At 62.0% G+C, this 57138-nt stretch carries 49 protein-coding genes and 3 pseudogenes (1 of these 52 only partly in view); 26 read left to right on the top strand and 26 right to left on the bottom strand.

Annotated features, from left to right (window positions below; genetic code table 11):
• On the bottom strand, positions 1–524 hold the 5' end (the start) of the coding sequence (locus ACF8RA_RS06020) for an AmpG family muropeptide MFS transporter (RefSeq protein WP_176682625.1). The gene continues 1024 nt to the left of window position 1, outside the view; the window shows 524 of its 1548 coding nt (coding positions 1–524); it begins with the start codon at positions 522–524; its stop codon lies beyond the left edge, outside the window.
• Positions 525–567: 43 nt separating this feature from the next.
• The gene (locus tag ACF8RA_RS06015) at positions 568–921 is read right to left on the bottom strand and encodes an MGMT family protein (RefSeq protein WP_176682626.1); all 354 of its coding nucleotides are present in this window, start codon (positions 919–921) and stop codon (positions 568–570) included.
• Positions 922–1084: 163 nt separating this feature from the next.
• Here ACF8RA_RS06015 and ACF8RA_RS06010 point away from each other — a divergent pair, with 163 nt between their 5' ends.
• The 5 genes from ACF8RA_RS06010 to groL all read left to right on the top strand — a co-directional run bounded on the left by ACF8RA_RS06010 (position 1085) and on the right by groL (position 5664).
• A complete protein-coding gene (locus ACF8RA_RS06010) occupies positions 1085–2095 on the top strand; it encodes a DUF481 domain-containing protein (protein WP_176682627.1) in 1011 nt (336 codons plus the stop codon).
• 82 nt (positions 2096–2177) lie between these two features.
• Positions 2178–2909, top strand: a complete 732-nt coding sequence (locus tag ACF8RA_RS06005; RefSeq protein WP_176682628.1) for a DUF2470 domain-containing protein — start codon at positions 2178–2180, stop codon at positions 2907–2909.
• A 65-nt stretch (positions 2910–2974) separates the two neighbouring features.
• The gene (locus ACF8RA_RS06000; RefSeq protein WP_003251903.1) at positions 2975–3436 is read left to right on the top strand and encodes an FxsA family protein; all 462 of its coding nucleotides are present in this window, start codon (positions 2975–2977) and stop codon (positions 3434–3436) included.
• 243 nt (positions 3437–3679) lie between these two features.
• Positions 3680–3973: a co-chaperone GroES gene (locus ACF8RA_RS05995; RefSeq protein WP_003251905.1), complete on the top strand. Its 294-nt coding sequence runs from the start codon at positions 3680–3682 to the stop codon at positions 3971–3973.
• Positions 3974–4023: 50 nt separating this feature from the next.
• On the top strand, positions 4024–5664 hold the full coding sequence (gene groL / locus ACF8RA_RS05990) for a chaperonin GroEL (protein ID WP_176682629.1): 1641 nt from the start codon (positions 4024–4026) through the stop codon (positions 5662–5664).
• Positions 5665–5789: 125 nt separating this feature from the next.
• Here the strand turns inward: groL and pyk are convergent, their stop codons facing one another.
• Complete coding sequence (pyk, locus tag ACF8RA_RS05985) at positions 5790–7244, bottom strand: pyruvate kinase (protein ID WP_021785800.1); 1455 nt, start codon at positions 7242–7244, stop codon at positions 5790–5792.
• A 180-nt stretch (positions 7245–7424) separates the two neighbouring features.
• On the opposite strand from pyk, the gene ACF8RA_RS05980 reads away from it, so the two are divergent.
• The 3 genes from ACF8RA_RS05980 to sbcB all read left to right on the top strand — a co-directional run bounded on the left by ACF8RA_RS05980 (position 7425) and on the right by sbcB (position 9785).
• Positions 7425–7811: a hypothetical protein gene (locus tag ACF8RA_RS05980; protein ID WP_003251914.1), complete on the top strand. Its 387-nt coding sequence runs from the start codon at positions 7425–7427 to the stop codon at positions 7809–7811.
• A 123-nt stretch (positions 7812–7934) separates the two neighbouring features.
• Positions 7935–8294, top strand: a complete 360-nt coding sequence (locus tag ACF8RA_RS05975; protein ID WP_176682631.1) for a PilZ domain-containing protein — start codon at positions 7935–7937, stop codon at positions 8292–8294.
• 57 nt (positions 8295–8351) lie between these two features.
• On the top strand, positions 8352–9785 hold the full coding sequence (gene sbcB / locus ACF8RA_RS05970; RefSeq protein ID WP_176682632.1) for an exodeoxyribonuclease I: 1434 nt from the start codon (positions 8352–8354) through the stop codon (positions 9783–9785).
• 73 nt (positions 9786–9858) lie between these two features.
• Here sbcB and mvaT read toward each other — a convergent pair whose 3' ends face one another.
• Positions 9859–10236 (bottom strand): histone-like nucleoid-structuring protein MvaT, encoded by a 378-nt coding sequence (mvaT, locus tag ACF8RA_RS05965; protein WP_176682633.1) that lies wholly within the window; start codon positions 10234–10236, stop codon positions 9859–9861.
• Between the two features lie 283 nt (positions 10237–10519).
• On the opposite strand from mvaT, the gene purU reads away from it, so the two are divergent.
• Together purU and ACF8RA_RS05955 are read left to right on the top strand one after the other, a co-directional pair.
• A complete protein-coding gene (gene purU, locus ACF8RA_RS05960; RefSeq protein ID WP_023378897.1) occupies positions 10520–11371 on the top strand; it encodes a formyltetrahydrofolate deformylase in 852 nt (283 codons plus the stop codon).
• Between the two features lie 92 nt (positions 11372–11463).
• A complete protein-coding gene (locus ACF8RA_RS05955) occupies positions 11464–11697 on the top strand; it encodes a hypothetical protein (RefSeq protein WP_245354948.1) in 234 nt (77 codons plus the stop codon).
• Here the strand turns inward: ACF8RA_RS05955 and ACF8RA_RS05950 are convergent.
• The 5 genes and pseudogenes from ACF8RA_RS05950 to ACF8RA_RS05930 form a co-directional block, all read right to left on the bottom strand.
• On the bottom strand, positions 11603–12601 hold the full coding sequence (locus ACF8RA_RS05950) for a lysylphosphatidylglycerol synthase transmembrane domain-containing protein (protein ID WP_176682634.1): 999 nt from the start codon (positions 12599–12601) through the stop codon (positions 11603–11605). The two genes, ACF8RA_RS05955 and ACF8RA_RS05950, sit on opposite strands and share 95 nt — an antisense overlap.
• On the bottom strand, positions 12598–13362 hold the full coding sequence (locus ACF8RA_RS05945) for a DUF2334 domain-containing protein (RefSeq protein ID WP_392518921.1): 765 nt from the start codon (positions 13360–13362) through the stop codon (positions 12598–12600). Before ACF8RA_RS05945 ends, ACF8RA_RS05950 begins: the two co-directional genes overlap by 4 nt.
• Positions 13355–14476, bottom strand: a complete 1122-nt coding sequence (locus ACF8RA_RS05940) for a glycosyltransferase family 1 protein (protein WP_209963709.1) — start codon at positions 14474–14476, stop codon at positions 13355–13357. The genes ACF8RA_RS05945 and ACF8RA_RS05940 overlap by 8 nt, the downstream gene beginning before the upstream one ends.
• Positions 14477–14643: 167 nt before the next feature.
• Positions 14644–15240 (bottom strand): annotated as a pseudogene (locus tag ACF8RA_RS05935) (methyl-accepting chemotaxis protein); the annotation flags it as partial.
• Between the two features lie 261 nt (positions 15241–15501).
• Positions 15502–16518: pseudogene (locus ACF8RA_RS05930) on the bottom strand (cache domain-containing protein); the annotation flags it as partial.
• Between the two features lie 169 nt (positions 16519–16687).
• Here ACF8RA_RS05930 and ACF8RA_RS05925 point away from each other — a divergent pair.
• Positions 16688–18163, top strand: coding sequence for a helicase HerA-like domain-containing protein (locus ACF8RA_RS05925; RefSeq protein WP_176682638.1), 1476 nt, complete (start codon positions 16688–16690; stop codon positions 18161–18163).
• Between the two features lie 121 nt (positions 18164–18284).
• Here ACF8RA_RS05925 and ACF8RA_RS05920 read toward each other — a convergent pair whose 3' ends face one another.
• Together ACF8RA_RS05920 and ACF8RA_RS05915 are read right to left on the bottom strand one after the other, a co-directional pair.
• Positions 18285–19757: an inorganic phosphate transporter gene (locus ACF8RA_RS05920; protein ID WP_003251935.1), complete on the bottom strand. Its 1473-nt coding sequence runs from the start codon at positions 19755–19757 to the stop codon at positions 18285–18287.
• Between the two features lie 311 nt (positions 19758–20068).
• Positions 20069–20269, bottom strand: coding sequence for a hypothetical protein (locus ACF8RA_RS05915; RefSeq protein ID WP_003251937.1), 201 nt, complete (start codon positions 20267–20269; stop codon positions 20069–20071).
• Positions 20270–20816: 547 nt separating this feature from the next.
• Between ACF8RA_RS05915 and pcaR the strand changes: the two genes are divergently transcribed.
• The 8 genes and pseudogenes from pcaR (at position 20817) to pcaC (ending at position 28855) form a co-directional block, all read left to right on the top strand.
• Positions 20817–21626 (top strand): pca regulon transcriptional regulator PcaR, encoded by an 810-nt coding sequence (pcaR, locus tag ACF8RA_RS05910; protein WP_033723735.1) that lies wholly within the window; start codon positions 20817–20819, stop codon positions 21624–21626.
• Between the two features lie 320 nt (positions 21627–21946).
• Complete coding sequence (locus ACF8RA_RS05905; protein ID WP_019752479.1) at positions 21947–23293, top strand: MFS transporter; 1347 nt, start codon at positions 21947–21949, stop codon at positions 23291–23293.
• A gap of 219 nt (positions 23294–23512) precedes the next feature.
• Positions 23513–23608 (top strand): annotated as a pseudogene (locus ACF8RA_RS05900) (CoA-transferase subunit beta); the annotation flags it as partial.
• On the top strand, positions 23605–24810 hold the full coding sequence (gene pcaF, locus ACF8RA_RS05895) for a 3-oxoadipyl-CoA thiolase (RefSeq protein ID WP_176682793.1): 1206 nt from the start codon (positions 23605–23607) through the stop codon (positions 24808–24810). The pseudogene ACF8RA_RS05900 and the gene pcaF, both read left to right, overlap by 4 nt.
• Positions 24811–24997: 187 nt before the next feature.
• A complete protein-coding gene (locus ACF8RA_RS05890) occupies positions 24998–26287 on the top strand; it encodes an MFS family transporter (RefSeq protein ID WP_176682640.1) in 1290 nt (429 codons plus the stop codon).
• A gap of 9 nt (positions 26288–26296) precedes the next feature.
• Positions 26297–27649: a 3-carboxy-cis,cis-muconate cycloisomerase gene (locus tag ACF8RA_RS05885; RefSeq protein ID WP_392518920.1), complete on the top strand. Its 1353-nt coding sequence runs from the start codon at positions 26297–26299 to the stop codon at positions 27647–27649.
• Positions 27650–27660: 11 nt separating this feature from the next.
• Entirely contained in the window at positions 27661–28452 is a 792-nt protein-coding gene (pcaD, locus tag ACF8RA_RS05880) for a 3-oxoadipate enol-lactonase (protein ID WP_392460429.1), read from the top strand.
• Positions 28453–28462: 10 nt separating this feature from the next.
• Positions 28463–28855, top strand: coding sequence for a 4-carboxymuconolactone decarboxylase (gene pcaC, locus ACF8RA_RS05875; RefSeq protein WP_010952489.1), 393 nt, complete (start codon positions 28463–28465; stop codon positions 28853–28855).
• 82 nt (positions 28856–28937) lie between these two features.
• Here the strand turns inward: pcaC and ACF8RA_RS05870 are convergent, their stop codons facing one another.
• The 5 genes from ACF8RA_RS05870 to ttgA all read right to left on the bottom strand — a co-directional run bounded on the left by ACF8RA_RS05870 (position 28938) and on the right by ttgA (position 37126).
• Positions 28938–29462, bottom strand: coding sequence for a DUF962 domain-containing protein (locus ACF8RA_RS05870; RefSeq protein ID WP_176682643.1), 525 nt, complete (start codon positions 29460–29462; stop codon positions 28938–28940).
• Positions 29463–29703: 241 nt separating this feature from the next.
• Positions 29704–30960, bottom strand: a complete 1257-nt coding sequence (locus ACF8RA_RS05865; protein ID WP_209963727.1) for an OprD family porin — start codon at positions 30958–30960, stop codon at positions 29704–29706.
• A 404-nt stretch (positions 30961–31364) separates the two neighbouring features.
• Positions 31365–32819, bottom strand: a complete 1455-nt coding sequence (locus tag ACF8RA_RS05860; RefSeq protein ID WP_176682645.1) for an AdeC/AdeK/OprM family multidrug efflux complex outer membrane factor — start codon at positions 32817–32819, stop codon at positions 31365–31367.
• Positions 32816–35968, bottom strand: coding sequence for a multidrug efflux RND transporter permease subunit TtgB (gene ttgB / locus ACF8RA_RS05855; RefSeq protein ID WP_084850834.1), 3153 nt, complete (start codon positions 35966–35968; stop codon positions 32816–32818). The genes ACF8RA_RS05860 and ttgB overlap by 4 nt, the downstream gene beginning before the upstream one ends.
• 3 nt (positions 35969–35971) lie before the next feature.
• Entirely contained in the window at positions 35972–37126 is a 1155-nt protein-coding gene (gene ttgA, locus ACF8RA_RS05850) for a toluene efflux RND transporter periplasmic adaptor subunit TtgA (protein WP_176682646.1), read from the bottom strand.
• 256 nt (positions 37127–37382) lie between these two features.
• Between ttgA and ttgR the strand changes: the two genes are divergently transcribed.
• Entirely contained in the window at positions 37383–38015 is a 633-nt protein-coding gene (ttgR, locus tag ACF8RA_RS05845) for an efflux transport transcriptional regulator TtgR (protein ID WP_176682647.1), read from the top strand.
• 117 nt (positions 38016–38132) lie between these two features.
• Here the strand turns inward: ttgR and ACF8RA_RS05840 are convergent, their stop codons facing one another.
• Complete coding sequence (locus ACF8RA_RS05840; RefSeq protein ID WP_392518919.1) at positions 38133–39584, bottom strand: MDR family MFS transporter; 1452 nt, start codon at positions 39582–39584, stop codon at positions 38133–38135.
• Between the two features lie 382 nt (positions 39585–39966).
• Here ACF8RA_RS05840 and ACF8RA_RS05835 point away from each other — a divergent pair, with 382 nt between their 5' ends.
• Positions 39967–40836, top strand: coding sequence for an oxaloacetate decarboxylase (locus ACF8RA_RS05835; protein ID WP_103463020.1), 870 nt, complete (start codon positions 39967–39969; stop codon positions 40834–40836).
• Between the two features lie 154 nt (positions 40837–40990).
• Here ACF8RA_RS05835 and ACF8RA_RS05830 read toward each other — a convergent pair whose 3' ends face one another.
• Positions 40991–41866, bottom strand: a complete 876-nt coding sequence (locus tag ACF8RA_RS05830) for a LysR substrate-binding domain-containing protein (protein ID WP_392518918.1) — start codon at positions 41864–41866, stop codon at positions 40991–40993.
• Between the two features lie 114 nt (positions 41867–41980).
• Between ACF8RA_RS05830 and ACF8RA_RS05825 the strand changes: the two genes are divergently transcribed.
• Positions 41981–43618 carry a 5-guanidino-2-oxopentanoate decarboxylase gene (locus ACF8RA_RS05825; RefSeq protein ID WP_392487745.1) on the top strand — a complete coding sequence of 546 codons (1638 nt, stop codon included), beginning with the start codon at positions 41981–41983 and terminating at the stop codon, positions 43616–43618.
• A 123-nt stretch (positions 43619–43741) separates the two neighbouring features.
• Here the strand turns inward: ACF8RA_RS05825 and ACF8RA_RS05820 are convergent, their stop codons facing one another.
• Positions 43742–44662 carry an AraC family transcriptional regulator gene (locus ACF8RA_RS05820; RefSeq protein ID WP_176682652.1) on the bottom strand — a complete coding sequence of 307 codons (921 nt, stop codon included), beginning with the start codon at positions 44660–44662 and terminating at the stop codon, positions 43742–43744.
• 202 nt (positions 44663–44864) lie between these two features.
• Between ACF8RA_RS05820 and ACF8RA_RS05815 the strand changes: the two genes are divergently transcribed.
• Positions 44865–45158, top strand: coding sequence for a putative quinol monooxygenase (locus tag ACF8RA_RS05815; protein ID WP_209963738.1), 294 nt, complete (start codon positions 44865–44867; stop codon positions 45156–45158).
• A gap of 16 nt (positions 45159–45174) precedes the next feature.
• The gene (locus ACF8RA_RS05810; RefSeq protein WP_014859143.1) at positions 45175–45441 is read left to right on the top strand and encodes a hypothetical protein; all 267 of its coding nucleotides are present in this window, start codon (positions 45175–45177) and stop codon (positions 45439–45441) included.
• On the opposite strand, the gene ACF8RA_RS05805 is transcribed toward ACF8RA_RS05810, so the two are convergent.
• From ACF8RA_RS05805 to bglX, 6 genes are all read right to left on the bottom strand, one after another.
• Entirely contained in the window at positions 45442–46047 is a 606-nt protein-coding gene (locus ACF8RA_RS05805) for a flavin reductase family protein (RefSeq protein WP_010952506.1), read from the bottom strand.
• A 119-nt stretch (positions 46048–46166) separates the two neighbouring features.
• Entirely contained in the window at positions 46167–46493 is a 327-nt protein-coding gene (locus ACF8RA_RS05800; RefSeq protein ID WP_209963741.1) for a hypothetical protein, read from the bottom strand.
• 300 nt (positions 46494–46793) lie between these two features.
• Positions 46794–48113 carry an MFS transporter gene (locus ACF8RA_RS05795; protein ID WP_176682656.1) on the bottom strand — a complete coding sequence of 440 codons (1320 nt, stop codon included), beginning with the start codon at positions 48111–48113 and terminating at the stop codon, positions 46794–46796.
• A 253-nt stretch (positions 48114–48366) separates the two neighbouring features.
• A complete protein-coding gene (locus ACF8RA_RS05790; RefSeq protein WP_176682657.1) occupies positions 48367–49701 on the bottom strand; it encodes a sigma-54 dependent transcriptional regulator in 1335 nt (444 codons plus the stop codon).
• A complete protein-coding gene (locus ACF8RA_RS05785) occupies positions 49695–51452 on the bottom strand; it encodes an ATP-binding protein (RefSeq protein ID WP_392518917.1) in 1758 nt (585 codons plus the stop codon). Before ACF8RA_RS05785 ends, ACF8RA_RS05790 begins: the two co-directional genes overlap by 7 nt.
• A gap of 130 nt (positions 51453–51582) precedes the next feature.
• Positions 51583–53874, bottom strand: coding sequence for a beta-glucosidase BglX (gene bglX / locus ACF8RA_RS05780; protein WP_176682659.1), 2292 nt, complete (start codon positions 53872–53874; stop codon positions 51583–51585).
• Between the two features lie 186 nt (positions 53875–54060).
• On the opposite strand from bglX, the gene ACF8RA_RS05775 reads away from it, so the two are divergent.
• Together ACF8RA_RS05775 and ACF8RA_RS05770 are read left to right on the top strand one after the other, a co-directional pair.
• The gene (locus ACF8RA_RS05775; RefSeq protein WP_176682660.1) at positions 54061–54678 is read left to right on the top strand and encodes a TPM domain-containing protein; all 618 of its coding nucleotides are present in this window, start codon (positions 54061–54063) and stop codon (positions 54676–54678) included.
• 88 nt (positions 54679–54766) lie between these two features.
• Complete coding sequence (locus tag ACF8RA_RS05770; RefSeq protein ID WP_392487744.1) at positions 54767–55981, top strand: class I SAM-dependent methyltransferase; 1215 nt, start codon at positions 54767–54769, stop codon at positions 55979–55981.
• Between the two features lie 33 nt (positions 55982–56014).
• Here ACF8RA_RS05770 and ACF8RA_RS05765 read toward each other — a convergent pair whose 3' ends face one another.
• On the bottom strand, positions 56015–57025 hold the full coding sequence (locus ACF8RA_RS05765; RefSeq protein ID WP_176682662.1) for a DUF4917 family protein: 1011 nt from the start codon (positions 57023–57025) through the stop codon (positions 56015–56017).
• Positions 57026–57138 lie beyond the last annotated feature (113 nt).

Here is a 57138-nt window from a genome sequence, read left to right as displayed (position 1 = left end):
TCGGCGAAGAACAGGGCACCGGCCGTGGCGAGCAAGGCAGCCACCCGATAGCCGGCCATGTAGCTGGCAGCAAGCGCGGCCTGGCGCTGGTCGTCGGCAATTTCCAGGCGGTAGGCGTCGACAGCGATGTCCTGGGTAGCCGAGGCGAAGGCCACCAGTACGGCCATGGCAATCAGCCAGGAGAGGTGTTGTTGCGGGTCGCACAGGCTCATGCCGACCAGCCCGATTACCACCAGCGCTTGCGACAACAGCAGCCACGAACGCCGGCGCCCGAGGCCGCCAAGCAACGGCAGACGCCATTGGTCTAGCAGCGGTGACCAGACCCACTTGAAGGCGTAGGCCAAGCCAATCAGGCTGGCATAACCGATGGTTTCACGGGCAACGCCGGCTTCGCGCAACCATACCGACAGGGTCGAGAACACCAGCATGTAGGGCAGGCCGGCGGCGAAACCGAGTAGCAAAAGTACCAAGGTTGACGGGCTGGCATAGGCAGCAAGCGCAGCGCGCCAGGTTTTACGGGGCATGGGCCAACATCTGCCTCAAGTTTTCGAAAACAAAGCGCGCACTCTAACCGCTGTGCTCCATTGGGCGCCAGCCATGGCGCGTCATATCCACACGATTGTTGCTTACATTCACACCTTCCTCGCGTAACCGCGCCCGTTGTTCATCGCCCGACGGCGTGCCCAGCGCCAGGCTCAGCCGGCCACCTGCGCCAAGCACCCGATGCCAAGGCAGGCGAGTGTCTGCAGGCAACTGCCCCAAGGTGCGCCCAACCCAGCGCGCCGCACGGCCAAGCCCAGCCAGTTCGGCCAGTTGGCCATAGCTCACCACCTTGCCGGGTGGCACTTGGCCAAGTACTGAATACAGCGCCGTTCGTCGGCCCTCGGCCGAATCAAGGGCGTGCTCATATCCATCAGACATCTCGCCCGCCTTGGGCTGCAGATGAAACCGGACCGGTGGTCCGGCAAATGAGAGTTGAACTCAACGGCATGCTCCCGGTCTGTCCTTGCTCTGGTCGTCGGTATCTGGATAATGCCCGGCTTTTTCGTCAAATCGAACCCTAGTCCGCAACCAAAGTCCGTTTATGAATTCTAGATCCTTGTTGTGCCTTCTTGCTGTTTCCCTGTGCGCCTCTCCGGTGTTCGCCGACACTGTGTGGATGAAGAACGGTGACCGGCTGAGTGGCAAGATCAAGGTCTTCGACGGCGGCAAGCTGCTGCTGGAAACCCCTTATGGCGGGTCAATCGCCCTGGACTGGAAACAGGTCCAGACGTTGGAAAGCGACCAGCAGATGCTGGTCAAACAGGACGCCTACAGCGGAGAGAAAGCCAAGTCGCTCAAGGCCGCCGAGCCAGGCAAGGTGACCTTGGCCAATGGCGATTCACCGAAGACGGTGGAGCTGGCCAGCATCGAGCAGATCATGAAGCCCAGGCCGCTGATCGAGGATTTCGTGTGGAAAGGCAATGTCGACGTGGCGCTGGACTACAAGCGCGCCGAGAACGACACCGACGATTACGACGTGGGTTTCAAGACCACTGCCCGCCATGGCCGTTGGCGGCACAACGCCGAGGGTGAGTACAACCGCGAGACCAAGGACGACATCACCACCACCAACAACTGGAGCGCCGAGTACGCTCTGGACCGCTTTATTACCGAGAAGTGGTTCTGGCAGGGGCGTGCGGAATACAAACGCGATCACATCGAAGACCTGGCCCGCCAGCGCACCGTGGGTACAGGCCCGGGTTACCAGTTCTGGGACGATGAGCTGGGTGCGTTCTCGCTGGGTTCACTGATCAACCGCACTGATTTCGAGTATCGGGACGGCGGAAAGGATAATTTCTATTCTGCGGCCGTGAAGTGGGATTACACCCGCTACCTGATCGGCAAGAACGTGCAGCTGTTCACCAACGGCGAGTTCGCCAAGCCGCTGGGTGGCGTGGCCGACTATTCGCTGGATGCCGAGGTTGGCCTGCGCTACAAGGTCACCGAGTGGGCTTCGCTCAACCTCAAGGCAGAGAAGGATATCATCACGGGCACGCGTGAGAGTGACCTGGACAAGACACGCTATACCGCGGGCTTTGGCGTTACCTGGTAAGGCGTCTGGATGCAGGTCAGTGGCACAGGCAGCGGATAATGCTTATCTTGTCCCCAACCCGTCCGCCAGGAGCCGCCCTCAAGTGAGTACCAACGCCATTCGCCCCGCCCGGGAACTGCTGCTCAAGGAATACCGCGGCGTGCTTTCGACACATTCCAGGTCGATGCCTGGCTACCCCTTCGGTTCGGTCGTGCCGTACTGCCTGGACGCCCAGGGCAACCCGCTGATCCTGATCAGCCGCATTGCCCAGCACACCCACAACCTGCTGAAGGACCCCAAGTGTTCGCTGCTGGTGGGTGAGCGCGAGGCTGAAGATGTGCAGGCGGTAGGGCGCCTGACGGTGATGGCCGAAGCGCACAAGCTGGTCGACGAGGCCGTCATCGAGGCCGCCGCCGAACGCTATTACCGCTATTTCCCGGACGCGGCCAACTACCACAAGGCCCACGACTTCGATTTCTGGGTGCTGCAGCCGGTGCGTCACCGCTACATTGGCGGCTTCGGTGCGATCCACTGGCTCGACCAGGTGACCTTGGCCAACCCGTTCGCCGGCAAGGCCGAGGGCAGCATGATCGAACACATGAACAGCGATCACGCCAGTGCCATTGCCCACTACGTCGAACTGACCGGGTTGCCACAACACGTACCGGCGCAGATGGTCGGGGTAGACAGTGAAGGGATGCACCTGCGCATCGGTCAGGCAGTGCACTGGTTGCCTTTCCCGACTACTTGCAACACGCCGACACAAGTCCGCGAGGCCTTGGTTTTGCTGGCTCGCGCCGACAAGTGGGCGCATATGATGCAAGCCGAGGGTTGAAATCCGGAGCGCAGGCATCCATCTGAGGTCTTATTGGAAGGTTATCTTCCGTCGAGGAACCCTTGATGCGTGCTTTTCTACTGCTGTTTCTGATTTTTCCTGTGCTGGAGCTGTTCGTCTTCGTGAAGGTCAGCGCGGCAATCGGTTTCTTCCCGGCGTTGCTGCTGATCATCGCCGGTTCCGCCCTGGGTGTGCTGGTCATGCGGGTGGCCGGCCTGGCTACCGCATTGCGCGCCCGTGAAAGCCTGCAGCGCGGTGAGTTGCCCGCCGAGGATATGTTCCAGGGCATGATGCTGGCTGTGGGTGGTGGCCTGTTGCTGCTGCCAGGCTTCATCAGCGACGTGTTGGGTGTGCTGTGCCTGTTGCCGTTCACCCGCCGCCTGGCTGCGCGCAAGATGCGCGAGCGTGCCGAGGCCCAGGCCATGCGCCAGCGTGCGTTCCAGGACGACCCCTTCCAGGCGCAGCCGCGAGATGGCGGCCACCGCCCGAACGTGATCGAAGGCGAGTACGAGCGCCGAGACAAATAAAAAAGACCGGGGCCGCGCAAGCGGCCCCGGTTTTTTTCGGCCTGATGAAAAATTTTCCATATCGAGCCTTGTAATTGAATATGGCGGCCTCATGTATGTGGTCACCGCAAGGTTTCTGGTGGCAACACCAGACATTACACAGGTGGTTCGCTCACAGCGGGCCGCCCCCGGCAACGCCGGACAGCATCAAAACCGCCGGTGTCGAACCGGCCGATGAAAACCACAATTTGGGAGAGATCGACAATGAAACTTCGTCCTCTGCATGACCGCGTAGTCATCCGTCGCAGCGAAGAAGAATCGAAAACCGCTGGCGGTATCGTCCTGCCGGGTTCGGCCGCTGAAAAACCAAACCGCGGCGAAGTTGTAGCCGTCGGCACCGGTCGCGTCCTGGACAACGGCGAAGTTCGCGCGCTGGCCGTGAAAGTGGGTGACAAAGTGGTTTTCGGCCCGTACTCGGGCAGCAACACCGTGAAAGTCGATGGCGAAGACCTGCTGGTCATGGCCGAGAACGAAATCCTCGCCGTTGTCGAAGGCTGATTTCCCCCCGACTTCCCGTTACTCCAAAGTTTTTCAAGGATTAAACGATCATGGCTGCTAAAGACGTAAAATTTGGTGATTCCGCTCGTAAGAAAATGCTGGTTGGTGTCAACGTTCTGGCTGACGCGGTAAAAGCGACCCTGGGCCCGAAAGGCCGTAACGTGGTACTGGCCAAGAGCTTCGGCGCCCCGACCATCACCAAGGACGGCGTTTCCGTCGCCAAAGAAATCGAGCTGAAAGACGCTTTCGAAAACATGGGCGCCCAGCTGGTCAAGGAAGTTGCTTCCAAGGCCAACGACGCTGCCGGTGACGGCACCACCACCGCTACCGTTCTGGCTCAGGCCATCGTCAACGAAGGCCTGAAAGCCGTCGCTGCCGGCATGAACCCGATGGACCTGAAGCGCGGTATCGACAAGGCAACTGCTGCCGTCGTTGCCGAGCTGAAGAACCTGTCCAAGCCATGCGCCGACTCCAAGGCCATCGCCCAGGTAGGTACCATCTCTGCCAACTCCGATAGCTCCATCGGTGAAATCATTGCCGAAGCCATGGAAAAAGTCGGTAAAGAAGGCGTGATCACCGTTGAGGAAGGCTCGGGCCTGGAAAACGAACTGTCCGTCGTAGAAGGCATGCAGTTCGACCGCGGCTACCTGTCGCCGTACTTCGTCAACAAGCCGGACACCATGGTTGCCGAGCTGGAAAGCCCGCTGCTGCTGCTGGTCGACAAGAAAATCTCCAACATCCGTGAGCTGCTGCCAGTTCTGGAAGCCGTTGCCAAGGCCGGCCGCCCACTGCTGATCGTTGCCGAGGACGTTGAAGGTGAAGCGCTGGCTACCCTGGTAGTCAACAACATGCGCGGCATCGTCAAGGTTGCTGCAGTCAAGGCTCCGGGCTTCGGCGATCGCCGCAAGGCCATGCTGCAGGACATCGCCGTCCTGACTGGCGGCCAGGTCATCTCCGAAGAAATCGGCCTGTCCCTGGAAACCGCTACCCTGGAGCACCTGGGTAACGCCAAGCGCGTCATCCTGTCCAAGGAAAACACCACCATCATCGACGGTGCTGGTGCTGATACCGAGATCGAAGCACGCGTCAAGCAGATCCGTGCCCAGATCGAAGAAACTTCCTCGGACTACGACCGTGAGAAGCTGCAAGAGCGTCTGGCCAAGCTGGCTGGCGGTGTTGCCGTGATCAAGGTGGGTGCCGGCACTGAAGTTGAAATGAAAGAGAAGAAAGCCCGCGTTGAAGACGCCCTGCACGCTACCCGTGCAGCCGTTGAAGAAGGCGTGGTGCCTGGCGGTGGTGTTGCCCTGGTTCGCGCCCTGGCAGCCATCATCGACCTGAAAGGCGACAACGAAGACCAGAACGTCGGTATCGCGCTGCTGCGTCGCGCTGTTGAATCCCCGCTGCGCCAGATCACTGCCAACGCCGGTGATGAGCCAAGCGTGGTTGCTGACAAGGTCAAGCAAGGTTCGGGCAACTTCGGCTACAACGCCGCTACCGGTGAATACGGCGACATGATCGAGATGGGTATCCTGGACCCAGCCAAGGTTACTCGCTCGGCGCTGCAAGCTGCTGCTTCGATCGGCGGTCTGATGATCACCACCGAAGCCATGGTTGCCGACCTGCCGGAAGACAAGCCAGCTGCTGGCATGCCTGATATGGGCGGCATGGGTGGCATGGGCGGCATGATGTAAGCCAGCCTTACCCCCTGCACCATCAAAAAGCCCCGGTTCGCGAGAACCGGGGCTTTTTTTTATTGCTGTCGGGGCCTCTTCGCAGCACAAGGCTGCGCTTGAGCCTTGTGCTGTGAAAGAGTGGATCAACCGACCAGCGGATCACCGACGTGCAGAATTTTCATGCCGTTGGTGCCACCGATGGTGTGGTAGCTGTCACCCTTGGTCAGGATCACCCAGTCACCTTGCTCCACCAGGCCACGTTTGAGCAGCTCGTCGACCGCCGCCTGGCTCACCTTGTCGGCCGGCAGCGCGGCCGGGTCGAAGGCAATCGGGTACACGCCACGGAACATCGAGGCGCGCGCCTGGGTGGCGCGGCGCGGCGACAGGGCGAAGATCGGTACATGCGAGCGCAGGCGCGACATGATCAGCGGGGTGTAGCCGCTTTCGGTCAGGGCGATGATCGCCTTTACGCCCGGGAAGTGGTTGGCAGTGTACATGGCCGCCAAGGCGATGCTTTCGTCGCAGCGCTCGAAGGTGGTGTGCAGGCGATGGCTGGACTTCTGGCTGGTCGGGTGCTTTTCGGCACCCAGGCAGATGCGTGCCATGGCCTGAACCGCTTCGATCGGGTAGGAACCGGCGGCGCTTTCGGCCGACAGCATCACCGCATCGGTGTTGTCCAGCACGGCGTTGGCCACGTCGGACACTTCAGCGCGGGTCGGCATCGGGTTCTGGATCATCGACTCCATCATCTGGGTCGCCACGATGACTGCCTTGTTGTTGCGGCGGGCGTGCTGGATGATCTTCTTCTGGATGGCGATCAGCTCGGCGTCGCCGATTTCCACGCCCAGGTCACCACGGGCAACCATCACCGCGTCGGAGGCGGCGATCAGCTTGTCGAGGGTCTCGTCATCGGCAACTGCTTCGGCGCGTTCGATCTTGGCCACCAGCCAGGCGCTGCCGCCGGCTTCGTCACGCAGCTTGCGCGCGTATTCCATGTCGCTGGCGTCACGCGGGAAGGACACGGCCAGGTAGTCCAGGTCCATTTCCGCAGCCAACTTGATGTCGGCCTTGTCTTTTTCGGTCAGGGCCGGTGCGGTCAGGCCACCACCTTTACGGTTGATGCCTTTGTGGTCCGACAGCGGGCCACCGATGATCACCACGCAGTGCAGGGCGTCTGCCGTGGCGGTTTCGACGCGCATGACCACACGGCCATCGTCGAGCAGCAGTTCGTCACCAACGCCGCAGTCCTTGACCAGGTCGGGGTAGTCGATACCGACGATGTCCTGGTTGCCTTCGGTCAGCGGGTGGGCGGTGGAGAAGGTGAACTTGTCACCGATCTTCAGTTCGATGCGCTTGTTGGCGAACTTGGCGATGCGGATCTTCGGACCCTGCAGGTCGCCCAGCAGTGCAACATGGCGGCCGTTCTTGGCGGCGATGTCACGAATCAGGCGCGCGCGGGCCTTGTGCTCGTCCGGCGTGCCGTGGGAGAAGTTCAGACGTGCCACGTCCAGGCCGGCGAGGATCAGTTGTTCGATCACTTCCGGCGAGTTGCTGGCGGGGCCAAGGGTGGCGACGATTTTGGTGCGGCGGATGCTCATGCACAGACTCCTATAGTGAAGCGCAGCGAAAGGCTACTCCTGAATCTCGCTGTAGTCATTGTTCCGTTGCACTACCTACGCCCAGGGCAGGGTGGCATTTGAACGGCGCAGGGTATCCTTGCAAAAGGGTGTGAAGATTTGCAGGCAAACGCCGATACACTGGCATCAAAGGAGATCCCCATGCGAGCCCTGATCGTTTTAGCCCTGGCCGCCAGCGCCGTCGGCTGCACCCGCTGGTCCATGGACCACCACTTGAACAATGCTTACCGCGCCTACGACCGCGGCGATTGCGCACGGGTCATGCTCGAACTGTCGCAGGTTGATCGCACCAGCCGGGCCCGGCCGTTCATCCACCCCGAAGTGTCACTGCTGCGCGGCCAGTGCCTGGAGCGTCAGGCGTTGTACGTGGACGCGGCGCAGACCTATCAGTACCTGATCCAGCAATACCCAGGCAACGAATATGCCTATCGCGCCCGAGCGCGTCTGCAGACACTGGAAAAACTCGGCCATTTGCGCGGTGCAGAAACGGCCGTGGCCAACCCGGTGACGACCGTACCTTGGCGCTAACACAAAGGTGTGGTTTATTTCACGAGATTTGCTGCGCGTGCTGCGCTAATCTGTAACTCAGTTGTTACAACAACCGCCAGTACCTTGTATTCCTGGCATCAGGTACGGAATACACCCGCGATCATGTTCAACAAGCGCAACATCGAACGTCATCAGCTACCTTGTGTCCTCAAGGTGTTCAACCGCTTTACCGGTCAGGAGATCGGTCAGCTAGGCAATGCCTCTGAAAATGGTCTGATGGTCATCAGCCAGCTACCCGTGCTGGTCGGGCCCGATTACGAGCTGCAGCTGCGTATGCCCCTGCATGGCGGCGGGCACCAGTTCGTCAACCTCACTGCCAGTTGCCTGTGGTGCCGCGAGGACCAGACGCCTGGGCACTACGATTCGGGCTTCATGCTGTTGCAGTCTCCGCGCGAGTACGATGATTTCGTCCGTTCGTTGCGCGATTATTTCAGTTTCCGCCCCGCCAACGCGCCCGTCTGAACGTTCGTTCTTCACAATCGCGCTAGAATCGGGTCGACCTCGATACAGGACGACCCCGTGACCTCCAGCATTTTCTGGCACGACTATGAAACCACCGGCATCAACCCGCGCTGCGATCGGCCGCTGCAGGTGGCCGGCGTGCGCACTGACTTCGACCTCAACGAGATCGACGAGCCGATCAGCCTTTATTGCCGGCCGTCGGACGACATCCTGCCGCACCCGGCGGCCTGCCTGGTGACAGGTATCACGCCGCAGCTGCTGGCGGAGCAGGGCCTGTGCGAAGCCGAGTTCATGACTCGTGTGCATGCCCAGCTGGCGCAACCGGGCACCTGTGGTGCCGGCTACAACACCCTGCGCTTCGACGATGAAGTGACCCGCTACAGCCTTTACCGCAACTTTTTCGATCCGTATGCCCGTGAATGGCAGGGAGGCAATAGCCGCTGGGACCTGATCGATATTGTGCGCACCGCCTATGCCCTGCGACCGGAAGGCATTCAATGGCCACAACAGGACGGGCGCACCAGCCTGCGTCTGGAGCTGCTGAGCAAGGCCAATGGCATTGACCACGGGCATGCCCACGAAGCGCTTTCCGACGTGCGGGCAACCATTGCCCTGGCCCGCCTGATTCGGCAGAAACAACCCAAGTTATATGACTGGCTGTTTCAGTTGCGCAGCAAGCATAAAGTGATGGAGCAGATCCGTTTGTTGCAGCCACTGGTGCATATATCCGGGCGTTTTTCGGCGGCGCGCAATTACCTGGGGGTCGTATTGCCATTGGCCTGGCACCCGCGTAATCGCAATGCACTGATTGTCTGCGACCTGCATCAGGAAACCCTACCGTTACTGCGGGAAAGTGCTGAAGTTTTACGTCAGCGCTTGTACACCCGGCATGATGAATTGGCTGAAGGTGAATTACCGGTACCGCTCAAATTGGTGCAGATCAATCGTTGCCCGGTAGTGGCGCCGCTGTCGGTATTGCGCCCGGTCGATCAACAACGATTGGGCCTGGACTTGACGTTGTTACAGTCGCGCGGCGAACAATTGGCCAGTCAGCAGGGGCAATGGCAGGAAAAGCTGGAACACATCTATGGCAAGGACGAGTTCACCCCGAGTGAGGACCCGGAACAGCAGTTGTATGATGGTTTTATAGGTGACCGCGACCGGCGCTTATGCGAGCAAGTGCGTGCGCTGGAACCGGCGCAGTTGAGCCATGGCCACTGGATGTTCGATGATTCGCGTTTGCCGGAGCTGTTTTTCCGCTATCGGGCACGTAACTTCCCTGAAACCTTGACCCGCGAAGAGCGGCAACGTTGGTATGGCTTCTGCCAGCAACGCCTGAGCGACCCGCAGTGGGGCGCGCCGAATACCTTGGGCGACTTCGAACGAGCACGCCAGCAAGCCTGGGAGGGCGCCGACGAGGCGGGCAGGCGGGTGTTGGAGGCCTGGCAAATGCATGCTCGACAATTGCAGGAAAACTATTCAATCGGCTGATGGCTGGTAAACAAAAACGCCGGCAATGTGCCGGCGTTTTTATTGTGCGAAGCAAGAGGGCGTATGCGGATAATCAGTCCAGCAGGGTTGCCCAGCTTTCAACCACGTCGCCGCCCCAAGTGGCTTTCCACTCTTTCAGGGTCTTGTGGTTGCCGCCTTTGGTTTCGATCACTTCACCGTTGTGCGGGTTCTTGTATTGCTTGACCTTGCGCGCACGCTTGGTGCCGGTAGTCTTGACCGAACCACGAGGTGCCTTGCTCAGTTTCGACTCTGGGTCGAGCAGGGCAATCACGTCGCGCAGCGACTTGGAGTACTCGCCCATCAGTGTGCGCAGTTTGCCTTCGAACTCCAGTTCTTTCTTCAGCTTGTCATCCTGCGACAGATTGGCCAGGCGGGCCTGAAGTTCCTTGATGGCTTCTTCGGTAGCGCGGTACTCGTTGATCAGGGACATGGAGTGTTCCTTAATGCGTGTTCAGAAATGTGTGGGCCAATAATAGACAGGCAATACTCGCAAGTAAACATAAGAATGGGCAATTAACTGTTAATTAAGCTGTGACAGCATTTCTCTACGTGAACAAAATTTTACATACGGCCCAGGCGATTCGTCATGTCTGTCAGACTGCGCCCTTGCAGCGTTTCGCGCCTGCATATGCCATCGCGGCAGCGATCAATACTGCGTTTTTTCTGGCGGACCGCTAGAATAGGCGCCTTTGCGAAGTTCTGGAGTCTCATTCATGCGCACCTATCGTCTGGTGATCGCCTGCCCCGACCGTGTAGGCATCGTGGCGAAAGTCAGTAATTTCCTGGCCTTGTACAATGGCTGGATCAACGAAGCCAGCCACCACTCCGATGAGCAGAGCGGTTGGTTCTTCATGCGTCATGAAATCCGCGCTGAGTCGCTGCCGTTCGGTATCGAAGCTTTCCGTGAGGCGTTTGCGCCGATCGCTGAAGAGTTCTCCATGACTTGGCGCATTACCGACTCGGCACAGAAAAAACGTGTGGTGTTGATGGCCAGCCGCGAGTCGCACTGCCTGGCAGACCTGCTGCACCGCTGGCACACCGATGAACTGGACTGCGAGATCCCTTGCGTGATTTCCAACCACAACGACCTGCGCAGCATGGTCGAATGGCACGGTATTCCGTTCTTCCATGTACCGGTCGACCCTAAGGACAAGGCCCCGGCCTTTGCCGAAGTGTCGCGTCTGGTGCAGGAGCATGCCGCCGACGTCGTGGTACTGGCCCGCTACATGCAGATCCTGCCGCCACAACTGTGCCAGGACTATGCCGAGAAGGTGATCAACATCCATCACAGCTTCCTGCCGTCGTTCGTCGGCGCCAAGCCATACCACCAGGCCGCCCTGCGTGGGGTGAAGCTGATCGGCGCGACGTGCCATTACGTCACCGAAGAGCTGGACGCCGGCCCGATCATCGAGCAGGATGTGGTGCGAGTCAGCCATGCCGACAGCATCGAGGACATGGTCCGCTTTGGCCGTGATGTGGAGAAGATGGTGCTGGCCCGTGGCCTGCGTTATCACCTGGAAGACCGCGTGCTGGTGCATGGTAACAAGACGGTGGTGTTCGACTGACGCCATCGGGCTTGCTGTGAGATTCTGGGTTGCTGTGCAGCCCCGTCGCGACAGGGGCGCAAAGCGCCCCGGCAATCTTGGGTGAAACGCTAATGGCCAGGCAACGCAACAACCCCGCCGCCTCACCTCCACCGACCCTTGGCGAAGGCTGCCTGGCCCGCTACGACCCTGAAGCCCTGGATGACACGGATGGCACCGACTTCCCCGGCGCCGCCGAACTCTGGCAGCAGCTCAACCCGCCTGACGCCGCCAGCGTTCCAGCAGCGGACGCCCCAGCAGGCAGACAAACACCGGCCCCCCAGCCAGCAGATAAAAGTAGTAAGTAACCGCCCGCCATATCAGGATTGCCGCAGCGGCGGTCGAACTGCCCACCAAGGGTGTCAACAGGCTGGCCGACGTCAGCTCGGCGGCCCCGGCCCCGCCAGGCAGCAGGCTGAATTGGCCGGCGCTGAGCGACAGCATCTGCACCAGGAAGCTGGGAATCCACTGCAGGTCTACCCCCAAGCCTCGCAGCACCAGGTACAGCACGCTGTAGCGCAGCCCCCAGTGGGCGCAGGTCAGGGTGAACACCAGGCTCAGCGTGCGCTTGGGCAGGCGCCAGGTCTGCGCCAGTGCTGCGACGAAGTGCAGCAGTTTGCGCGCCCAGCGACGTTTGCGCGGGTGGCCCATCCCCATCCCCATGCGCTGCAACAGCCTGCCGTTCATGCGCATTATCGGGCGCAGGTAGCGCAACAGCCCGATCACCCCGGCCAACGCTGTGCACAGCAGTAACGCACTGCCAAGCAACATGCTTTCCTGACTGCGACCCAGGCTGTGGAACAGCGCGTATCCGGCAATCGCCAGCATTGCGCAGAAGAAGAACACCAGGTCGTTCAACTGGTCCATGGCAAAGACGGCGCCGCTGCGCGCCGGGCAGATGCGGTCTCGCGCCAGCAGGGCCATCAGGGTAAGCGGCCCACCACTACCGCCAGGGGTGGTGCAGATGGCAAACTCGGTGGCCATGACAACGCCCAGGCTGCGAGCATGGCTCAACTGTTTCGCCTGCTCACCCAGCAACAGGCGCAGGCGCAGCGCATTGATGACCCAGCACAACAGAATCATGCCTAGCAGCATGATCATCAGGTGCGGGTCGAACCGGCTCAGCCTCGGCAGCAGTTCGCTACCACCCAGCAACGCTGGCACCAGTGCTGCACCCAGCAATGCCAGCGCCAGCCAGGCCCAGCGCTTCATGCGGCCCCCTGGCGCTCCAGCCAGGCGGATTTGGTCAGCGGTTCACGGCCCTCCTTGAGCAGTTTTTCCAGCGTGCGCAGCCAATAGTCGCGGGATGAGCGATGACGCATGTCTACAGGGTGCAGTCCCATGCGCAACGTGCTTGCACCCCGCCAGCGCTGGCATTGCCAGTCGCAGAGCGTGCGGGACAGTTTGCGACGCCATGCGCTCCGGGCGCTCCAGACCAGGCCTGGCGCATCAATGGCCGTAAAGTCCGGCAAGCGGTACAGATGCTGCGGTGTGCTGGTGTATTTCAGTGGCAGGCGGCACAGCGCTTGCCGTGTGCCCTGGCTCATGAGCCAGGCTGGTGCGACAAACCCTGCCACCGGCCAACCTTGGCCCTCGAACAGTGCCAGGCCCTCCTGTAGGCGGGACAGCGCTTCGTCCTCATCAAGGCTGTAGAACTCGCCTTCATGCGTATAGATGCGCCGCATGAAGTAGTCGACGGGGCTGCGCGGTGTGGGTCCTTCGTCAGCATGGGCATAGCCATGAAGTGCCAGCTCGTCGCCTTTGGCCAGGCGTGCATCCAGGAGGCGGCAGAACGTAGGTGCCCGGTGCAGCGGATTACGCCGATGGAAGTCCGGGACCACCAGCCATGTCATTGGCACGTTGCCCAGCGCGTCCACGGCCTCTACGAACGGTTCATAGTCCGGCCAGGTTTCCGGGGCAACATCATGCAACACCAGCATGAGGCTGCGCTGGCTCGCGGAGGGCTCAAGCATGGGCGCGCACCTGCGGCTGGTGGCCGAGCACGGCCTGGTAGTGCTGCAGCAGGCCAGCCACCACGTTGTCCCATGAATAATGTTGCTCTACATGGTGACGGGCCTGCACACCGAGCTCGCGTACACCTGCCTCGAACGCCTCGCGCACGGCTGACGCCATGGCCCGACCATCGTTGGGCATGCACAGGCGGCCGCACTGTTCGTTGATGATTTCAGGGAACGCACCGGCGCGCACGGCCACCACGGGCGTAGCGCTGGCCATCGCTTCGAGAATGACCAGGCCGAATGTTTCCTGGTCGCCAGCATGCACCAGCAAGTCGGCGCTGGCCATCAGCCGGGCCACCTCTGCAGCCGGGCAGAAGTGATCGATGACGCTGACGTTGTGTGGCACGCTGGCCGGCATGTTCGAGCCTACCAGTAACAGGTGGTAGGGGGCGCCGAGTTGCTGCATGCAGTCAAGCAGCACCGGCAGGTTCTTTTCCCGCGAGCCGCGGCCGGCAAAGATCAACAGGCGGCTGGTGTCGGCAATGCCCAGTTCGGCACGTACATGTGGGTCGCGCCGGGCGGGGTGGAAAGTGGCAAGGTCAACGCCCAGCGGCTGCACATGGACATCGCGCACGCCCAAACGGCGTAATTTGTCGGCCATCACCTGGCTGGGGGCCAGTACCCGGTCAAAATTGCCGTATAGCTTGCTGACGTAGGCCTCGACATTGGGGGCGAACCAGTTGCCCATGCGGTTGCTGACGAGTAACGGCAGGTCGGAATGGTAGAAACCGATCACTGGTACGTCGAGTTGGCGCCGTGCTTCCAGCGCCGCCCAGGCGGTCAGGTAGGGGTCGCCGACTTCGATCAGGTCGGGCTTGAGCGTGCGCAGTGTGTTGCACCAGGGGGCCAGGCGTACCGGAAAGCGGTAGCCTTTGCCAAACGGCAAGGGCGGCGCAGGCACCTGGTAGATGCCATCGGCGTGTTGGGCGCTGGCACCGGGAATCAACAGGCTGTGGCGTACGCCATGAATGGCGTCGAGACGGTGATGTTTGGCATCAAGATAGGTACGTACGCCACCGCTGGCCGGGGCGTAGAACATGGTGATGTCGGCGATGTGCACGATCAGCATCCCTCCGGGATCGTCTTCGGGTCTGTCATCCAGCGTCGAATTGCCGGCGATGACACGCCTAAAGATGGACCTATCAGAAGGATAGTTTGTTCGATCAGTTTGAGAGGGGGAAATGCGCAGTGCCTGGCGCAGCAAGAAGGCTGCGCCAGGCGAAGGTGTAGCAGTTATCAGATACGGAAGCTGCCCACCAGGTGCTTCAGGCGGCCAGCCTGCTGCTCGAGGTCGGAGCACGCGCGCAGGGTCGCTTGCAGGTTCTCCACGCCTTCCTGGTTGAGCATGTTGATCTCGCTGATGTCCATGTTGATCGCCTCGACCACGGCGGTCTGCTCCTCGGTGGCAGTGGCCACTGACTGGTTCATGCCATCGATCTCGCCAATGCGCACGGTAACGCTGTTCAGTCGCTCACCCGCCTGGTTGGCGATCTGCATGCTGTCCTGGCTGTGGCGCTGGCTCTGGTCCATGGTATCGACCGACTCGCGGGCACCGACCTGCAGCTCTTCGATCATGGTTTGCACTTGCTGCGCCGATTCCTGGGTGCGGTGCGCGAGGTTGCGCACCTCGTCGGCGACCACGGCAAAGCCACGCCCGGCCTCACCGGCGCGGGCTGCCTCGATGGCAGCATTCAGCGCCAGCAGGTTGGTCTGCTGGGAAATGCTGGTGATCACTTCGAGGATCTGGCCGATATTCACGGTCTTGCTGTTCAGTGTTTCGATGTGCGCGCTGGATGTAACGATCAGGTCGGACAGGCGGTTCATCGCGGCAATGTTGCGCTCGACCACTTGCTGGCCTTCTTCTGCCAGCAGGCGCGCGGAGGTTGCGTGCTGCGAAGCCTGGGCGGCGTTGCCGGCAATTTCCTGAGCAGCAGCTCCCAGTTCGTTGATGGCGGCAGCGACACTGTTGGTGCGGTTCGACTGCTCGTCGGAGTTGGTCATCGACGAGTTCGAAGCACTGATCACCCGCAGGGCCACTTCATTGACCTGTTCGGTGGCCGAGGACACTTCTCGAATGCTGCTGTGAATGCGTTCGACGAAGCGGTTGAAGGCGTTGCCGAGGACACCGAACTCGTCGTGGTTGTGGATGTGCAGGCGCTTGGTAAGGTCGCCTTCACCTTCGGCAATGTCTTCCATGGCGCGGGTCATGGTGTGCAGCGGTTGCATCAACACGCGGATCAGCAAGCCGAGCAGGCCGATGATGATCACCACCGCCACTACCGTGGCGATCACCGCAGAGGTGCGGAAGGTGCTGAGCATCGAGAAGGCCTTGTCCTTGTCCACCGAAAGACCGATGTACCAGTTCGCCGACGGCAGGCCGGTGATCGGGCTGAAGGTCAGCAGGCGGGTCTGGCCATCGCTTTGCACTTCGGTCAGCTCACCGGTCAGTTTCGGCGTGTGCTGCGGGAACAGGTCCGACAACGACTTCATGACCAGATCTTTATCGGGGTGCACCAGGATCTTGCCCTGGTCGTTGACCAGGAAGGCGTACCCCATGCCGCCGAAGTTCAGCGAGTTGATGATCTGCACCAGGCCGTCCAGGGCCAGGTCGCCGCCGACCACGCCAACGCTGCTGGAGACCTTGTTGAGGATGCCAATGACCATCTTGTTGGTGGTCATATCGATGTAAGGTTCGGTCAGGGTCGCGCCGCTGGCGTTCATGCCGTCCTTGTACCAAGGGCGGGTGCGCGGGTCGTAGCCGTCGGGCATCTTCGCGTCCGGGCGCACGCTGAAACCGCCGTCGACTTTGCCCAGGTAGACCGTGAGGAAGCTGGAGGTCAGCGCATTCTGGCTCATCAGGGTTTCGGCGCTGGCCGGGTCCTGGGCAATGTTCTGCGCCAGGTTCTCCACCAGTTTTATCCGGCCCTCGAACAGGTTGCGAATATTGGTCGACGTGGAGGTGCCCATTTCAGCCAGATAGTTTTCCAGGTCCTCGCGAATCGCATTACGCTGGAGGTAATCGTTGTAGAGGGTGAAAAGGCTGAAGGCGAGGATCACGATCAGTGATGCCGCCAAAAGAATCTTGTGGCTGAAACGAAGGCTTTTGTTCATGGGCGTAATCGGTTCCGCTAAGGTTCTATATCAGGCGTTCGCACGAGTGGAGCCGTAGGTTGTGCAACATCCCGAGAAGTCCCCTTTCGGTTGTTCCTCTCTATTAAGGCGAATATCACCCACAGGTATCGGCCGAATTAAGCTAAAGCTTGAGCAGAGGATTAAAAAGATGTCGGAATATTCGACCATCGTTGTAGGAGCGGGGCCGGATGGCCAGCCAGTCGGGCAAGCGATGCGCCTGGCCAACCGCCACGGCCTGGTGGCTGGCGCAACCGGTACCGGCAAGACCGTCACCCTGCAGCACTTGGCGGAGGTGTTCAGCGACGCTGGGGTGGCGGTGTTCGCCGCCGATGTCAAAGGCGACCTCTGTGGTTTGGGGGCTGCCGGTGCGCCACAGGGTAAGGTGGCTGAGCGTATCGCCGGCATGCCGTGGCTGGGGCATACGCCCCGGGCCTATCCGGTGAGCTTGTGGGATATCGAGGGGCAGTCTGGCCACCCGCTGCGCACCACCCTCAGTGAAATGGGGCCGTTGCTGCTGGGCAACTTGCTGGAACTGACCGACAGCCAGCAGGCTGCGCTATATGCAGCATTCAAGGTGGCCGACCGCGAAGGCCTGCTGCTGCTGGACCTCAAAGACCTCAAAGCCCTGCTGGCGCATCTGAAGGACAACCCGCAGCTGCTCGGCGAAGACAGCGCGCTGATGACCACGGCTTCCACCCAGGCCTTGTTGCGCCGGCTCGCTACTTTGGAGCAGCAGGGCGCCGAGGCACTGTTCGGCGAGCCGGCATTGCAACTGGAGGATCTGCTGCGCACTGATCCGGATGGCCGTGGGCGTATCCACCTGCTCGATGCCAGCCGATTGGTGCACGAAGCACCTAAGGTATACGCGACGTTTCTGTTGTGGCTGCTGGCCGAACTGTTCGAGCAGTTGCCCGAGCGCGGTGATGCCGACAAGCCGGTGCTGGCGCTGTTCTTCGATGAAGCACACTTGCTGTTCAACGGCACGCCCAAGGCCTTGCAGGACCGTCTTGAGCAAGTGGTCCGGCTGATCCGCTCCAAGGGAGTGGGGGTCTATTTCGTTACCCAATCGCCGGGAGACTTGCCCGACGCGGTGCTGGCCCAGTTGGGCTTGCGCATTCAGCACGGCTTGCGGGCGTTCACTGCCAAGGAGCAGAAGTCGCTGCGGGCGGTAGCCGATGGTTTCCGCCCCAACCCGGCGTTCGACACCCTGGCAGTGCTGACCGAACTGGGTATTGGCGAAGCGCTGGTGGGTACATTGGAGGAAAAGGGGACGCCGGCCATCGTGCAGAGGGTGTTGGTTGCACCGCCGCAGTCGCGTATAGGGCCGCTGAGCGCGACTGAGCGCAGTGCGCTGATTGCCGCTTCGCCATTGGCGGGGCGCTATGACAAACCGGTGGACCGTGAGTCTGCCTATGAAATGCTGAGCCAGCGTAAGGGCGAGCCAGTGGAACCGGCGCCACAACCGAAGGCGGATGAAGAGAGTTTTGCCGACAAGGCTGGCGAATTCTTGCAGAGTGCAGCGGGGCAGGCGATCAAGTCGGCAGTGCGCCAGGCAGCTAACCAGTTGGGGCGGCAGTTGGTGCGCGGATTGATGGGATCGTTGTTAGGGAGCAAGAAAAGGTAGTCTTCCTGCGCCGCCCCATGCCTTCAGGAGCGCAAGGCTGCTTCGGCAAAGAACAGGGCGGCACAGGAGCAACGGCTATGAAAAAGGCGCCCGGAGGCGCCTTCATTCATCGCGGTGTCACTCAGCCAATGGCTTTGGACGCCAGCCAGAACAGGCCGGCCGCCAGGCCCATCGAGGCAGGCAGGGTCAGGACCCATGCCAGCAGGATGGTCTTCACAGTACCGCCTTGCAGGCCACTTTTGTTGGCGACCATGGTGCCGGCCACGCCGGACGACAGCACGTGGGTGGTCGATACCGGCAGGGCGAATACGTTGGCCATGCCGATGGCGCAGGCTGCGGTGATCTGTGCCGACATACCTTGGGCATAGGTCATGCCTTGCTTGCCGATCTTCTCGCCTACGGTCAACACGACGCGCTTCCAGCCCACCATGGTGCCCAGGCCAAGGGCCAGGGCGACGGCCACGATCACCCAGAACGGGGCGTATTCGGTAGTGGCGGTGAGGTCTTTGCGCAGCTTTTCAAGGTCGGATTTTTCACGGGCGTCCAGGCCTGGCAGCTTGCCAACCTTCTTCGCAGTGTCATCCAGGCACAACAGGTAGCGGCGTACTTCAACGCGCTTCTCGGCATCGAGGCTGTGGTAGTCCGTCACGCCCTTCAGCGAGGTCTGCAGCGCAGCAATGGTCGGTTCGGTCTGCTGTGGGTTGCAGCTGAACTGCTCCGGCAGATCGCTGGCCTTGGCCTTGCCCAGTGCCAGGAACTCGCCCAGGGTGGCGGCGTTGCGCTGGTAGAACTGGCTCATGTGCAGCGTGGCGTCGCGAGTACGCTCGATCTGGTAGGTAGTGCTGTTCAGGTCGAGTACGAACTTGGCCGGGACAATACCGATCAGCACCAGCATGATCAGGCCGATGCCTTTCTGGCCGTCGTTGGAGCCGTGCACGAAGCTCACACCCATGGCGGAAACCACCAGGACCAGACGGTTCCAGAAGGGCGGGTGCTTCTTGTCGTCGAGCTTGCGGCGCTGTTCCGGGGTCTTGTGCATCTTCGACAGCGGGCGCCACCATTTCAGGCCGATCAGCACCAGGGCAGCAACGGCGAAGCCGGCCATTGGCGAGACCACCAGCGACATGGCGATATCGATCGCTTTCTGCCAGTTGACGCCGTCGCCCAGCGGAATGTCGTTGATCAGGGCGTTGGCCAGGCCGACGCCGAGAATGGAGCCGATCAGCGTGTGCGAACTGGAGGCGGGGATGCCAAAGTACCAAGTGCCCAGGTTCCAGGTGATGGCCGCGGCCAGCAACGAGAAGACCATGGCCAGGCCGTGTCCGGTGTTCACATTGATCAGCAGCTCTACCGGCAACAGGTGCACGATGGCATAGGCCACCCCTACACCGCCGAGCAGAACGCCAAGGAAATTGAACACGCCGGAGAAGAACACGGCGAGGTGCGGTGGCATGGCTTTGGTATAGATGACGGTAGCTACCGCGTTGGCGGTGTCATGAAAGCCATTGATGAACTCGAAGGCGAGTACGAAGGTCAAGGCGAGCAGCAGGCTCACCAACACCCAGGCATCCAGTCCGCTGAATAAATCGATCATGAAGGTTGTCTGGCGGGTCATAGGGGGGCGGGATTATGCCAGAAAACCTTTGCAATCGATGCACTTGCAACAGACAGATGACAGCCTTCATGGTGCAAGCGTGTCGTGCAGAGGGGGGCGTTCAGTGGGGTAAATGGCGGCTAAAAGTCGAAAATCATGGCGAAAAATGGCCTAAATGTTGAGAAATGTCCATTTCGCAAAATTTCAAACGGCCGTATGAAATTTGTGTAATTCCATTTCATCATCGGCCAGACAGTAAAGATCGACCTCGCCCGGGCTGACCGGGCGACGACGCGCAGGGGCCCCGAGACTCAGGGGTTGTCGCTGCGCAGTTCTTTTTCGATGCGTTCCAGTTCCTGGCTGAAGGCCTGGTCGCGAACGCTGGCACGCTTGCGCCAGGGTTTGCGTTCCGGATCCGGTTGTGCGGCGTAAGTGGTGACTTCGCCACCATAAACATCCTTGTAACGTTCAGCCTGGCGCTCGAGTTCCGCGCGCAGTTCATCTTTCGTCACGTGCAGTACCTGAAAAAAAGTGTAATGACTGTTGTCATGCATTGTGCCACATGCATATTGCCTTGCTGGCCGCAACGGCTTGATAAAGCGGAAGGTTCTATGACCACGGTAAGCGGAGGGCCTGCGCAATCGATTATAGCAACCGATAATTCGCCGAACATCGTTAATTTACTCAACCCTGACATCATCTGGCGTAACTAGCAGGATGTGTCCGCGAACAGTTGGGACCTTTCGTACAAGTTTGAAAGGATTGACGGATAGAAGTTCGCTGCATTGTCAGGGCAGGCCGTAATGAAAAACGGCCTCGCCCGAAAAGGCGAGGCCGTTGCCTGGGGACTTCTACGGTGGGTACCTGACCAGTCTCTCCAAAGAAGCCACAAGTGGCATGGGAAAGGTATAAGCAAACGTGTCGGCGGTCAATTGCGATTATCGGCCGTTTGTTCGATAATCGCACGAACGGGTGTTTTTTTTGAGGTGTGCGATGAGTGACGAAACCCTGGGCAACGATTCCGCCAATCCGGAGGTGGCGCGGCCTGCTTCGACGGCCATGGCGCCGCCGATCGTGGCGTCCCCGGCCAAACGCATCCAGGCCTTTACCGGTGACCCTGACTTCATGACCTCACTGGCGCGTGGCCTGGCCGTGATCCAGGCGTTCCAGGAGCGCAAGCGTCACCTGACCATCGCCCAGATCAGCCACCGTACCGAAATCCCTCGCGCAGCCGTGCGCCGGTGCCTGCACACGTTGATCAAGCTGGGTTACGCCACCACCGACGGGCGTACCTATTCGCTGCTGCCCAAAGTGCTGACCCTGGGGCATGCCTACCTGTCGTCGACGCCGCTGGCAATTTCTGCCCAGCCGTACCTGGATCGCATCAGCGACCAGTTGCATGAGGCGGCCAACATGGCCACCCTCGAAGGTGACGACATCCTTTATATAGCCCGCTCGGCCACGGTCGAGCGGCTGATCTCGGTCGATCTGTCGGTGGGTGGGCGCCTGCCGGCCTATTGCACGTCGATGGGGCGCATTCTGCTGGCGGCCATGGACGACACCAGCCTGCGTGAGTACCTGGAACGTGCCGACCTCAAGGCGCGCACCAGCCGTACCCTGAATGACCCTGAGTCGTTGTTTGCCTGCATCCAGCAGGTGCGCGCCCAAGGCTGGTGCGTGGTGGACCAGGAACTGGAACAGGGGCTGCGATCGATTGCAGTGCCGGTGTACGACGCTTCGGGGCAGGTGTTGGCTGCGTTGAATGTAAGTACCCATGTCGGGCGGGTGACCCGCAGTGAGCTGGAGCAGCGGTTCTTGCCGATTTTGCTGGCAGCCAGCCGGGACCTTTGCCATCAGTTGTTTGGTTGAGACCGCAGGGAGCACTTTGCGGCCCCGGATCAGAACAGGCAAAACCGTTTCTTGTGCGATAAACGCACAGTGTCGTGCCGGGTGAATTGCTTCACCTCGGCCCGCTGATTAATGTCTCTCGCAACGGTCGGCTAGCCGACCGAACAAGAAAAACACAAGAGGCACTTACTCATGAATACTGTCACCTCGCTGCTGCGGCCGCACCCGCATGCAGTACCGTTGTATCCAGGCTGACCCAGGCCCTTTACCCCAATCATCGCCCTTGTACCGGTTGCCCGCGTGCAATGGCCTGACTGTGCCCCACATTCTGGATAACAATAATGAACCAAGCGCAAACCAACGTCGGCAAAAGCCTCGACGTTCAGTCGTTCATCAATCAGCAGCCGCTGTCCCGCTATCAGTGGCGGGTCGTGCTGCTGTGCTTCCTGATCGTCTTCCTCGATGGCCTGGACACCGCTGCCATGGGTTTCATCGCCCCGGCACTGTCGCAAGAGTGGGGGATCGATCGCGCCAGCCTTGGACCGGTCATGAGTGCCGCGTTGATCGGCATGGTGTTCGGCGCCCTGGGCTCCGGGCCGCTGGCTGACCGCTTTGGCCGCAAGGGCGTGCTGGTGGGGGCGGTGCTGGTGTTCGGTGGCTTCAGCCTCGCCTCGGCCTATGCCACCAACGTCGACCAGTTGCTGGTGTTGCGCTTCCTGACTGGCCTGGGCCTGGGTGCAGGCATGCCCAACGCCACCACGCTGTTGTCCGAGTACACCCCGGAGCGCCTCAAATCGCTGCTGGTGACCAGCATGTTCTGTGGCTTCAACCTGGGCATGGCGGGTGGAGGCTTCATTTCCGCCAAGATGATCCCGGCCTACGGCTGGCACAGCCTGCTGGTCATCGGTGGCGTGCTGCCGTTGCTGCTGGCGCTGGTGCTGATGGTCTGGCTGCCGGAGTCGGCGCGGTTCCTCGTGGTGCGCAACCGCGGCACCGACAAGGTGCGCAAGACCTTGTCGCCAATCGCGCCGCAAGTGGTGGCCGAGGCCGGCAGTTTCAGCGTGCCGGAGCAAAAGGCGGTGGCTGCACGCAACGTGTTCGCGGTGATCTTCTCTGGCACGTACGGCTTGGGTACCGTGCTGCTGTGGCTGACCTATTTCATGGGTCTGGTGATTGTCTACCTCTTGACCAGCTGGCTGCCAACCCTGATGCGTGACAGTGGTGCGAGCATGGAACAGGCCGCATTCATTGGCGCGCTGTTCCAGTTTGGCGGAGTGCTAAGTGCAGTCGGCGTGGGTTGGGCCATGGACCGTTTCAATCCGCACAAGGTGATCGGCATTTTCTATCTGCTGGCCGGGGTGTTCGCCTACGCAGTGGGGCAGAGCCTGGGCAACATCACCGTGTTAGCCACGCTGGTACTCGTCGCCGGTATGTGCGTGAACGGTGCGCAGTCGGCAATGCCATCGCTGGCGGCACGCTTCTATCCCACCCAGGGCCGGGCCACGGGTGTATCGTGGATGCTGGGTATTGGCCGCTTTGGTGCGATTCTCGGGGCCTGGAGTGGCGCCACGCTGCTGGGCCTGGGCTGGAACTTCGAACAGGTGCTGACGGCGTTGCTGGTGCCGGCGGCGCTGGCGACCGTGGGTGTGGTCGTCAAGGGGCTGGTCAGCCACGCTGACGCGACCTGAGGGCAAGGGCCGCGTTGCGGCCCATTTGCAGCACAAGGCTGCTCCGGCAGAGCGGCGTTGTGCTGCGATCAGGGCGCACAGCTGCCCTGGATAGCCGCGCAACAAATGGTTCGTTAATCGCACAGATAGTCGATTATCGGATTGTAAGGTACCTACCAGTCTCCTTAATCTGGGTTCACCGAAGCACCCTGACCAGGAGCCTCCAAATGCCACGCGCAGACCATTTCCGAACCCACCCCAATCGAGCTGTCCACCATGTGTGACCTCGACGCCCGTACCGCCGCGGCCCATGGCCAGCTGGCAGGAGAAGCCTGATGCACGACGTATTCATCTGTGATGCCATCCGTACCCCGATCGGCCGCTTCGGCGGCGCCCTGGCCAGCGTACGGGCCGACGACCTGGCAGCCGTGCCGCTGAAGGCGCTGGTAGAGCGCAACCCAGGCGTGCAGTGGGACCAGGTAGACGAAGTGTTCTTTGGTTGCGCCAACCAGGCCGGTGAAGACAACCGCAACGTCGCCCGCATGGCGTTGCTGCTGGCCGGCCTGCCGGAAAGCATCCCGGGCGTCACCCTGAACCGCCTGTGTGCATCGGGCATGGATGCCATCGGCACCGCTTTCCGCGCCATCGCCAGCGGCGAGATGGAACTGGTGATTGCGGGTGGCGTCGAGTCGATGTCGCGCGCTCCGTTCGTCATGGGCAAGGCTGAAAGCGCCTATTCGCGCAACATGAAGCTGGAAGACACCACTATTGGCTGGCGTTTCATCAACCCGCTGATGAAGAGCCAGTATGGTGTGGATTCCATGCCGGAAACCGCCGACAACGTGGCTGACGACTATCAGGTTTCGCGTGCTGACCAGGACGCGTTCGCCCTGCGCAGTCAGCAGAAGGCTGCCGCTGCGCAGGCTGCCGGCTTCTTCGCCGAAGAAATTGTGCCGGTGCGTATCGTTCACAAGAAGGGCGAAATCATCGTCGAACGTGACGAACACCTGCGCCCGGAAACCACGCTGGAGGCGCTGACCAAGCTCAAACCGGTCAACGGCCCGGACAAGACGGTCACCGCCGGCAACGCCTCGGGCGTGAACGACGGTGCTGCGGCGATGATCCTGGCCTCGGCCGCAGCGGTGAAGAAACACGGCCTGACCCCGCGTGCCCGCGTTCTGGGCATGGCCAGCGGCGGCGTTGCTCCACGTGTCATGGGCATTGGCCCGGTGCCGGCGGTGCGCAAGCTGACCGAGCGTCTGGGGGTGGCGGTAAGTGATTTCGACGTGATCGAGCTTAACGAAGCGTTTGCCAGCCAAGGCCTGGCAGTGCTACGTGAGCTGGGTGTCGCTGACGATGCGCCACAGGTAAACCCTAATGGCGGCGCCATTGCCCTGGGCCACCCGCTGGGCATGAGCGGTGCGCGCCTGGTGCTGACTGCGCTGCACCAGTTGGAGAAGAGTGGTGGGCGTAAAGGCCTGGCGACCATGTGTGTGGGTGTCGGCCAAGGTCTGGCGCTGGCCATCGAGCGGGTTTGACCTGTACCGGCCTCTTCGCGTGCAAGCCAGCTCCCACAGGGATCCACGCAATCCCCTGTGGGGGCTGGCTTGCCCACGAAGAGGCCTGTCCTGTGAGACATAAGGCCAATTGCCAGCCAGATAGCGGAACGAGTGTGTTACCAGGTATGTCTAGATTTACCTAGTACCCACCAGGAGTAAAACCCTCATGACCTCAACCTATTACACCGGCGAAGAGCGCAGCTCGCGCATCTTCGCTATTGTCGGTGCCTCGTCAGGCAACCTGGTGGAATGGTTCGATTTCTACGTCTACGCCTTCTGCGCGATCTACTTCGCCCCAGCCTTCTTCCCCTCCGACGACCCCACCGTGCAACTGTTGAACACGGCGGGTGTATTTGCCGCAGGCTTCCTGATGCGCCCCATTGGTGGCTGGATCTTCGGCCGTCTCGCCGACCGTCATGGTCGCAAGAATTCCCTGATGATCTCGGTGCTGATGATGTGCTTCGGCTCCCTGATGATCGCCTGCCTGCCCACCTATGCCAGCATCGGCACCTGGGCCCCGGCGCTGCTATTGCTGGCCCGGCTGATCCAGGGCCTGTCGGTAGGAGGCGAATACGGCACCACGGCCACCTACATGAGTGAAGTGGCCCTGCGTGGGCAGCGTGGTTTCTTTGCTTCGTTCCAGTACGTCACCCTGATCGGCGGCCAGTTGCTGGCGGTACTGGTCGTGGTGATCCTGCAACAGCTGCTGACTGAAGATGAGCTGCGGGCCTGGGGCTGGCGCATTCCCTTCGTGGTGGGGGCCATCGCCGCCCTGATCTCGCTGATGCTGCGCCGTTCGCTGCACGAGACCAGTAGCGCCGAAGCCCGTAATGACAAGGATGCAGGTTCGATCGGTGGCCTGTTCCGCAATCACGCAGCGGCGTTCATCACGGTGCTTGGCTACACCGCTGGTGGCTCGCTGATTTTCTATACTTTCACCACCTATATGCAGAAGTACCTGGTCAACACTGCGGGCATGACAGCCAAGAACGCCAGCTACGTGATGACCGGGGCGTTGTTTCTGTTCATGGTGGTGCAGCCGTTCTTCGGCATGTTGTCCGACCGCATCGGTCGGCGCAATTCGATGCTGCTGTTTGGTGCGCTGGGTACCCTGTGCACAGTGCCGCTGCTGATGGCACTGAAAACCGTGACCAGCCCGATCATGGCCTTCGTGCTGATCAGCCTGGCCCTGTGTATCGTCAGTTTCTACACCTCGATCAGCGGTCTGGTGAAGGCTGAGATGTTCCCGCCACAGGTGCGGGCACTGGGTGTGGGCCTGGCCTATGCGGTGGCCAACGCAGCATTCGGCGGTTCGGCCGAGTATGTGGCCTTGGGCCTGAAAAGCCTCGGGATGGAAAACACTTTCTACTGGTACGTGACGGCGATGATGGCGATTGCCTTCCTGTTCAGCCTGCGCCTGCCGAAGCAGGCGGCGTATCTGCACCATGATGATTAAGGACGCTGCATGAGCAACCAACTGTTCGACGCCTATTTCACCGCGCCGGCCATGCGCGAGATTTTCTCCGACCGTGGCCGCCTGCAGGGCATGCTGGATTTCGAAGCAGCGCTTGCCCGTGCCGAAGCCTCTACCGGTTTGGTCCCGCACAGCGCGGTGGCGGCCATCGAGGCGGCCTGCCAGGCCGAGCGCTATGACGTTGGCGCGCTGGCCAATGCCATTGCCACCGCGGGTAACTCGGCAATTCCGTTGGTGAAAGCGTTGGGCAAGGTGATCGCCACTGGCGTGCCTGAAGCTGAGCGCTATGTGCACCTCGGGGCCACCAGCCAGGATGCGATGGACACCGGTCTGGTTCTGCAGTTGCGCGATGCTCTGGGCTTGATCGAGGCCGACCTCGGCAAGCTGGCTGATACCCTGTCGCAGCAGGCGTTGAAGCATGCCGATACGCCACTGGTGGGGCGTACCTGGTTGCAGCATGCTACCCCGGTGACCCTGGGCATGAAGCTGGCCGGTGTACTGGGCGCTTTGACCCGCCACCGTCAGCGCCTGCAGGAATTGCGCCCGCGCCTGCTGGTCCTGCAATTCGGCGGTGCCTCGGGCAGCCTGGCGGCCTTGGGCAGCAAGGCGATGCCGGTGGCCGAAGCGCTGGCCGAACAGCTCAAGCTGTCCCTGCCCGAACAGCCCTGGCACACCCAGCGTGACCGCCTGGTGGAGTTTGCCTCGGTACTGGGCCTGGTTGCCGGCAGCCTGGGCAAGTTCGGTCGCGATATCAGCCTGCTGATGCAAACCGAGGCGGGGGAGGTGTTTGAGCCTTCTGCGCCGGGTAAAGGTGGTTCTTCGACCATGCCACACAAGCGCAATCCGGTGGGGGCCGCCGTATTGATCGGTGCCGCAACCCGCGTGCCGGGTCTGCTGTCGACGCTGTTCGCGGCCATGCCCCAGGAGCACGAACGCAGCCTGGGCCTATGGCATGCCGAGTGGGAAACCCTGCCGGATATCTGCTGCCTGGTCTCTGGCGCCCTGCGCCAGGCTCAAATGATTGCCGAGGGCATGGAGGTGGATGCCGCGCGCATGCGCCGTAACCTCGACCTGACACAAGGTCTGGTGCTGGCCGAAGCGGTGAGCATCGTCCTTGCCCAGCGGCTGGGGCGCGACCGTGCCCACCACCTGCTGGAACAATGCTGCCAGCGCGCGGTGGCCGAACAGCGGCACTTGCGTGCCGTGCTGGGTGACGAACCGCAGGTCAGCGCCGAGCTGTCTGGCGAAGAACTCGATCGCCTGCTCGACCCTGCCCATTACCTGGGCCAGGCGCGCGTCTGGGTGGCGCGCGCCGTGTCCGAACATCAACGTTTCACTGCCTGAAGGAGACCGCTGTGGCGCACTTGCAACTGGCCGATGGCATTTTGAATTACCAGATCGATGGCCCGGAAGACGCCCCGGTGCTGGTCCTGTCCAACTCGCTGGGTACCGACCTGGGCATGTGGGACACCCAGATTCCGTTGTGGAGCCAGCACTTCCGGGTGCTGCGCTACGACACCCGCGGTCACGGTGCATCGCTGGTCACTGAAGGCCCTTACAGCATCGAACAGCTGGGCCGAGACGTGCTGGCCCTGCTCGATGGCCTGGACATCCAGAAAGCTCACTTCGTCGGCCTGTCGATGGGTGGCCTGATCGGCCAGTGGCTGGGCATCAATGCAGGTGAGCGCCTGCGCAGCCTGACCCTGTGCAACACGGCCGCCAAGATCGCCAACGACGAGGTGTGGAACACCCGTATCGACACTGTGCTCAAAGGTGGCCAGCAGGCAATGGTCGACCTTCGGGATGCCTCCATCGCCCGCTGGTTCACACCGGGCTTTGCCGAGGCGCAGGCGGAGCAGGCTCAGCGTATCTGCCAGATGCTGGCGCAAACCAGCCCGCAAGGCTATGCCGGCAACTGCGCAGCGGTACGTGACGCTGATTATCGTGAGCAACTGGGCCGCATCCAGGTGCCCGCGCTGATCGTTGCCGGTACTGAAGACGTGGTGACCACCCCTGAGCATGGCCGCTTCATGCAGGCCGGTATCCAAGGTGCCGAGTACGTCGACTTCCCGGCGGCGCACCTGTCCAACGTCGAGATTGGCGAGGCCTTCAGCCGTCGCGTGCTCGATTTCCTGCTGGCTCACTGAGGACAACGCCATGGACGAGAAACAACGTTACGACGCTGGCATGCAAGTGCGCCGCGCAGTGCTGGGCGATGCCCACGTGGACCGCAGCCTGGAGAAACTCAACGACTTCAATGGCGAGTTTCAGGAAATGATCACCCGCCACGCCTGGGGTGACATCTGGACCCGCCCGGGGCTGCCGCGCCATACCCGCAGCCTGATCACCATCGCCATGCTGATCGGCATGAACCGCAACGACGAGCTGAAGCTGCACCTGCGTGCGGCGGCCAACAATGGCGTGACCCGCGACGAGATCAAGGAAGTGCTGATGCAGAGCGCGATCTACTGCGGCATTCCGGCGGCCAATGCCACGTTCCACCTGGCTGAGTCGGTGTGGGATGAACTTGGCGTAGAGTCGCGCCAGTAAATCGTGTTCGCGGGCAAGCTCCTTGCCACAGGTCCTGCATAACCCTGCAGACCTGTGGCAGGGAGCTTGCCCGCAATGGCCCTTACACCGACGCCTTTTTCTCCCGCATGGCAACCGGGCCGGCTTTGGTTTCCACGGCATGCTTCAGTGTCGGGCACAGGCCCAGCATGAACGCAGCTTCCGCCACCACGAACAATGGCCCGATGATCAGGCCGCTCACATCGTCGACAAATGCCGGTTTGCGGCCTTCGTAGTAGTGGCCGATGAACTGGATGATCCAGCCCACCACGAACGCCCCCAGCCCGGCGCCGAGCCATAGTGTTGTCGACTGCACTGCCAGCGCCTCACCGACCCACAGGCACAGGCCCAGCAACAGCCCCATCACCAGCCCGAAGCGCAGGTCCAGGCGCAGGTAGAACCACACCGACGCCGCCGCTGCCAGCAGGGCGGGGGACAGCCAGATGCCAGCTATCTCCCAGCCTGGACGTGACAGCAGGATGGTGACTGCCAGCACGATCATGGGGATGCCGATGAAGTGGGTGAAAATGTTGCGCGGGTCGCGGTGATAGTTGGCGTATTGGCTCAGGTGGTCGACGAGGGTTTTCATTGTTGTGCCTCCCTGTTCAGCTTGGTTTCACCTGTAGCGGATAGTGATCAGGATAGCCTGCAGTCGCCACTATCATCATCTCAGCGAATGGCGGCAGCTCGCACTGGCAAATTCATGGCAGGGTTTTATTCAGCTGTAGCAAATCATGCCCTCAAAGAAGGTGCATGAATGTTTATAGCTTTAGGTCACTTGAGGGGCATCTGGCCTCTTCGCGTGTTCATCCGCGAAGAGGCCATTTGATTCACAGAAGGTTCAGCGGGTAACTCACAATCAAGCGATTCTCATCGAACGCGTTGGTGCTGAAGTCGCGACGCATGGTCGAGTTGCGCCATTTCACCGACAGGTCCTTGAAGCTGCCCGACTGCACCACATAGGCCAGCTCTGTTTCCCGCGCCCATTCCTTGCCATCGTCCACGCTGCCCGCGGTGACGTTTTCACCCTTGATATAACGGTTCATCAGGGTCAGGCCGGGTACGCCGACGGCGGCGAAGTTGAAGTCATGGCGAACCTGCCAGGAACGCTCCTTGGCATTGTCGAAGCTTGAATTGTAACTGTCGTTGGCCAGGCTACCGCCACTGGTGCCATTGACCCGCATCCAGGCGTCATCGCCGCTGACCTTCTGCAGGCCAACGTAAAAAGTGTGGCCTTGGTAGCGCGCCGAAAGCAGGGCGGAGGCGGTGCGGTTGTCCAGCTTGCCGGCACGTTCGGCGCCATCTTCCTTGCCGATGAAGTAGCCCAGGTTGGCGCCCAGCGTCCAGTCGCCCAGCGGCTGGCTGTGCGTCAGGTTGAGGTACTGCTGGCGGTAGATGTCCTTGAGCTGGGCATCCCACAGGCCGATCATGGTGCGCTTGTCGTTGAAGCTGTACTCACCGCCGCCAAAGTTGAAACGGTCGGAGGTGAAGGCAGCTTTGCCGTTGAGCGACATGTCTTCCATGCTGGCATCGTTGCGCGGGCTATTGCCGCGGAACTGGCCGGCGTACAGGGTCAGGCCGGCGATTTCCCTGGAGGTCAGTTGACCACCGCGGAAGGTTTGCGGCAACGAGCGACCATCGTCTGAACGCAGGATTGGCAGTACCGGCATCCATTCACCGACTTTCAGCTCGGTTTCGGACAGCTTGGCTTTCAGCGCCACACCCAGCCTGCCGAAGTCATCGGCCGGGCGCCCGTCGTCATGCACAGGTAGCAAGTGAGTGTTGGTGGTGCCTCTGCCGCCGTCGAGCTTGACCGAGTACAGCCCCAGTACGTCCACGCCGAAGCCGACCGTGCCCTGGGTGAAACCGGAGCGGGCATCGAGGATGAAGCTTTGCGTCCATTCCTCGGCCTTGCCCTGTGGGTGGGCCGGGTCGACGAAGTTGCGGTTGATGTAGAAGTTGCGCAGGTTGAGGTTGGCCTTGGCGTCCTCGATGAAACCACCTTCGTTGGCGGCGAACACGGGGAGGGCGCAGGACATGGCCAGCAGGCCGGGCAGCAGCTGGCGTGCGGGTAGCGAAATGCTCATCTGTCGTGAATCTCTTGTTTTTATGGTCGAACCAGTGCACTGCGGGATCGGGCCTGCAGGTGCGGGTGGTTTTTGATGAACTTGGGCAACGTTGCGTGGGGGGATGGTGCGGGGTTGTACGGGGGTGAGGCAATTCGCCGCAAACGGAACGGGGCGATAATCGAACGGAATGTTCTGGTTGGTTAATAAGTCTCCTGTGCTGGCCTCTTCGCGGGTAAACCCGCTCCTGCAACGGCTTGCGCCCAACTACCGGTATGTGTCCACCACCGATCAGTGTAGGAGCGGGTTCACCCGCGAATACGGTGGTGGCTGCGACGGTGAATCACCAAGGGATACTGGCCGGCACAGGCAGTAAAAAAGCAAAGCCCACCGCTAAGGGTGGGCTTGTGCTGTAACAAGGCCGATCAGCCTTTCGGTGTTTCCACCGATGCTTGCTGGTTGGCCTGCCCGGTCTGCTCGTACCAGCCACCGCCGAGCGCCTTGTACAGGTTGACCTCGCTGGTCAGCTGCGACAGGCGGTCTCCGATCAGTGCTTGCTGGGCACTGAACAGGTTGCGTTGGGCGTCGAGGAAGGTCAGGTTGCTGTCAATCCCGATGCGGTAGCGGCGTTCGGCCAGGCGGTAGTAGTCCTGGTTTGCCTGCACCAGGTCGCGCTGGGCTTGCAACTGCTCGTCGAAGGTCTTGCGCGCCGCCAGGCCATCGGAGACTTCCTGGAAGGCCGTCTGGATGGTTTTTTCGTACTTGGCGACGTTGATGTCCTTCTGGATTTTCGAGTAGTCCAGGCTGGCTTTCAGGCTGCCGGCGTTGAAGATCGGCAGGTTGATCTGCGGCTGGAACAGCCAGGTGCCCTGGCCGCCCGAGAACAGGTGGCCCATGTCGGGGCTCAGGCTGCCGGCGTTGGCGGTCAGGCTGATGCTCGGGAAGAACGCTGCGCGGGCTGCGCCAATGTTGGCGTTGGCGGCCTTGAGCAGGTGCTCGGCTTCCTGAATGTCCGGGCGACGCTGGAGGATATCCGATGGCAGGCCGGCCGGTACTTCGGCCAGTTGGTCGTCATCGAGCGCCAGCGGCTTGGCCAGGTCGGCAGGAATGCCGGTACCCAGCAGCACAGTCAGGCTGTTGACGTCCTGGGCGACCAGGCGCTGGTACTGCGAGTACTTGACCCGGGCGCCTTCCACGGCGGTGCGCGCCTGGCTGACGTCCAGGGCCGAGGCCACGCCGACTTCATTGCTGCGACGGGTGAGGTTGTAGCTTTCCTCGTAGGTCTTCAGCGTTTCTTCGGTCAGCTTGAACAGGGCCTGGTCGGCCTGCCAGGTGTAGTAGGCGTTGGCCACGCTGGCTACCAGGGCGATCTGCGTGGAACGACGCGCCTGCTCGCTGGAGAGGTAGGTTTCCAGGGCCTGCTCGGTCAGGCTGCGCACGCGGCCGAACAGGTCCAGCTCGTAGGCGCTGACGCCCAAAGTGGCCGAGTACTGGCTGGTGATGCCAGATTCACCTGTTTGCGACATGTTCGCCGGGACACGCTGGCGGCTGCCGCTGCCGGTGGCCGAAACCGCCGGGAACAGGTCGGCGCGCTGAATGCGGTATTGCGCACGGTAGGCGTCGAGGTTCAGCGCCGCAACGCGCAGGTCGCGGTTATTGACCAGCGCGGTCTGGATCAGCTGTTGTAGCGCTGGGTCGTGGAAGAACTGACGCCAGCCCTGTTCAGCAGCGGCGACATCCGCCGATTGCGTCGGCGAATAGGCAGGGCCTTGTGGCCACTGCGCAGCCACCGGCGCTTCCGGGGTCTGGTAGTCAGGGATCAGCGAGCAGCCGCCAAGAATGAAAGCGGTTACCGCCAGGGACAACAAAGACTTGGTCATTGCCCAGCCTCATAACGTGGATTTTCAGGGGTGACGTCTTTTTCCGGCTCTTTGCTGCCGAACAGCGACGACACTGCGACGAAGAACAGTGGTACCCAGAAGATAGCCAGCACGGTCGCACTGATCATGCCGCCGATCACGCCAGTACCGATGGCGTGCTGGCTGCCGGCGCCGGCGCCGCTGGCGATGGTCAACGGCACCACGCCCAGGATGAACGCCAGCGAGGTCATGATGATCGGGCGCAGACGCATGCGGCACGCTTCGATCGCTGAGTCGTACAGGCTACGGCCTTGTTCGTGCAGCTCCTTGGCGAACTCGACGATCAGAATGGCGTTTTTCGCCGCAAGACCGATGGTGGTCAACAGGCCAACCAGGAAGTACACGTCGTTGGACAGGCCGCGCAGGCTGGTGGCGATCAGTGCACCGATGATACCCAGCGGTACTACCAGCACCACGGCGATCGGGATCGACCAGCTTTCGTACAGGGCTGCCAGGCACAGGAACACGAACAGTACCGAGAGGGCGAACAGCGCCGGCATCTGCGAGCCGGAGAGTTTTTCCTCGTAGGACATGCCGGTCCAGGAGAAGCCGATACCGCTTGGCAGCTCGCCAGCAATGCGCTCGACCTCGGCCATGGCTTCACCGGTACTGTAGCCAGGCGCCGGTGCACCGAGGATCTCCATCGCTTCGACACCGTTGTAACGCGACAGCTTTGGCGAGCCGTAGGTCCATTCGCCTTTGGCGAAGGAGGAGAACGGCACCATCTCGCCTGCGCCGTTGCGCACGTACCATTTTTGCAGGTCTTCCGGGCTCATCCGCGCGCTTGGTTCGCCCTGGATGTACACCTTCTTGACCCGGCCACGGTCGATGAAGTCGTTGACGTAGCTGGCGCCCAGCGCAATCGACAGGGTGTTGTTGATGTCGGCAATGGTCACGCCCAAGGCGCTGGCACGTTCGTCATCAATGGTCAGCTGGTACTGCGGTTCATCGTTCAGGCCGTTCGGTCGCACGGCGCTGAGGATCTTGCTCTGCGCGGCTTTGGCCAGGAACTGGTTGCGCGCCTCCATCAACTTCTCGTGGCCGACACCGCCGCGGTCCTGAAGGAACACGTCGAAGCCGGTGGCGTTACCCAGTTCAAGCACCGCTGGCGGGGCGAAGGCGAACACCATTGCATCGCGGAAGGTGAAGAAGTGCTGCTGGGCACGCTGTGCCAGGGCGAACACGCTGTTCTCCTTCGAGCGTTCATCCCATGGTTTGAGCATGATGAATGCCATGCCCGAGCTCTGGCCGCGGCCTGCGAAGTTGAAACCGTTGACGGTGAATACCGACGATACGGTATCGGCTTCGTCCTTGAGCAGGTATTCGCGCATCTGGTCGACCACAGCCTGTGTACGCTCGGCACTGGAGCCGGCCGGGGTCTGCACCTGGGCGAACAGTACGCCTTGGTCTTCTTCCGGCAGGAACGCGGTGGGGATGCGGGCGAACAGCCAGATCATGCCGACCACGATCAGCGCATAGGCCAGCAGGAATGGCACCTTGTTGCGCAGGATGGTGCCTACACTGCGCTCGTAGCCATTGACGCTGCGGTCGAAGTTGCGGTTGAACCAGCCGAAGAACCCGCCTTTGGCGGTGTGGTGCTCGCCCTTCTTCAGCGGCTTGAGCATGGTTGCGCAAAGCGCCGGGGTGAAGATAAGCGCAACCAGCACCGACAGGCCCATGGCCGAGACGATGGTGATGGAGAACTGCCGGTAGATCACACCCGTGGAGCCGCCGAAGAACGCCATGGGCAGCAGTACGGCCGAGAGCACCAGGGCGATACCCACCAAGGCACCCTGGATCTGTTCCATCGAGCGCTTGGTAGCCTCCTTGGGCGGCAAGCCTTCCTCGGACATTACCCGCTCGACGTTCTCCACCACGACGATGGCGTCATCCACCAGCAAGCCGATGGCGAGGACCATGGCGAACATGGTCAGGGTGTTGATGCTGAAGCCCGCGGCGGCAAGGATGCCGAAGGTACCCAGCAATACGACCGGTACGGTCATGGTGGTGATGATGGTGGCGCGGAAGTTCTGCAGGAACAGGTACATCACCAGGAACACCAGAACCACGGCTTCGATCAGGGTGTGGATCACGCCGCTGATCGATTCGGTGACCACTGGGGTGGTGTCATACGGGAATACCGCTTTCACTCCAGGCGGGAAGAACGGTTCCAGGTCGGCGATGGTCTGGCGCAGTGCCTTGGCGGTGTCCAGGGCGTTGGCGCCGGTTGCCAGTTTTACCGCCAGGCCGGAAGCCGGCTTGCCGTTGAACTGGGCGCTGACTGCGTAGTTTTCACCCCCCAGGCCCACTTGGGCGACGTCGCCCAGACGCACCTGTGAACCGTCTTTGTTGACCTTCAGCAGGATATTCTCGAACTGCTCGGCGGTTTGCAGGCGGGTCTTGCCGATGATGGTGGCGTTCAGCTGGGTGCCCGGCAGGGCTGGCAGGCCGCCGAGCTGGCCGGAGGACACCTGCACGTTCTGTGCGGCCACGGCGGTCTTGACGTCGACCGGGGTCAGCTGGAACTTGTTCAGCTTGGCCGGATCGAGCCAGATACGCATGGCGTACTGCGCACCGAACACCTGGAAGTCACCCACACCCGCAGTACGCGAGATCGGGTCCTGCATGTTCGAGACGATGTAGTTGGCCAGGTCGTCCTTGGTCATGCTGCCGTCTTCGGAGACCAGGCCGATCACCAGCAGGAAGTTCTTCACTGCTTTGGTGACGCGGATACCTTGCTGCTGCACTTCCTGCGGCAGCAGTGGTGTGGCCAGGTTCAGCTTGTTCTGTACCTGTACCTGCGCGGTGTCGGGGTTGGTGCCCTGTTCGAAGGTGGCGGTAATGGTCATGCTGCCGTCGGAGTTACTTTCCGACGACACATAACGCAGGTTGTCGATACCGTTGAGCTGCTGCTCGATCACCTGCACCACGGTGTCCTGCACGGTTTGCGCCGAGGCGCCCGGGTAGGTCACGGCGATGGCGATGGCCGGCGGCGCGATACTGGGGTACTGGTTGATCGGCAGCTTCAGGATCGACAAGGCCCCGACCAGCATGATCACCAACGCGATCACCCAGGCGAAGATCGGGCGATCGATAAAGAACTTCGACATGGTTTACTCCGCTTTGGCGTCTGCTTTCGCCGCGTTGGCCTGAACAGGGCCGGCCGGCTTCTTGACGTTGGTGGCTTCGCTGACCTTCACCTCGACGCCCGGGCGCACGTACTGCAGCCCTTCGGTGATCAGGCGGTCACCCGGGTTGAGGCCTTCCTCGATCAGCCAGTCGCTACCCAAGGTGCGGCTCGCCTTGAGCTGGCGCAGTTCGACCTTGTTCTCCTGGTTGACCACCAGGGCGGTTGGTGCGCCCTTGAGGTCGCGGGTCACGCCTTGTTGCGGTGCCAGGATGGCGTTGGCGTTGACACCGGCCTTGAGCCGCGCATGCACGAACATGCCTGGCAGCAGGGTGTGATCGGGGTTGGGGAACAGGGCGCGCAGGGTCACAGAGCCTGTGGTCTCGTCGACCGCGACTTCGGAGAATTCCAGGCGGCCTTCCTGTTTGAACAGGCTGCCGTCCTCCAGCACCAACTGAACCGAGGCGGCGTTGTCGCCAGCCTTCTGCAACTGACCGCTTTCCAGGTCACGGCGCAACTTGAGCAGCTCGGCGGTGGACTGGGTAACGTCGACATAAATAGGGTCGAGCTGCTGGATGGTGGCCATGGCATCGGTCTGACCATTGCTCACCAGTGCACCTTCGGTGAACGAAGAACGGCCGATACGGCCGCTGATCGGCGCCAGAACCTTGGTGTAGCGCAGGTCGATCTGTGCGCTCTTGAGCGAAGCCTCGGCCTGCAATCGTTTGGCATTGGCGTCGTCATATTCCTGTTTGGAGACGGCCTGTTCGTCAATCAGTTGCTTGTAGCGTTCGGCCAGCGAGCGTGTAGCCAGCAGGTTGGCCTTGGCATTGGCCAGGGTGGCTTCGTACACGGCAGGGTCGATCTGATACAACTGCTGGCCTTCCTTGACCTCACTGCCTTCCTTGAACAGGCGCTTGAGGATGATGCCGTTGACCTGCGGGCGCACTTCGGCGACGCGGTAGGCACTGGTACGCCCCGGCAATTCCGAGGTGAGGGTGAAGGCTTGCGGCTGGATGGTCACGACGCCGACCTGAGGAGCCTGCGCCGCTGGCGCTGCTTCTTCTTTCTTACAGCCACTGAGCAGTGTTGCCAGGGCGACGGCGGAAACCAGAGCGGTAACGGCTGGCTTGAATTGCATGAGGATCCTCGGGTCGCTGGAGCAGGGAGACGCTCAAGAGTAATGGAAGAGATCTTGATCTGGAAAAAATGCTATCCGGTGGATAAATAGCTTGCTAAGAAATATACTTACATTCATGGTTGTTTGTAAATACTGCTGGGCTGTACTCCGGTACTGCCTCAGCGTTTGATTAGCTCATCCGAGAGGCCCCTGCAGAGGTTCCCCGGAGCGTTTCCCGCACGCGCTGCGCGTTCGGGCCAGATGAGGTTGTACTGCCATGGTCCGTAGAACCAAAGAAGAAGCCCAGGAAACCCGCGCCCAGATCATCGAGGCGGCGGAAAGGGCTTTCTACAAGCGCGGGGTTGCGCGAACCACCCTGGCCGACATCGCCGAACTGGCGGGTGTGACGCGGGGGGCGATCTACTGGCACTTCAATAACAAGGCCGAGCTGGTGCAGGCGTTGCTCGACAGCCTGCACGAGACCCATGACCATTTGGCGCGCGCTAGCGAAAGCGAGGATGAAGTCGACCCGCTTGGCTGCATGCGCAAGCTGCTGTTGCAGGTGTTCAACGAGCTGGTGCTCGATGCCCGAACGCGTCGTATCAATGAAATCCTGCATCACAAGTGCGAGTTCACCGATGATATGTGTGAAATTCGCCAGCAGCGCCAGTGTGCGGTGCTGGATTGCCACAAGGGCATCACCCTGGCGCTGGCCAATGCCGTACGCCGGGGCCAGTTGCCTGGCGAGCTGGATGTCGAGCGCGCGGCGGTGGCCATGTTTGCCTATGTCGATGGCCTGATCGGGCGCTGGCTCTTGCTGCCTGACAGTGTCGATCTGTTGGGTGATGTCGAAAAATGGGTCGACACCGGGCTGGATATGCTGCGCTTGAGCCCGGCTCTGCGCAAATGACACTTTGTGAAGGATTGTGAGGGAGTGTTTCCCGTTTGTGTTAAGGGCGGATTAAGGGCGCGGCTGCCTTGCGGCTGTGCGCAGCACAAGGCGGCTCTTGCAGCGATTGCGCAACTTTCAGCGGCCGCGCAATTGCCGGTCGGGTAGCGCGAATGCCGCAAACAGGCCCAGCACCGCGACAAGCGCACTCCCCATCAACAGTTGTCTGAACGTCTCCAGCAACCGTCCCTGAGTCACCAGGTCCACCTCTGCGGCCTTCAAGCTCCCCAGCAACGGATTGACCGACAGTTCGAAACCACCCTGATGCAGCAGTGCCAGCAACAGGCTGGACATGCACGCCACGCCCATGGCTCCGCCCAGCGAACGGAACAGGTTGGTGGTGCTGGTGGCCACGCCGATGTCCTTGCTGGCCACCGCGCTTTGTGTGCCCACCAGCGAGGTCGGGAATTGCAGCCCGCAGGCTATGCCGGTCAGCAGCATGAACAGCGCAGCGAGCAACGCGGATTGCGGCGGAGTCAGTGCCATCGCGAAAATGGCCACTGGCATCAGCAGTGCACCGGCCAGGATCTGCGGCTTGTAGCGCCCGGTCCGGCTGGTCATGCGGCCTCCTGTGAAGGCGCCTATGGGCAGCCCCATGGCCAGCGGCAGCAGGTGCAGGGCGGCGCTGTCGGCACCGGCGCCGGTGATGCCTTGGTAACGCAAGGGCATGAGCATGGTCAGGGAAATGGACTGGAAACTGGCGAAAAAGATCACTGCCCAGCACAGCACTGCCACTCGGTTGCTGAACAGGCTGAGCGGCAGCAGCGGCTCCGGGCAGCGCCGTTCGTGGGCGATGAAAAGCGTGAGGCCAAGCAGGGCGCAGCCGAACAGCGCCAGCACGGCCGGGTCGGCCCAGGTGTGGCCCTGGCCCACCATGGTAATGCCCAGCAGCAGGCTGCCAAGGCCGAGAATCAATAGCATGGCGCCAAGGTAGTCCACCTGTGCCTCGCGACGCTGCACCGGCATGCTGCCGAGCGCACGGCGTATGGCCCACAAGGCGACCAGCCCCAGCGGCAGGTTGATCCAGAACACCCAGCGCCACGACAGGTACTCGGTCAACCAGCCGCCCAGCACTGGCCCAGCCACGCTGGCCGCGGCGTACATGCTGCTGAAGTAGCCCTGGTAGCGGCCGCGTTCGCGTGGGGGCACGAAGTCGCCAATGATTGCCTGGCTCACCGAGACCATGCCGCCTGCGCCGATACCCTGCAGTACCCGGGCCAGCACCAGTTGCGGCATGTCCTGGGCCATGGCGCAGGCAATGGAGGCCAGGGTGAACAGGCTGATGCCGGTGAGGATCATCCGGCGCCGGCCATAAAGGTCGCCCAGTTTGCCGTAGATCGGCACGGCCACGGTCATTGCCACCATGTACCCGGAAATGACCCAGGCCAGCATGCCGACGTCGCTGAACTGTGCCGAGATGGCGGGCAGCGAGACGGCGACGATGGTCTGGTCCAGAGCGCCAAGGAAGATGGCGAGCATGAGGGCGGTGAGCACGTTGCGCAGGGAGGTGGGGGGCAGGGCGGCGGTCACGGGAATACCTTGTTTTGTCTATGGCAGCCTCTTCGCGGGCAAGCCTGCTCTCACAGAAGCCCCCGAATTGTACCCTGAGTTAGGTAGCTTCCTATGTACTATCTGCATCCCCTATGCAATATCGGCATTGGCGCATTCATCCAGTGCTGCATGGCTGCGTGATATCGTTGGTATGCCACAGAGGCTGAAATCCGGGGCTTGCACCAGCTTGGTGCAACATATTGCCGCAGGTTTTTCAGTCCGCTGTCTCCCACACCTTTTATTCCTCTGCCTGCATGTCGAGCATGACCGCCCAGATGGCGACGGTTGGAACAGGTCAGGTAGACCCGATTACAGGGGTCGGTAGTTACCGTTCAAATTTCAACATTATTGCGGAGTGATCATGCCCAAGGCTTCCCACCAAGATCTGCGTTTTGCCTTCCGCGAGCTGCTCGCTTCAGGTTCCTGTTTCCACACTGCCTCGGTGTTCGACCCGATGTCGGCACGCATTGCCGCAGACCTGGGCTTCGAAGTCGGTATCCTCGGCGGTTCGGTCGCCTCGTTGCAGGTGTTGGCTGCTCCGGACTTCGCTCTGATCACCCTCAGCGAGTTCGTCGAGCAGGCCACCCGCATTGGTCGGGTCGCGCAACTGCCGGTACTGGCCGACGCCGACCACGGCTATGGCAACGCACTGAACGTGATGCGCACGGTGACCGAACTGGAGCGCGCCGGTGTGGCCGCGCTGACCATCGAGGACACCCTGCTGCCTGCCCAGTTCGGGCGCAAGTCTACCGACCTGATCCCGGTCGAGGAGGGGGTTGGCAAGATCCGCGCGGCGCTGGAGGCACGAGTCGATTCGTCCCTGTCGATCATTGCCCGTACCAACGCGGGCGTACTCAGCACCGAAGAAATCATCGTGCGTACCCAGAGCTACCAGAAGGCGGGCGCTGATGGTATTTGCATGGTAGGGGTCAAGGACTTCGAGCAGCTCGAGCAGATTGCCGAGCACCTGACGGTGCCGCTGATGCTGGTCACCTATGGCAACCCGAACCTGCGCGATGACGAACGCCTGGCGCGTCTGGGCGTGCGCATCGTGGTCGATGGCCATGCGGCTTACTTTGCCGCGATCAAGGCCACTTACGACTGCCTGCGGCTGCAGCGTGGCCGGCAGAACAAGTCGGAAAACCTCAGTGCCACCGAACTCTCGCACACCTACACCCAGCCTGAAGACTACATTCGCTGGGCCAAGGAATACATGAGCGTCGAAGAGTGATCGGCAGGGCGCCGTCCATTCAACGGACGGCGCTCAAGGTTGCACTCCACAGTCGGCCATTGAGTCGCCTGCTTCGCGGGCATGCCCGCTCCCACTGGTACCGCACAGATCCCAAGGCATGTGCATACCTGTGGGCGACCCCACGAAAGGGCTGTCACAGGCTGGCCTGGCCCTCCAGCCAGTCCAGCAACTCCAGCAACCCCGGCGGCAAACCCCTGGCCTGGCTCACCAGGAAATACCCCTTGCCTGTCAGCACCTTCAGCGCAAACGGCATGCACAACCGCCCACCGCGCAGGTCATCGCCAATCAGCGACCAGTCACCGATCGCCACCCCTGTCCCCTGCGAAGCCATGGCCATCGCCATGTCCAGTGTCTCGAAATGCTGTTTGGGTCCATGCGTGGCCAGCGTCACTCCGGCCGCCTGCAACCACAACCGCCAGTCGTGTTCATCCCGCGAGGGATGCAGCAACATATGTCGGGCCAGGTCTTCCACCTGCTGCAACGGCACAGGCCCTTCACGCAGTGACGGTGCGCACACCGGGGTCAGCTGCTCATCGAACAGCTTGCGCACGTGCAGCCCGTGGTTTGGCGCATTGCCATAGACCACCGCCGCATCGAAGCCCTCGCGACGCAAATCCACCCCGTGCTGCACGGTCGTGGTCAGCTCAACCGGCACATCCGGGCGCAGTGCCTGCCATTCCATCAGGCGCGGCAGCAGCCAACGCATCACACAGGTGGGGGCCTTGAGCTGCAGGGTGGTGCTGTGCTCGCCCACTTCGCGCACCCCTTGTTCGATCAGCGCGAACACCTGCTGCACCCGCGGCAGCCAGTCCAGGCCTTCACGGGTCAGGCTTAACCCGCGGGCCTCGCGCTTGAACAGGGCATAACCCAGGTGTTCTTCGAGGGCTGCAATCTGGCGGCTGACAGCGCCTTGGGTGATGTGCAACTGCTGCCCGGCGCGGGTGAAGTTGCACTGCTGGGCGGTGACCAGAAACGTGTGCAGGGCAGGCAGGGGCGGGAGGCGTTTCATTGCAGTAAGCCATGATCACAGGACATGGCTAGTATGTGTTTTTTTGCATTGTGGCGATAGCCGTGGCTTGGGTCCAATAAGGGCATACCCCAACACGATTCATGGTGATCCCTGATGGCAACCTGCGGCGAAGTACTGGTCAATCTCCTTGAAGGCTATGGCGTCGATCATGTCTTCGGCATCCCCGGTGTACATACCGTGGAGCTCTATCGTGGCCTGGCGGGCTCTTCCATTCGTCACATCACCCCACGTCATGAGCAAGGTGCCGGGTTCATGGCTGACGGCTATGCGCGCACCCGCGGCAAACCCGGGGTGTGCTTCATTATCACCGGGCCGGGCATGACCAATATCACCACTGCCATGGGCCAGGCCTATGCCGACTCGATCCCGATGCTGGTGATTTCCAGCGTGCAGTCCCGTGACCAGTTGGGCGGTGGCCGTGGCAAGCTGCACGAGCTGCCCAACCAAGCGGCGCTGGTATCGGGTGTGGCAGCGTTTTCCCACACTTTGATGAGTGCAGCCGACTTGCCGCAGGTGCTGGCCCGGGCATTTGCCGTGTTCGACAGTGCCCGGCCGCGTCCGGTACATATCGAAATCCCGCTCGATGTGCTGGTTGAACCGGCCGACTTCCTGCTGCCGGGACGCCCTGTACGGGGTAGTCGGGCAGGGGCTGCACCTCAGGCCGTGGCGCAGATGGCTGAGCGACTGGCCAGTGCACGTCGGCCGCTGATTCTGGCCGGTGGCGGGGCGTTGGCTGCGGGCGCTGCGCTGGCACGCCTGGCCGAACACCTTCAGGCCCCGGTGGCGCTGACCATCAATGCCAAAGGCTTGCTGCCTGCCAGCCACCCATTGCAGATCGGCTCGACCCAGTCGTTACCGGCTACACGGGCGCTGGTGGCCGAGGCTGACGTGGTGCTGGCGATCGGCACCGAACTGGCCGAAACCGATTATGACGTGACCTTCAAGGGAGGCTTCGAGATCCCGGGCAGTCTGCTGCGCATTGACATCGACCCGGACCAGACCGTGCGCAATTATCTGCCGGAGCTGGCGCTGGTAGCCGATGCCGAGCTGGCTGCCGAAGCGCTGCTCGGTGCCCTGCAAGCCCAGCCGCAGCCAGTGCACGAAAGCACTTGGGGCGTGGCCCGCGTGGCCAATCTGCGCAAGGTCCTGGCGGCAGACTGGGACCAGCCCACCCTGAGCCAGACGCGCTTGCTGAGCGCCATACTAGAGCGCCTGCCGAATGCGATTCTGGTGGGCGACTCGACCCAACCTGTGTACACCGGCAACCTGACACTCGACATGGAGCAGCCACGGCGCTGGTTCAACGCCTCGACCGGGTACGGCACCTTGGGTTACGCGTTGCCAGCAGCCATGGGCGCCTGGTTGGGCAGTGCCGAGCAGGCCGTCGAACGCGCTCCGGCGGTGTGCCTGATTGGTGATGGTGGTTTGCAGTTCACCCTGCCGGAACTGGCCAGTGCAGTGGAGGCGCAGGTACCGCTGATCGTACTGCTGTGGAATAACCAGGGGTACGAGGAAATCAAGAAATACATGGTCAATCGGGCGATCGAGCCGGTCGGGGTGGATATCCATACCCCGGATTTCATCGGCGTGGCGCGGGCGTTGGGCGCGGCAGCAGAGAACGTGGCCGATATCGCCCAATTGCAGGCGGCGCTCGGGCAAGCGGTGGAGCGCACGGGGCCGACCTTGATTCAGGTGGATCAGAATCAGTGGCAGGCCGCGGTGTTGGGTTGAAGCATTGCGATTGCCTGTATCGGCCTCTCGCGCCTGCAGGCAGCGCGCAATTTTCGCATCTGTGCAAAAACCTGTAGGAGCGGGTTTACCCGCGAAAGCGCCGGTGCAGGCGAATGTTGAGCTTCAGACCGCAGTAGCCCGCAACCGAGCCACATCACGAATCGGCGGCGCGCCGTAAAGCCGGCTGTATTCACGGCTGAACTGCGACGGGCTTTCATAACCCACCCGATAAGCCGCCACCGCCGCCTCCAGCCCGTCGTTCAACATCAGTCGCCGGGCTTCCTGCAGGCGCAGTTGCTTCTGGTACTGCAATGGGCTCATCGAGGTCACCGCCTTGAAGCGGTGGTGCAAGGTCGAGGTGCTGAGGTTGACCTCACGTGCCAGGTCCTCGATACGCAGCGGCTGTTGGAAGTTGTTGTTGAGCCAGGTGATGGCCTGGCAAACCCGGTGGGTCTGGCTGTTGGCCAAGGCAATTTCATACAGCCGGTAACCCTGCGGCCCACGCAGCAGGCGGTAGAGAATCTCGCGGCGGAACAGCGGCGCCAGCATTGCGATATCGCGGGGGGTGTCAAGCAGGCGCAGCAACCGCAGCAGGGCATCGAGCAATGCGGCATCTGTCCTTTCCACGTACAAACCACGGCCGGAAGGTCGATTGGGTACCAGCATCGGTCCGCTCTCGGCGATCAGTTGGCTGATCTCGGCCGGGTCCAGGTCCATGCGCAGGCCCAGGCTTGGGTTCTCGGGGCTGGCATCCAGCCTCACGGCACTGAGCGGCAAGGTCACCGAAACGACCATGTAATGCAGTGGGTCGTAGGCGTACTGCTCGTCACCCAGGAACAGGCTTTTGCTGCCTTGGGCAAGGATGCACAGGGCAGGCTGCGCCAGGGTGGGCACAGAACGCACATTTTCGGTGTAGCGCACCAGGTGCAGGTCATCGATGGCCGACGCCGGGCCATGGGGCTCGCCCGCGTGGCGGTTGATCAGCTCGGCCAGCTCCAGGCGCTGCAGTTCCAGGGTCGGTTCGGTGGACGTGGCGGTGGTCATGATGGCTTTCCTCTGCTGACCGACGCAGCATAGGTTTGGGCAAAGACGGGCGCTAGTCGAAAGCTGCATGTCGATTGCCTGATCCTGCCGCGCTGCAGGATCAGGCAATCGACGTGCAGTAATGGCCTAACGCGCCGCGCGGGTGAGCGCCTAACCTTGGCAGCCTGGCTTTTCCGTCCGCCTGCTTCAAGGAGATTGTGCAATGACCCTTAACCAACCGGTCACCCACCTTGCTTTCATCCGTGCCAGCAGCGGGCGCTCGGCAGAGCTGGGCGCGCGCCTGCGTGACCTGCTTGAGCCCTCGCGGCGTACACCGGGTTGCCTGAGTTTTACCGTGCAGCGTTCGCAGGCTGATGCTGACCTGTGGTTGCTCAGCGGAAGCTGGCAGGACCAGCAGGCGATGAGTGGTTACTTTGCTTCGCCGACACTGGAGGTGTTCGGTGAGCTGGTGCAGGCCCAGGTGGTCAGCAGCCTGGACTTGCATACCTTCGATTGAGCGTGGATGAGGTAAAGTGACGCCCTTGTTCAATCACGCGGACAGCAACATGGCACGTAGGGAATTCACTCATTTCGAAGCGGTATCGGCGATGGTGCCGGTGGAAGGTGGCGGCTACAACGCAGCCATCGCGGTCAAAGCCTTGGGCATGGGCGGCGCGCCGCGCTTTCACAAGGTTCTCGACGGGCAGGTGTTCAAGGGCGCCGTGGCCGCCGACGAAGCGGCCACCGCCGAACTGCAACGCCTGCAGGGCGTCAGCGAAGAGGGTGAGCTGGTCTGGTGATCAGGCCGGCGGCCGGGCCATCTTGAACAGGTTGCCCAGCTCGAAATAATCCGCCGGGCCACCCCCCCGCAGAATAGGCTCGGCGGCAGCGGTATCGTAGATGCCGTTGTTCAGCAGGTGTTCGGCAATGTGCACCGCCACCACTTCCCCGAGGATAAGCCAGCTGGGCACCTGTTCCTGGTCGGCGCGCTTGAGCTGGACGATCTGGCTGACCTTGCACTCGAAGGCTACCGGCGTTTCACCCACGCGCGGCACCTTGACGATGCTCGACGGTGCGGCAGTTAGGCCGCTCAATTCGAATTCGTTTACTTCGGCAGCAACCGGTGCGCAGCTCAGGTTCATTTGCTCGGCCAGGGGGCGGGTGGCCAGGTTCCAGACGAACTCACCGGTCTGCTCGATGTTGTTCAGGCTGTCTTTGCGCCCGACGCTGCAGAAACCGATGATCGGCGGGATGTAGTTGAACGCATTGAAGAAGCTGTAAGGCGCCAGGTTCAGGCGGCCTTCGCGGTCCTGAGAGGAGATCCAGCCGATCGGGCGGGGACCGACGATGGCATTGAACGGGTCGTGCGGCAGGCCGTGGCCTTTGGCGGGTTCGTAGTAATACATCTGTGCTGGCCTTGTTGGCCCTACCTCCTGGTGGACAAGGTGCCTAGTGTGCCAAGCCTGAGCTCGCGTGCAAATGATCAAGCCCGGCCGAAGCCGGGCTGGGTGCTCGCAATCAGGTATCAGCTGATGCGGTGCGCGTTGGTGCGGTTGAAGCCATCTTCGGCAAAACGTTGGCCGCCGGTGCGATCAAAGCCGTCTTCGGCGAAGCGTTGGCCGCCGGTGCGATCAAAGCCGTCTTCGGCGAAGCGTTGGCCGCCGGTGCGGTCGAAGCCATCTTCGGCGAAGCGTTGGCCACCGGTGCGATCGAAGCCGTCTTCAGCGTAGCTGGCGGGCTGGGTTTGAGCCGCGGCAAAGGTGTGAGCGTCGGTCCGGTCGAAGCCATCTTCGGCGAAGGCGCCAGCTGCGAAAACCGAGAGGGCCAGGGTAAGGATCAGTTTGTTTTTCATGGTCGTTGCTCCAGGGGTTTGTGAGTTGTTTGTTTCTATGGGTTTAATCCTACGCCGAATAATTTGATTAAAAAGCGCAAAAAACAGCGCTTAATAATCTATTTATTCGATGTGTTTGGGCGCGTATGTCGTGCTTCAGGCCGCAAGCCTGGCTAGGGAGCGTCCTTGCGGGCGCCAACGTTCTGCCAGCCATTGCAGCTTGATGAGGTGGAATTAATAGGGCGTTAAGAAGGAAAAGTCTGAATAGAAAAGGGGCGCTCCATGCAATGGAGCGCCCCTTTTAGTACTGCCAGGCCAGCGTTACTCAGTGGTAATCCGCGAGTGCTGCTTGGTGTCCTTCATGGTCGCGTAGACCAGCAGCGAGCAGGCGATACAGGCGGTGACGTACCAGTAGAAGCCGCTCTCCATCCCAGCGCTCTTGAACCACAGGGCCACATATTCGGCGGTGCCACCGAAGATCGACACGGTCAGGGCATACGGCAGGCCCACGCCCAGGGCGCGAATCTCGGTAGGGAACAGCTCGGCTTTGACCACGGCGTTGATCGAGGTATAGCCGCTTACGATGATCAGCGCTGCCATGATCAGGAAGAACGCACCCCACCAGCTCTGGATGGTGTGCAGGGTGCTGAGGATAGGGACGGTGAACAGGGTGCCGAGCACACCGAAGGCGATCAGGATTGGACGGCGGCCGATCTTGTCGGAGAGACCACCGATCACCGGCTGCAGGCACATGAACAGGAACAGCGTGGCGGCCGAGATGGTGGTCGAGTCACTGATGCTCATGCCTACGGTGTTGACCAGGTACTTCTGCATGTAGGTGGTGTAGGTGTAGAAGGCCAGGGTACCGCCCATGGTCAGACCGACGACGGTCATCAGCTCCTTGGGGTGACGCAGCAGGGTGCGCATCAGGCTTTCCTTGGCCTTTTCCTTCTTGGTGAACGAGGCGGTTTCTTCCATGCCGCGACGCAGGTACAGGGCCACCACCGCGCACAGCGCACCGATCACGAACGGCACGCGCCAGCCCCAGGCGTACAACTGCTCGGTGGTCAGGGTCTGTTGCAGGACGATCAGTACCGCCAGGGCGATGAGCTGGCCGGAGATCAGGGTCACGTACTGGAAGCTGGAGAAGAAACCACGGCGCTCCTTGCTGGCCATTTCGCTGAGGTAGGTGGCCGAGGTGCCGTATTCACCACCCACCGACAGGCCCTGCAGCAGGCGCGCGATGACCAGCAGGACAGGTGCGGCGACGCCGATGGTTTCGTAACCCGGGGTCAGGGCGATGACCAGCGAGCCGGCGCACATGAGCAGGACCGACGCCATCAGCGCGGCCTTGCGGCCCTTGCGGTCGGCGTACAGGCCCATCAGCCAGCCACCGATCGGGCGCATGAGGAAGCCCACGGCGAAGATCGCGGCGGTATTGAGCAGTTGTGCGGTGGAGTCGCCGGCCGGGAAGAAGGCCTTGGCGAAGTACAGCGAGAATGCGGCGTAGACGTACCAGTCGTACCATTCGACCATGTTGCCGATGGACCCGCTGAAAATCGACTTCAAGCGGCTGGCGGTGGTTTTTTCTGCGGCAGGCGCGGTGGCCGCCCCGGCGGGCAGGGAGGTGGCGTTATCCATCAGGGATACCTTCTCGTTGTTTTTGTGGAGCGCGCCGTGGCGCAGCTTGCCAAGGCAATTGCAGAAGGTGTGCCAAATGGGTGCGGGCTGATTCATTTGAGGGCATCAAATACCCCAAGCCGGCACAGTAGTGGGCCTTGCGCCGCCCTATGCAGGCGCGGGCCTGACCGCGAAGGGCTGCAAAGCAGTCCGAAATCTCGATGTGATGAGCAGTTTTTCGCCTACCAGGTCCTGGTCATAAGCGGATTTCCGCTCATGCCTGCCCAATAAAATCCTCGCGCACCAGCCCATGCCGTTGCATCTTCTCGTTAAGCGTGCGCCGCGGCAGTTGCAACGCCTCCATCACCGACTTGATCTCGCCCCCATGCTGACGCAAGGCCGCACGCAGGCATTGCGCCTCGAATGCTTCCATTTGCTCGCCCAGCGACTGCCCGGCAGGTGCAACCTCGATGTTTGGCGAACCCAGCCCCAACGCATGCCGCTCCGCCGCATTGGCCAGCTCACGCACGTTGCCAGGCCAGTCATGTGACAGCAGCTGCGCCAGCTGTGCACCCGATAGCGGCGGGGCAGCGCGACCAAGCTTTTCACCGGCAGCACGGGCAAAGTGTTCGAACAGCAGCGGAATATCCTCCCGCCGCTCGCGCAGCGGTGCCAGGCGCAATTCGGCCACATTCAGGCGGTAGGCCAGGTCTTCGCGGAAGCGCCCGGCACGAGCCTCCCCGAGCAGGTCGGGCTTGGTCGCCGCAATGATGCGCAGGTCCACGCTGATGCTCTGGTTGGCCCCCAGGCGCTCCAGCTTCTGCTCCTGAATCACCCGCAACAGCTTGGCTTGTTGGGCCAGTGGCATGCTCTCGATTTCGTCGAGGAACACGGTGCCACCGTTGGCGTACTCCAGCTTGCCGATCCGTTTACCCTGGGCGCCCGTGAAGGCACCGCTCTCATGGCCGAACAGTTCGGCCTCGAACAGCGATTCGGGGATGGCCGCGCAGTTAAGGGCTACAAAGGGCTTGGCGGCGCGAGGACCAAAGTCGTGCAGGCAGCGGGCCACCCGCTCCTTGCCACTGCCGGTTTCACCGCGGATCAGTACGTTTACCGGCAGGCTGGCCAGGTCCAGGACTTGCCGGCGCAGCTGTTGCAGGCCCTGGGACATGCCCAGCAGCGTGACTTCCAGGCGTGACTTGAGGTCGGCCTGCTCGTGGAGCCGGCGGTTCTCCAGCACCAGCTGGCGCTTTTCCAGGGCGCGACGCAGGCTGCCCAGCAAGTCTTGCGGCGTGAAGGGTTTTTCCAGGAAGTCATAGGCCCCGCTGCGCATGGCTTCTACCGCCATCGGTACATCACCGTGACCGGTCAGCAGAATCACGGGCAGGTCGGGGTCGTTCGCTTGCAGGCGTTCGAGCAATTGCAGGCCATCCATACCCGGCATGCGCACATCGCTGATGATCACCCCAGGGAAGTGCTGCGGCAGGTGCGCCAGGCACTCTTCGGCGCGAGCGAACAACTGCACGCTGAAGCCTGACAGGCTCAGCCATTGCTCGACAGCAGTGCGGATACTGGCTTCATCATCGACGACGATCACCGAATTCAACATACAGGCTCCAGGTCACGGGGCAGGGTAAGGCTCAGGCGCGCGCCGCCAGGCAGGTTTTCGGCCCGCAGCTGGCCGCCGGCCTCATGGACGATGCCGTAAGAAATGGCCAGGCCCAGCCCTAGCCCTTCCCCCACCGGTTTGGTGGTGAAGAACGGGTCGAAGATCTTGGGCAGGTCGGCTTCGGCAATGCCGCCACCCGAGTCGAGCACGCTCAGGCGCCATAGCTCTCCGTCGGGTTCGATGCGGATCTCCAGGCGTTTGTAGCTCTTGTCGATCATCGCGTCGAGTGCATTGTGCAGGAGGTTTATCAGCACCTGCTCCAGGCGTATGGCATCGCCGCGTACCCAGGCCGGGCGTGCCAGGTACAGAGCCACCTCCACTTCCTCGCTGCGAATGCGCGCTTCCAGCAGGTGCAAGGCCTGATCGACCACGGTTGCCAGGTCGAGGCGTTCGCGCAGGCCCATCGGGCTGTTGCGGGCAAAGGTTTTCAGGTGGCTGGTCAGCGCTGCCATGCGCGTGAGCATCTGTTCCAGCGGCTCCAGCGCTTGCCGTGCTTCGTCGTGGCGACCATGGTCAAGCAGCAGGCGCAGCGTCTCCAGCTGCATACGTTGGGTGGTCAGCGGTTGGTTGATTTCGTGGGCCATGGCCGCCGACATCTGCCCAAGTGCGGCCAGCTTGGCTGATTGCACCAGGCCTTCCTGGGCAGTGCGCAGCTCGCGGGTGCGCTCCTCGACCTGGCGTTCGAGTTCTTGCCGGCTGCGCTGGCGCAGGCGTGCCAGGCGCAGGCGTTGGCTGACGAAAAGGACGGCGAACACCAGGCTCAGCCAGACGGCGGCGGCGCCAAGCGCGGCATTACGGCCGTCGGCAGCGACCTGCGGTTTGCGCAGCAGGTGCAAGGTCCAGTTTTCGCCTTCCAGCGGCAGGCTTTCCCACAAGTACTCGGTGCTACCCTCGGGGCCTTGCACGCGGCTAAGGGTGCTGTAGGGGGCAAACCGCGTCAGCACCTGATGCTGGAGCGGCACCAGCGGTTGCTTGTCGTACTGACGGGTTTCGGCCAGCTCGGCACGGTCGGCACCACTGAGCGGCTGAAGCTCGCGGTAGCGCCAGCCATCCTGGTTTGCAATGAAAGTAATACCGCGGGCGTCGCTGACCAACAGGATATCGTTGCCCTGTCGCCACTCGCGTTCCAGCTCGGGGAATTCCAGCTTCACCACCATGGCGCCAAGGAAGCGGCCGTGCTCGTCGTTCACCGCGCTGGCGAGAAAGTAGCCCGGCACGCCACTGGTCACGCCCACGGCATAGAAGCGGCCACTGCCCTGGCTGCGGGTTTGCTTGAAGTAGGGACGGAAACCGTAGTTGGAGCCGACGTAGCTGCTGGGCAGCCGCCAATTGCTGGCGGCAATGGCCAGGCCGGTGCGGTCGAGCAGTTCGAGGGTGGAGGAATTGGCGGCGCCATTGATACGTTCGAGCTTGTGGTTCAGGGCGTTCTGAACGCCTTCATCGATCGGGCCGCGCAAGGCTGCGATCAGCTCCGGGTCTAGCGCCAGCACGGCGGGGAGGGCGCGGTAGCGCTCGATCAGGGTGTGCAGTGCGTTGGCGTACAGGCCCAGTTGCTGGCTGGCACGCTTGGCGTCGTCTTCCATGGCCTGGCGCTTGGCCTGGTGCATGGCCCAGCCGGCGCTGAGTGCGGTACCCAGCACGATCAGCAGGGTGATCAGCCCCAGACGCAGGGCGCGAAAGGAAAAGGGCATTGGGGGCGGATCCGGTGGTGGGATATCGGGGCCGGCCTCTTCGCGGGTAAACCCGCTCCTACAGGTACTCTGCAGCACCTGCAGGAGCGGGTTTAGCCGCGAAAAGGCCGGAACAGGCGGCCATTTTCAGTCAAAGCAATTCGAAGCTCTGCTGCTGCACCGCCTGGGAATCCAGCCCTACCTGGACATTGAACTCCCCAGGTTCGGCAACCCGCTGCAACTGGCCATTGTAGAACTTCAGGTCGTCCTCGCTGATGCGGAAGGTCAACGTGCGGGTTTCACCAGGTTCAAGCATCAGCTTCTGGAAGTTTTTCAGCTCTTTCACCGGGCGGCTCATCGACGCCGACACATCCTGCAGGTACAGCTGCACCACCGTCTCGCCTGCAACCTTGCCGGTATTCTTGACCGTTACCTTGGCTTCCAGCGTATCGCCGCGCTTGAGATCCTTGCCCGACAGGTTCAGGCCCGACAGCTCGAAGCTGCTGTAGCTCAAGCCATAGCCGAACGGATAAAGGGGCCCGTTGGGTTCTTCGAAGTATTGCGAGGTGTAGTTGCCCGGCTTGCCCGGCGTGAACGGCCGGCCGATGCGAGTGTGGTTGTAGTACATCGGGATCTGCCCCACCGACCGAGGGAAGGTAATGGCCAGCTTGCCGGAGGGGTTGTAGTCGCCAAACAGCACGTCGGCGATGGCATTGCCGCCTTCGGTGCCGGCGAACCAGGTTTCCAGGATGGCGTCGGCCTGCTCGCGCTCCCAGCTGATCGACAGCGGACGGCCGTTCATCAGCACCAGCACCAGCGGTTTGCCGGTGGCCTTGAGCGCCTTGATCAGCTCGCGCTGGCTGGCCGGGATCTCCAGGGTGGTACGGCTCGACGACTCATGGGACATGCCGCGGGACTCGCCAACTACAGCGACCACGACGTCGGATTGCTTCGCCGCCTTGACTGCTTCATCGATCAGCACGGCAGGCGGGCGTGGGTCGTCGACGATTTCCGGGGCATCGAAGTTGAGGAAGTTCAGGTAATCGAGGATCGCCTTGTCGCCCGTGACGTTGGAACCTTTGGCGTAGACCAGCTTGGCCTTGCCGTCCACGGCGCGGCGCAAGCCCTCGCGCACGGTCACGGAGTGGACGGGTTTACCGTCGGCGGCCCAGCTGCCCATCATGTCGATCGGGGCATCGGCCAGCGGGCCGACCAAGGCAATGGTGCCGGCCTTTTTCAGCGGCAGGGTCTGGTTGCGGTTTTCCAGCAGCACCAGGCTGCGGCGTGCCACGTCACGCGCAGCTTCGCGGTGCAGGCGGTCGTTGCCGTAGTAGTCCTTCAGGTCGGTTTCGGCTTTGCCGATGCGCACGTATGGGTCCTTGAACAGGCCCATGTCGTACTTGGCACCCAGCACCTCACGTACCGCCTGGTCCAGTTCGCGCTGGCTCACTTCGCCGGATTTCAGCAGGCCCGGCAGCTCCTCGCCGTACAGGGTATCGTTCATGCTCATGTCGATGCCGGCCTTGATCGCCAGCTTGGCGGCTTCACGGCCATCACGGGCGACGCCGTGGCGAATCAGCTCCTGGATGGCGCCGTGGTCGCTGATGGTCACGCCCTTGAAGCCCCACTCCTTGCGCAGCAAGTCGTTCATCAGCCAGGTGTTGGAGGTGGCTGGTACGCCGTTGATCGAGTTCAGCGCGACCATCACGCCACCGGCGCCCGCATCGAGCGCGGCGCGATAGGGTGGCAGGTAGTCGTTGTACATTTTCGGCAGGCTCATATCGACCGTGTTGTAGTCGCGCCCGCCTTCCACTGCGCCGTACAAGGCGAAATGCTTGACGATGGCCATGATGCTGTCGGGGTTGGCCGGGCTGCTGCCCTGGAACGAGCGCACCATTACCTGGCCGATTTTCGAAGTCAGGTAGGTGTCTTCGCCGAAACCTTCACTGGTGCGGCCCCAGCGCGGGTCACGGGCGATATCCACCATTGGCGCGAACGTCATGTCCAGGGCGTCGGCCGAGGCTTCGATCGCCGCGGTGCGGCCGACCTTGGCGACGGCCTCCATGTCCCAGGTGGCGGCCATGCCCAGGCCGATCGGGAAGATGGTGCGCTCGCCGTGGACGGTGTCGTAGGCGAAGAACATCGGGATTTTCAGGCGGCTGCGCATGGCCGCGTCCTGCATCGGTCGGTTTTCGGGGGCTGTGCGAGAGTTGAAGGTGCCACCGATGCGGCCGGCGGCGATTTCCTCGCGGATCTTGTCGCGAGGCATCTCCGGGCCGATGCTGATCAGGCGCAACTGGCCGATTTTCTCGGCTTCGGTCATCTGGCTGATCAGATGCTCGATGAATGCCTGCTTGTCCTGCAGGGGCGGCGCGGAGGGGGCGGCGAGGGCCGCCTGACTGGCAAGGCCCATGGCCAGGCCCAGCAAAGACAGTTTCATCATCAATTCCGTTATGGGGCCGCTGCCGTATCCACCGTGATACGTGCGCGACCGAAGTTTTCAGGCGGCTATTGTTGTACGATTTGCGGGCAATTCTTCCAGCGGCGGATTATGCCTGAATATATCGCCTGCGGATGAAGCCCCGAATGCCGGGATAACAACTATAAGAACGCTCAAGAGACCGACGGCATGACGCCCTTCGACGAATACCATCAGCGGCAGATTGCCGAAGCCATAGCCCGTGCCGAACGGCGTACCGATGCCGAACTGGTGACGGTGCTGGCCCGCCGTGCCGACGACTACGCCTATTGGCCGTTGCTCTGCGCCGCTGTGCTGGCGCTGTCCGTACCGGGTCTGTTGCACTGGCTGCTGGCTTGGCCCAGCGTGCGTGGTGTGCTGCTGGGCAACGTGCTGTTGTTCGTCGGTCTGTGCCTGCTGCTGCGCAACGCGCGCCTGGCCGACTGGCTGATCCCCCGTGCCTTGCGCCGCTGGCGAGCCTCACGCCTGGCCCGCCAGCAGTTTCGCGAGCAGAACCTGCAGCGCACAGCAGGCGCCACGGGCGTGCTGATTTTCGTCAGCGAGGCGGAGCGGCATGTGGAAATCTTGGTCGATCGGGGTATCGAACACTGCCTGGATGCCGAGGCCCGCGCGGCCATCGGTGCCCGCTTGGCCGAGCAGGTGCGCCAGGGCCGTACCTTGCAGGGCTTTGTCGAGTGCATCGAGGCGTGTGGCGAGCTGCTTAGCCGGCACGTGCCGCCAACCCATGCCCGCAACGAGTTGCCCAACCGCTTGGTGATTCTCGACTGAAGGAGCACCAGCGTTTCTGGAGAGCGCTCCCACAGGGTGCTTGGGGCACGTTAGAATAGGCGTTCCGCTACCCAAGGCCCCCTTTTTCATGCCCGCCAGTACTTCTGCCTCTTCCGCGCCGGATGCGCGCGCTCAGTTTCTCGACCTGCTGAACGCCGCCCTGCACGGCGAAACCCTGGTCAAACTGGTGCTGGCGCGCCATGTCGGTGCCGACCAGACCTTGCAACGGATCATTGCCAAGCCGCTGCAGGTCAAGGGCCAGCCGTGCCTGTCGCTGGTCTACCGCCACCAGACCCGTGACATCACCCGCAACCTGCCGCTGGACCAGGCTCAGGTGCTGGTTTCCGAACTGCTGCCGGACAGCTTCCGCAATGCTCACCTGTTCGATGCTGACGGCGAAGTGCAGCTGACCTTCAGCAAGAAGGGCAAGCCGATGCTCCAGCGCCACGGTGCCCAGGCGCCGCGCGTGGCCGACGCGGGCAGTGGGCATGACCGCGAGAAGAAGCGTTATCTGGAGCTGTCGCGGCCGTTTCTGCGCGACCTCGGTGTGACCGATGCACAAGGCGCACTGATCCCGTCCATGTCGCGCAAGTGGAAGCAGATCAACAAATTCATCGAGGTGTTCGACCACGCCCTGGCCAGCGCCCCGGTGCCGGCCGAGCAGGCACTGCGGGTGGCCGACTTCGGCTCGGGCAAGGGCTACCTGACCTTTGCCATGCACGATTACCTGCGCAACAGCCTGGGCCGTGACGCACAGGTGACAGGCGTGGAACTGCGCAAGGATATGGTCGACCTGTGCAACACCGCGGCCGCACGCCTGGACCACCCGGGCCTGGATTTCCAGTGTGGTGACGTACGCAGCGTGGTACCTGAGGCCATCGAGGTGATGATCGCCTTGCATGCCTGTGACATCGCCACCGACTACGCCATCCACACCGGCATCCGCTGCAACGCCGCAATCATCATGTGCTCGCCGTGCTGCCACAAACAGATCCGCCCGCAACTGCACAGCCCGGGGTTGCTGCAACCCATGCTGCAGTACGGCCTGCACCTGGGCCAGCAGGCCGAAATGCTCACCGACAGCCTGCGCGCACTGTATCTGGAAGCCTGTGGCTATGAAACCAAGGTGTTCGAGTTCATCTCGCTGGAGCACACCAACAAGAACAAGATGATTCTTGCGGTGAAGCGGCGCCAGGCGGGGGATAACGGGGCGTTGCTGGAGAAGATTGCCCAGCTCAAGGCGTTCTATGGGGTGCAGGAGCATTGCCTGGAAACATTGTTGCGGGCGGATGGGTTGCTCTGACGCCACCCACCGGCATGCCTGCAGGGGACGCTGTCAGCGCCGAGCAGAGGGCACTTCGACAGCCAATGCTGCCTGCCCCAACGGATGGGTGCTGGCATCGAAGAAATGCAGCGCCGTCCCCGGCAAATCCCCGAAACGATCTGCAAAATGCTGCTTCTGATTGATCACCGACGCCTCGCCTAGCGGCCGAATGGCAATGGACAGCTGTTGCGGACGGGCTTGGCGCACAGCGTCGAGCAGGTGCCGGTCACTGCTGTCCAGGTGCTGCCCGAACAGGCATAGCCCCTGGCTTTCCCCTGCCAGCTGCCCCAGGCACCAGCTCAGATAGTCCGAGTTGCGGATGGCGCGCAGTTTCTCGTCGCTGCGGTCTTCGTTGACGAACAGCGGTACTTCACCCGGGATGTTCACGGCAAACCCATCGAGCAGTTCGGCACTTTCAGCGCTGCGCTGGCGGGTGGTGCCGTCGGGCAGCTTGAGCAGGTGCAGGCCGCCGTGCAGGTGCAGCACCCGGGTGCCTTCGCTGCCGGTGCGTCGAACGTCGAAATAGCCTTGTTCGTCGAACAGTTCGGCGAAGCCGTTCGGGGCGTGCTGCACGGCCCATGGCAGCAGCAGGTCGTAGTTGCTGGTGTAGACGCTTCGATAGCCGCGCAGCGCCTGATTGAGGGTTGTCAGTGTCGCCTTCGGCATCAGCGGCCAGGGCAGATGCACCGTGCGCACGGCGTGGATCAACGCTTCCTTGATCGAGTAGTAGCGGTTCAGCGGCGCGGTGGAGTTGATGGCCAGGGCGGCATTGGTACGCACGGTGGTGTTGAGGGCGCTGAGCACCGGCTCGAACAGTTCCGTGGCCAGGGACTTGAACAGTGCCTGGTCACTGACCGCCAGGCCTTTCTTGCGGCCCGCGCGTTGCGCTTGCTCGAACAGCGAGAAGTAGCCGAACGGCTTCCATACTGCGCGGCTGGCGCCGTTGCCCAGCAGCAGGGCGTCGCAGGGGTGGCGGGCGGCGAGTTCTGGCCAGGGGGTAAGGGTGGCATCGAGTGCGGGCATGCTGGGTCCGTTGGGTGGTGCGGGGAACGGGGCGACTTTAGCATGTCATGCGAGGTGTGCGAGGGTTGGTGTCAAGGCGATGGTTTTGGGTTGTCTGTGCTGGCCCTTTCGCG

It is taken from the genome of Pseudomonas sp. FYR_5 (assembly GCF_043106315.1).
Lineage (GTDB): Bacteria > Pseudomonadota > Gammaproteobacteria > Pseudomonadales > Pseudomonadaceae > Aquipseudomonas > Aquipseudomonas putida_Y.
The sequence above is the reverse complement of the archived record's forward strand: the minus strand, read 5'-3'. Positions and strand labels throughout refer to the sequence as shown.

Bases quoted from the DNA above. Each gene is read 5' to 3' on its own strand.
- bglX (WP_176682659.1), bottom strand. From the start codon at position 53,874: ATGATGAAACTGTCTTTGCTGGGCCTGGCCATGGGCCTTGCCAGTCAG.
- ACF8RA_RS05765 (WP_176682662.1), bottom strand. From the start codon at position 57,025: ATGCCCGCACTCGATGCCACCCTTACCCCCTGGCCAGAACTCGCCGCC.
- ACF8RA_RS05795 (WP_176682656.1), bottom strand. From the start codon at position 48,113: ATGGATAACGCCACCTCCCTGCCCGCCGGGGCGGCCACCGCGCCTGCC.
- ACF8RA_RS05885 (WP_392518920.1), top strand. From the start codon at position 26,297: ATGAGCAACCAACTGTTCGACGCCTATTTCACCGCGCCGGCCATGCGC.
- groL (WP_176682629.1), top strand. From the start codon at position 4,024: ATGGCTGCTAAAGACGTAAAATTTGGTGATTCCGCTCGTAAGAAAATG.
- ACF8RA_RS05995 (WP_003251905.1), top strand. From the start codon at position 3,680: ATGAAACTTCGTCCTCTGCATGACCGCGTAGTCATCCGTCGCAGCGAA.
- ACF8RA_RS05925 (WP_176682638.1), top strand. From the start codon at position 16,688: ATGTCGGAATATTCGACCATCGTTGTAGGAGCGGGGCCGGATGGCCAG.
- ACF8RA_RS05800 (WP_209963741.1), bottom strand. From the start codon at position 46,493: ATGAAAAACAAACTGATCCTTACCCTGGCCCTCTCGGTTTTCGCAGCT.
- ACF8RA_RS05820 (WP_176682652.1), bottom strand. From the start codon at position 44,662: ATGACCACCGCCACGTCCACCGAACCGACCCTGGAACTGCAGCGCCTG.
- ttgA (WP_176682646.1), bottom strand. From the start codon at position 37,126: ATGCAATTCAAGCCAGCCGTTACCGCTCTGGTTTCCGCCGTCGCCCTG.
- ACF8RA_RS05790 (WP_176682657.1), bottom strand. From the start codon at position 49,701: ATGTTGAATTCGGTGATCGTCGTCGATGATGAAGCCAGTATCCGCACT.
- ACF8RA_RS05975 (WP_176682631.1), top strand. From the start codon at position 7,935: ATGTTCAACAAGCGCAACATCGAACGTCATCAGCTACCTTGTGTCCTC.
- ACF8RA_RS05950 (WP_176682634.1), bottom strand. From the start codon at position 12,601: ATGAAGCGCTGGGCCTGGCTGGCGCTGGCATTGCTGGGTGCAGCACTG.
- ACF8RA_RS05815 (WP_209963738.1), top strand. From the start codon at position 44,865: ATGACCCTTAACCAACCGGTCACCCACCTTGCTTTCATCCGTGCCAGC.
- ACF8RA_RS05805 (WP_010952506.1), bottom strand. From the start codon at position 46,047: ATGTATTACTACGAACCCGCCAAAGGCCACGGCCTGCCGCACGACCCG.
- ACF8RA_RS05860 (WP_176682645.1), bottom strand. From the start codon at position 32,819: ATGACCAAGTCTTTGTTGTCCCTGGCGGTAACCGCTTTCATTCTTGGC.
- ACF8RA_RS05770 (WP_392487744.1), top strand. From the start codon at position 54,767: ATGCCCGCCAGTACTTCTGCCTCTTCCGCGCCGGATGCGCGCGCTCAG.
- ACF8RA_RS05870 (WP_176682643.1), bottom strand. From the start codon at position 29,462: ATGAAAACCCTCGTCGACCACCTGAGCCAATACGCCAACTATCACCGC.
- ACF8RA_RS05890 (WP_176682640.1), top strand. From the start codon at position 24,998: ATGACCTCAACCTATTACACCGGCGAAGAGCGCAGCTCGCGCATCTTC.
- ACF8RA_RS05905 (WP_019752479.1), top strand. From the start codon at position 21,947: ATGAACCAAGCGCAAACCAACGTCGGCAAAAGCCTCGACGTTCAGTCG.
- purU (WP_023378897.1), top strand. From the start codon at position 10,520: ATGCGCACCTATCGTCTGGTGATCGCCTGCCCCGACCGTGTAGGCATC.
- pcaC (WP_010952489.1), top strand. From the start codon at position 28,463: ATGGACGAGAAACAACGTTACGACGCTGGCATGCAAGTGCGCCGCGCA.
- ttgB (WP_084850834.1), bottom strand. From the start codon at position 35,968: ATGTCGAAGTTCTTTATCGATCGCCCGATCTTCGCCTGGGTGATCGCG.
- ACF8RA_RS05955 (WP_245354948.1), top strand. From the start codon at position 11,464: ATGGCCAGGCAACGCAACAACCCCGCCGCCTCACCTCCACCGACCCTT.
- ACF8RA_RS06000 (WP_003251903.1), top strand. From the start codon at position 2,975: ATGCGTGCTTTTCTACTGCTGTTTCTGATTTTTCCTGTGCTGGAGCTG.
- ACF8RA_RS05945 (WP_392518921.1), bottom strand. From the start codon at position 13,362: ATGCTTGAGCCCTCCGCGAGCCAGCGCAGCCTCATGCTGGTGTTGCAT.
- ACF8RA_RS06010 (WP_176682627.1), top strand. From the start codon at position 1,085: ATGAATTCTAGATCCTTGTTGTGCCTTCTTGCTGTTTCCCTGTGCGCC.
- ACF8RA_RS06015 (WP_176682626.1), bottom strand. From the start codon at position 921: ATGTCTGATGGATATGAGCACGCCCTTGATTCGGCCGAGGGCCGACGA.
- ACF8RA_RS05785 (WP_392518917.1), bottom strand. From the start codon at position 51,452: ATGCCCTTTTCCTTTCGCGCCCTGCGTCTGGGGCTGATCACCCTGCTG.
- ACF8RA_RS05920 (WP_003251935.1), bottom strand. From the start codon at position 19,757: ATGATCGATTTATTCAGCGGACTGGATGCCTGGGTGTTGGTGAGCCTG.
- pyk (WP_021785800.1), bottom strand. From the start codon at position 7,244: ATGAGCATCCGCCGCACCAAAATCGTCGCCACCCTTGGCCCCGCCAGC.
- ACF8RA_RS05835 (WP_103463020.1), top strand. From the start codon at position 39,967: ATGCCCAAGGCTTCCCACCAAGATCTGCGTTTTGCCTTCCGCGAGCTG.
- ACF8RA_RS05980 (WP_003251914.1), top strand. From the start codon at position 7,425: ATGCGAGCCCTGATCGTTTTAGCCCTGGCCGCCAGCGCCGTCGGCTGC.
- ACF8RA_RS05940 (WP_209963709.1), bottom strand. From the start codon at position 14,476: ATGCTGATCGTGCACATCGCCGACATCACCATGTTCTACGCCCCGGCC.
- ACF8RA_RS05825 (WP_392487745.1), top strand. From the start codon at position 41,981: ATGGCAACCTGCGGCGAAGTACTGGTCAATCTCCTTGAAGGCTATGGC.
- ACF8RA_RS05775 (WP_176682660.1), top strand. From the start codon at position 54,061: ATGACGCCCTTCGACGAATACCATCAGCGGCAGATTGCCGAAGCCATA.
- ACF8RA_RS05830 (WP_392518918.1), bottom strand. From the start codon at position 41,866: ATGAAACGCCTCCCGCCCCTGCCTGCCCTGCACACGTTTCTGGTCACC.
- pcaR (WP_033723735.1), top strand. From the start codon at position 20,817: ATGGCGCCGCCGATCGTGGCGTCCCCGGCCAAACGCATCCAGGCCTTT.
- mvaT (WP_176682633.1), bottom strand. From the start codon at position 10,236: ATGTCCCTGATCAACGAGTACCGCGCTACCGAAGAAGCCATCAAGGAA.
- ttgR (WP_176682647.1), top strand. From the start codon at position 37,383: ATGGTCCGTAGAACCAAAGAAGAAGCCCAGGAAACCCGCGCCCAGATC.
- ACF8RA_RS05865 (WP_209963727.1), bottom strand. From the start codon at position 30,960: ATGAGCATTTCGCTACCCGCACGCCAGCTGCTGCCCGGCCTGCTGGCC.